This window comes from Microbacterium gorillae, assembly GCF_000826185.2.
GTDB classification, from domain to species: Bacteria; Actinomycetota; Actinomycetes; order Actinomycetales; family Microbacteriaceae; genus Microbacterium; species Microbacterium gorillae.
This window is the reverse complement of record NZ_LN648872.1, coordinates 113,025-169,278: the sequence shown is the minus strand read 5'-3', so window position 1 is coordinate 169,278 and position 56,254 is coordinate 113,025. Positions and strand designations below refer to the sequence as shown.

General features: G+C 69.2%; 54 protein-coding genes, 1 tRNA gene and 2 pseudogenes (2 of these 57 only partly in view). 16 read left to right on the top strand and 41 right to left on the bottom strand.

Annotation, left to right across the window (positions count from 1 at the left end; genetic code table 11):
- The 9 genes from BN1193_RS02730 to gabT form a co-directional block, all read right to left on the bottom strand.
- Window positions 1-925 carry the 5' portion of an MFS transporter gene (locus BN1193_RS02730; RefSeq protein ID WP_230206385.1) on the bottom strand. The gene continues 326 nt to the left of window position 1, outside the view, so the window shows 925 of its 1,251 coding nt (coding positions 1-925); the start codon lies at window positions 923-925; its stop codon lies beyond the left edge, outside the window.
- A 222-nt stretch (window positions 926-1,147) separates the two neighbouring features.
- Complete coding sequence (locus tag BN1193_RS02725; protein ID WP_040163866.1) at window positions 1,148-2,002, bottom strand: helix-turn-helix transcriptional regulator; 855 nt, start codon at window positions 2,000-2,002, stop codon at window positions 1,148-1,150.
- Window positions 2,003-2,118: 116 nt separating this feature from the next.
- Window positions 2,119-3,189, bottom strand: coding sequence for a transcription termination/antitermination protein NusG (gene nusG / locus BN1193_RS02720; protein WP_040163982.1), 1,071 nt, complete (start codon window positions 3,187-3,189; stop codon window positions 2,119-2,121).
- A 56-nt stretch (window positions 3,190-3,245) separates the two neighbouring features.
- The gene (secE, locus tag BN1193_RS02715; protein ID WP_040163864.1) at window positions 3,246-3,506 is read right to left on the bottom strand and encodes a preprotein translocase subunit SecE; all 261 of its coding nucleotides are present in this window, start codon (window positions 3,504-3,506) and stop codon (window positions 3,246-3,248) included.
- Window positions 3,507-3,544: 38 nt separating this feature from the next.
- Window positions 3,545-3,617 (bottom strand) — tRNA-Trp (locus tag BN1193_RS02710).
- A 162-nt stretch (window positions 3,618-3,779) separates the two neighbouring features.
- Complete coding sequence (locus BN1193_RS02705; RefSeq protein WP_040163862.1) at window positions 3,780-4,367, bottom strand: TetR-like C-terminal domain-containing protein; 588 nt, start codon at window positions 4,365-4,367, stop codon at window positions 3,780-3,782.
- A gap of 83 nt (window positions 4,368-4,450) precedes the next feature.
- Window positions 4,451-5,821 carry an NAD-dependent succinate-semialdehyde dehydrogenase gene (locus BN1193_RS02700; RefSeq protein ID WP_040163860.1) on the bottom strand — a complete coding sequence of 457 codons (1,371 nt, stop codon included), beginning with the start codon at window positions 5,819-5,821 and terminating at the stop codon, window positions 4,451-4,453.
- Between the two features lie 14 nt (window positions 5,822-5,835).
- Window positions 5,836-7,299, bottom strand: coding sequence for an NAD-dependent succinate-semialdehyde dehydrogenase (locus tag BN1193_RS02695; protein WP_040163859.1), 1,464 nt, complete (start codon window positions 7,297-7,299; stop codon window positions 5,836-5,838).
- 85 nt (window positions 7,300-7,384) lie between these two features.
- Entirely contained in the window at window positions 7,385-8,737 is a 1,353-nt protein-coding gene (gabT, locus tag BN1193_RS02690) for a 4-aminobutyrate--2-oxoglutarate transaminase (RefSeq protein ID WP_052460373.1), read from the bottom strand.
- 87 nt (window positions 8,738-8,824) lie between these two features.
- Between gabT and BN1193_RS02685 the strand changes: the two genes are divergently transcribed.
- Together BN1193_RS02685 and BN1193_RS02680 are read left to right on the top strand one after the other, a co-directional pair.
- Window positions 8,825-10,336 carry a PucR family transcriptional regulator gene (locus BN1193_RS02685; RefSeq protein ID WP_040163858.1) on the top strand — a complete coding sequence of 504 codons (1,512 nt, stop codon included), beginning with the start codon at window positions 8,825-8,827 and terminating at the stop codon, window positions 10,334-10,336.
- 72 nt (window positions 10,337-10,408) lie between these two features.
- Window positions 10,409-11,152 carry a TIGR00645 family protein gene (locus BN1193_RS02680; protein ID WP_094770230.1) on the top strand — a complete coding sequence of 248 codons (744 nt, stop codon included), beginning with the start codon at window positions 10,409-10,411 and terminating at the stop codon, window positions 11,150-11,152.
- 63 nt (window positions 11,153-11,215) lie between these two features.
- On the opposite strand, the gene BN1193_RS02675 is transcribed toward BN1193_RS02680, so the two are convergent.
- The 6 genes from BN1193_RS02675 to BN1193_RS02650 are packed head-to-tail and all read right to left on the bottom strand — an operon-like array spanning window position 11,216 to window position 16,204.
- On the bottom strand, window positions 11,216-12,076 hold the full coding sequence (locus tag BN1193_RS02675; RefSeq protein ID WP_040163856.1) for a MurR/RpiR family transcriptional regulator: 861 nt from the start codon (window positions 12,074-12,076) through the stop codon (window positions 11,216-11,218).
- The gene (gene phnE / locus BN1193_RS02670) at window positions 12,063-12,890 is read right to left on the bottom strand and encodes a phosphonate ABC transporter, permease protein PhnE (RefSeq protein WP_040163854.1); all 828 of its coding nucleotides are present in this window, start codon (window positions 12,888-12,890) and stop codon (window positions 12,063-12,065) included. Before phnE (BN1193_RS02670) ends, BN1193_RS02675 begins: the two co-directional genes overlap by 14 nt.
- Window positions 12,887-13,705 carry a phosphonate ABC transporter, permease protein PhnE gene (gene phnE, locus BN1193_RS02665; RefSeq protein ID WP_052460362.1) on the bottom strand — a complete coding sequence of 273 codons (819 nt, stop codon included), beginning with the start codon at window positions 13,703-13,705 and terminating at the stop codon, window positions 12,887-12,889. Before phnE (BN1193_RS02665) ends, phnE (BN1193_RS02670) begins: the two co-directional genes overlap by 4 nt.
- Window positions 13,702-14,523, bottom strand: a complete 822-nt coding sequence (gene phnC / locus BN1193_RS02660) for a phosphonate ABC transporter ATP-binding protein (RefSeq protein ID WP_040163971.1) — start codon at window positions 14,521-14,523, stop codon at window positions 13,702-13,704. Before phnC ends, phnE (BN1193_RS02665) begins: the two co-directional genes overlap by 4 nt.
- Window positions 14,523-15,506, bottom strand: a complete 984-nt coding sequence (gene phnD / locus BN1193_RS02655) for a phosphate/phosphite/phosphonate ABC transporter substrate-binding protein (RefSeq protein ID WP_040163851.1) — start codon at window positions 15,504-15,506, stop codon at window positions 14,523-14,525. Before phnD ends, phnC begins: the two co-directional genes overlap by 1 nt.
- A 17-nt stretch (window positions 15,507-15,523) precedes the next feature.
- Entirely contained in the window at window positions 15,524-16,204 is a 681-nt protein-coding gene (locus BN1193_RS02650) for an HAD family hydrolase (protein WP_052460361.1), read from the bottom strand.
- Between the two features lie 115 nt (window positions 16,205-16,319).
- On the opposite strand from BN1193_RS02650, the gene BN1193_RS02645 reads away from it, so the two are divergent.
- On the top strand, window positions 16,320-16,955 hold the full coding sequence (locus BN1193_RS02645; RefSeq protein ID WP_052460360.1) for a hypothetical protein: 636 nt from the start codon (window positions 16,320-16,322) through the stop codon (window positions 16,953-16,955).
- A gap of 15 nt (window positions 16,956-16,970) precedes the next feature.
- Here the strand turns inward: BN1193_RS02645 and BN1193_RS02640 are convergent, their stop codons facing one another.
- The 4 genes from BN1193_RS02640 to BN1193_RS02625 all read right to left on the bottom strand — a co-directional run bounded on the left by BN1193_RS02640 (window position 16,971) and on the right by BN1193_RS02625 (window position 23,051).
- Complete coding sequence (locus BN1193_RS02640) at window positions 16,971-17,999, bottom strand: ATP-dependent 6-phosphofructokinase (RefSeq protein ID WP_040163850.1); 1,029 nt, start codon at window positions 17,997-17,999, stop codon at window positions 16,971-16,973.
- Window positions 18,000-18,256: 257 nt separating this feature from the next.
- On the bottom strand, window positions 18,257-20,401 hold the full coding sequence (locus BN1193_RS02635; RefSeq protein WP_040163848.1) for a DEAD/DEAH box helicase: 2,145 nt from the start codon (window positions 20,399-20,401) through the stop codon (window positions 18,257-18,259).
- Between the two features lie 215 nt (window positions 20,402-20,616).
- Window positions 20,617-22,836 carry a heavy metal translocating P-type ATPase gene (locus BN1193_RS02630; protein ID WP_052460359.1) on the bottom strand — a complete coding sequence of 740 codons (2,220 nt, stop codon included), beginning with the start codon at window positions 22,834-22,836 and terminating at the stop codon, window positions 20,617-20,619.
- A 2-nt stretch (window positions 22,837-22,838) separates the two neighbouring features.
- Window positions 22,839-23,051 carry a heavy-metal-associated domain-containing protein gene (locus BN1193_RS02625; protein WP_040163846.1) on the bottom strand — a complete coding sequence of 71 codons (213 nt, stop codon included), beginning with the start codon at window positions 23,049-23,051 and terminating at the stop codon, window positions 22,839-22,841.
- A 93-nt stretch (window positions 23,052-23,144) separates the two neighbouring features.
- Between BN1193_RS02625 and BN1193_RS02620 the strand changes: the two genes are divergently transcribed.
- The 6 genes from BN1193_RS02620 to BN1193_RS02595 all read left to right on the top strand — a co-directional run bounded on the left by BN1193_RS02620 (window position 23,145) and on the right by BN1193_RS02595 (window position 30,196).
- Window positions 23,145-23,603: a carboxymuconolactone decarboxylase family protein gene (locus BN1193_RS02620; RefSeq protein WP_040163844.1), complete on the top strand. Its 459-nt coding sequence runs from the start codon at window positions 23,145-23,147 to the stop codon at window positions 23,601-23,603.
- A gap of 13 nt (window positions 23,604-23,616) precedes the next feature.
- Window positions 23,617-24,510 (top strand): sigma-70 family RNA polymerase sigma factor, encoded by an 894-nt coding sequence (locus BN1193_RS02615; RefSeq protein WP_040163966.1) that lies wholly within the window; start codon window positions 23,617-23,619, stop codon window positions 24,508-24,510.
- Window positions 24,511-25,343: 833 nt separating this feature from the next.
- The gene (locus tag BN1193_RS02610; protein WP_040163843.1) at window positions 25,344-27,356 is read left to right on the top strand and encodes a KAP family P-loop NTPase fold protein; all 2,013 of its coding nucleotides are present in this window, start codon (window positions 25,344-25,346) and stop codon (window positions 27,354-27,356) included.
- A gap of 338 nt (window positions 27,357-27,694) precedes the next feature.
- Window positions 27,695-28,138, top strand: a complete 444-nt coding sequence (locus BN1193_RS17795) for a hypothetical protein (protein WP_040163842.1) — start codon at window positions 27,695-27,697, stop codon at window positions 28,136-28,138.
- 1 nt (window position 28,139) lies between these two features.
- The gene (locus tag BN1193_RS02600) at window positions 28,140-29,426 is read left to right on the top strand and encodes a hypothetical protein (RefSeq protein WP_052460358.1); all 1,287 of its coding nucleotides are present in this window, start codon (window positions 28,140-28,142) and stop codon (window positions 29,424-29,426) included.
- Complete coding sequence (locus BN1193_RS02595; protein WP_040163841.1) at window positions 29,423-30,196, top strand: TatD family hydrolase; 774 nt, start codon at window positions 29,423-29,425, stop codon at window positions 30,194-30,196. The genes BN1193_RS02600 and BN1193_RS02595 overlap by 4 nt, the downstream gene beginning before the upstream one ends.
- 88 nt (window positions 30,197-30,284) lie before the next feature.
- Here the strand turns inward: BN1193_RS02595 and BN1193_RS02590 are convergent, their stop codons facing one another.
- Window positions 30,285-31,628, bottom strand: coding sequence for an FtsX-like permease family protein (locus tag BN1193_RS02590; protein WP_040163840.1), 1,344 nt, complete (start codon window positions 31,626-31,628; stop codon window positions 30,285-30,287).
- On the bottom strand, window positions 31,625-32,365 hold the full coding sequence (locus BN1193_RS02585; protein WP_230206383.1) for an ABC transporter ATP-binding protein: 741 nt from the start codon (window positions 32,363-32,365) through the stop codon (window positions 31,625-31,627). Before BN1193_RS02585 ends, BN1193_RS02590 begins: the two co-directional genes overlap by 4 nt.
- 125 nt (window positions 32,366-32,490) lie before the next feature.
- Between BN1193_RS02585 and BN1193_RS02580 the strand changes: the two genes are divergently transcribed.
- On the top strand, window positions 32,491-33,774 hold the full coding sequence (locus BN1193_RS02580; RefSeq protein ID WP_052460357.1) for a sensor histidine kinase: 1,284 nt from the start codon (window positions 32,491-32,493) through the stop codon (window positions 33,772-33,774).
- Window positions 33,755-34,417 (top strand): response regulator transcription factor, encoded by a 663-nt coding sequence (locus tag BN1193_RS02575; protein WP_040163838.1) that lies wholly within the window; start codon window positions 33,755-33,757, stop codon window positions 34,415-34,417. Before BN1193_RS02580 ends, BN1193_RS02575 begins: the two co-directional genes overlap by 20 nt.
- Here the strand turns inward: BN1193_RS02575 and BN1193_RS18535 are convergent.
- Window positions 34,406-34,585, bottom strand: coding sequence for a zinc-ribbon domain-containing protein (locus BN1193_RS18535; protein ID WP_094770229.1), 180 nt, complete (start codon window positions 34,583-34,585; stop codon window positions 34,406-34,408). The two genes, BN1193_RS02575 and BN1193_RS18535, sit on opposite strands and share 12 nt — an antisense overlap.
- A gap of 68 nt (window positions 34,586-34,653) precedes the next feature.
- A pseudogene (locus tag BN1193_RS18530) lies at window positions 34,654-34,944 on the bottom strand (zinc-ribbon domain-containing protein); the annotation flags it as partial.
- Window positions 34,945-35,094: 150 nt separating this feature from the next.
- Here BN1193_RS18530 and BN1193_RS02560 point away from each other — a divergent pair.
- Together BN1193_RS02560 and BN1193_RS02555 are read left to right on the top strand one after the other, a co-directional pair.
- A complete protein-coding gene (locus BN1193_RS02560; RefSeq protein ID WP_040163836.1) occupies window positions 35,095-35,454 on the top strand; it encodes an ArsR/SmtB family transcription factor in 360 nt (119 codons plus the stop codon).
- The gene (locus BN1193_RS02555) at window positions 35,444-35,905 is read left to right on the top strand and encodes an SRPBCC domain-containing protein (RefSeq protein WP_040163834.1); all 462 of its coding nucleotides are present in this window, start codon (window positions 35,444-35,446) and stop codon (window positions 35,903-35,905) included. Before BN1193_RS02560 ends, BN1193_RS02555 begins: the two co-directional genes overlap by 11 nt.
- 67 nt (window positions 35,906-35,972) lie before the next feature.
- Here BN1193_RS02555 and BN1193_RS02550 read toward each other — a convergent pair whose 3' ends face one another.
- From BN1193_RS02550 to BN1193_RS02510, 9 genes are all read right to left on the bottom strand, one after another.
- Window positions 35,973-36,836: an aldehyde dehydrogenase family protein gene (locus BN1193_RS02550; protein ID WP_040163831.1), complete on the bottom strand. Its 864-nt coding sequence runs from the start codon at window positions 36,834-36,836 to the stop codon at window positions 35,973-35,975.
- A complete protein-coding gene (locus BN1193_RS02545) occupies window positions 36,833-38,275 on the bottom strand; it encodes an aldehyde dehydrogenase family protein (RefSeq protein ID WP_040163829.1) in 1,443 nt (480 codons plus the stop codon). Before BN1193_RS02545 ends, BN1193_RS02550 begins: the two co-directional genes overlap by 4 nt.
- A 7-nt stretch (window positions 38,276-38,282) precedes the next feature.
- A complete protein-coding gene (gene deoC, locus BN1193_RS02540) occupies window positions 38,283-39,293 on the bottom strand; it encodes a deoxyribose-phosphate aldolase (RefSeq protein ID WP_040163827.1) in 1,011 nt (336 codons plus the stop codon).
- Entirely contained in the window at window positions 39,290-40,222 is a 933-nt protein-coding gene (locus BN1193_RS02535; RefSeq protein ID WP_040163962.1) for a sugar-binding transcriptional regulator, read from the bottom strand. The genes deoC and BN1193_RS02535 overlap by 4 nt, the downstream gene beginning before the upstream one ends.
- Window positions 40,223-40,437: 215 nt before the next feature.
- On the bottom strand, window positions 40,438-41,373 hold the full coding sequence (locus BN1193_RS02530; RefSeq protein WP_040163825.1) for a bifunctional riboflavin kinase/FAD synthetase: 936 nt from the start codon (window positions 41,371-41,373) through the stop codon (window positions 40,438-40,440).
- Window positions 41,370-41,816 carry a hypothetical protein gene (locus BN1193_RS02525; protein ID WP_230206382.1) on the bottom strand — a complete coding sequence of 149 codons (447 nt, stop codon included), beginning with the start codon at window positions 41,814-41,816 and terminating at the stop codon, window positions 41,370-41,372. The genes BN1193_RS02530 and BN1193_RS02525 overlap by 4 nt, the downstream gene beginning before the upstream one ends.
- 21 nt (window positions 41,817-41,837) lie before the next feature.
- A complete protein-coding gene (locus BN1193_RS02520) occupies window positions 41,838-42,206 on the bottom strand; it encodes a hypothetical protein (RefSeq protein ID WP_040163823.1) in 369 nt (122 codons plus the stop codon).
- Between the two features lie 4 nt (window positions 42,207-42,210).
- Window positions 42,211-43,116: a tRNA pseudouridine(55) synthase TruB gene (gene truB / locus BN1193_RS02515; RefSeq protein ID WP_040163821.1), complete on the bottom strand. Its 906-nt coding sequence runs from the start codon at window positions 43,114-43,116 to the stop codon at window positions 42,211-42,213.
- Window positions 43,116-43,739 carry a nucleoside/nucleotide kinase family protein gene (locus BN1193_RS02510; RefSeq protein ID WP_052460356.1) on the bottom strand — a complete coding sequence of 208 codons (624 nt, stop codon included), beginning with the start codon at window positions 43,737-43,739 and terminating at the stop codon, window positions 43,116-43,118. Before BN1193_RS02510 ends, truB begins: the two co-directional genes overlap by 1 nt.
- Window positions 43,740-43,805: 66 nt before the next feature.
- On the opposite strand from BN1193_RS02510, the gene BN1193_RS02505 reads away from it, so the two are divergent.
- Window positions 43,806-44,669 carry an HhH-GPD family protein gene (locus tag BN1193_RS02505; protein ID WP_040163959.1) on the top strand — a complete coding sequence of 288 codons (864 nt, stop codon included), beginning with the start codon at window positions 43,806-43,808 and terminating at the stop codon, window positions 44,667-44,669.
- Window positions 44,670-44,675: 6 nt separating this feature from the next.
- Here BN1193_RS02505 and BN1193_RS02500 read toward each other — a convergent pair whose 3' ends face one another.
- The 7 genes and pseudogenes from BN1193_RS02500 to BN1193_RS02470 form a co-directional block, all read right to left on the bottom strand.
- On the bottom strand, window positions 44,676-45,071 hold the full coding sequence (locus BN1193_RS02500) for a VOC family protein (RefSeq protein ID WP_230206381.1): 396 nt from the start codon (window positions 45,069-45,071) through the stop codon (window positions 44,676-44,678).
- 180 nt (window positions 45,072-45,251) lie between these two features.
- Window positions 45,252-45,929 carry a hypothetical protein gene (locus BN1193_RS02495; RefSeq protein WP_052460355.1) on the bottom strand — a complete coding sequence of 226 codons (678 nt, stop codon included), beginning with the start codon at window positions 45,927-45,929 and terminating at the stop codon, window positions 45,252-45,254.
- A 153-nt stretch (window positions 45,930-46,082) separates the two neighbouring features.
- A complete protein-coding gene (gene rbfA, locus BN1193_RS02490) occupies window positions 46,083-46,532 on the bottom strand; it encodes a 30S ribosome-binding factor RbfA (RefSeq protein ID WP_040163819.1) in 450 nt (149 codons plus the stop codon).
- Between the two features lie 183 nt (window positions 46,533-46,715).
- A pseudogene (gene infB / locus BN1193_RS02485) lies at window positions 46,716-49,551 on the bottom strand (translation initiation factor IF-2).
- A 54-nt stretch (window positions 49,552-49,605) separates the two neighbouring features.
- Window positions 49,606-49,878: a YlxR family protein gene (locus BN1193_RS02480; protein ID WP_040163817.1), complete on the bottom strand. Its 273-nt coding sequence runs from the start codon at window positions 49,876-49,878 to the stop codon at window positions 49,606-49,608.
- A 48-nt stretch (window positions 49,879-49,926) separates the two neighbouring features.
- Window positions 49,927-50,916, bottom strand: coding sequence for a transcription termination factor NusA (nusA, locus tag BN1193_RS02475; protein WP_040163816.1), 990 nt, complete (start codon window positions 50,914-50,916; stop codon window positions 49,927-49,929).
- 91 nt (window positions 50,917-51,007) lie between these two features.
- Complete coding sequence (locus tag BN1193_RS02470) at window positions 51,008-52,114, bottom strand: LOG family protein (protein ID WP_094770228.1); 1,107 nt, start codon at window positions 52,112-52,114, stop codon at window positions 51,008-51,010.
- Window positions 52,115-52,248: 134 nt separating this feature from the next.
- Here BN1193_RS02470 and BN1193_RS02465 point away from each other — a divergent pair, with 134 nt between their 5' ends.
- A complete protein-coding gene (locus tag BN1193_RS02465) occupies window positions 52,249-53,061 on the top strand; it encodes a DUF1206 domain-containing protein (RefSeq protein WP_040163814.1) in 813 nt (270 codons plus the stop codon).
- Between the two features lie 148 nt (window positions 53,062-53,209).
- Here the strand turns inward: BN1193_RS02465 and BN1193_RS02460 are convergent, their stop codons facing one another.
- Window positions 53,210-54,964: a proline--tRNA ligase gene (locus tag BN1193_RS02460; protein ID WP_040163812.1), complete on the bottom strand. Its 1,755-nt coding sequence runs from the start codon at window positions 54,962-54,964 to the stop codon at window positions 53,210-53,212.
- 55 nt (window positions 54,965-55,019) lie between these two features.
- Between BN1193_RS02460 and pcp the strand changes: the two genes are divergently transcribed.
- Window positions 55,020-55,649, top strand: a complete 630-nt coding sequence (pcp, locus tag BN1193_RS02455) for a pyroglutamyl-peptidase I (protein ID WP_040163811.1) — start codon at window positions 55,020-55,022, stop codon at window positions 55,647-55,649.
- A 109-nt stretch (window positions 55,650-55,758) separates the two neighbouring features.
- On the opposite strand, the gene BN1193_RS02450 is transcribed toward pcp, so the two are convergent.
- Window positions 55,759-56,254, bottom strand: partial view of a GrpB family protein gene (locus tag BN1193_RS02450; protein WP_052460354.1) — the 3' portion only. It continues 104 nt past the right edge of the window; only the last 496 of its 600 coding nucleotides appear in the window; its start codon lies off the right edge, out of view — the gene reads right to left on this strand; it ends in the stop codon at window positions 55,759-55,761.

The following is a 56,254-nucleotide window of genomic DNA, read 5'->3' as shown; positions in this document are numbered from 1 at the left end:
ACAGGGCCAGCGCCCACGGAACGGCGATGATCACCGAGACGAGGATCACGCGGCGGCGGCCGAAGCGGTCCGACAGCGCGCCGGCGAGGATCGTACCGACGGAGAAGCACAGCGCGGCGATGATGCCCATCGTGAGCACGGCCGGCCGGCTGAGTCCGAGGGTTGCGGTGCCGTAGCTGGTCAGGAACGCGGTTCCGATGTAGAAGAAGGCGAACAGCAGGACCGCGGCGCCTCCACCGAGGAGCACCTCGCGCGGCTGGTGGCGCAGAGCCTCGAGAACCGGAAGGCGGCGCGGCGCGGTGGCCGGAGCGGCGGCGGCACGCTCCTGCTCCTCGCGGAACACCGGGGTCTCCTCGACCTTCAGGCGGATGTAGAGGCCGATCAGCACCATGAGGGCGCTGACCACGAACGGAATGCGCCAGGCCCAGGAGATGAAGGCATCGGACTGGTCACCCAGGGTGAGGTTCGTGATGAGGAACGTGGCGCTGGCCAGTGCGAAGCCCAGCGAGGCACCGAGCTGCGGGAACGACGCCCACAGGCCGCGGCGGTGCGCGGGGGCGTGTTCGGTCGCCATCAGCGCGGCACCGGCCCACTCACCACCGACCGCGATGCCCTGCAGGAAGCGCAGCGCGATCAGGAGGATCGGTGCGGCGACGCCGATCGCGGAGGCGTCCGGCAGCACACCGACGAGGGCGGTCGCGCCGCCCATGATCAGCAGCGTGACCACGAGGGTCTTCTTGCGGCCGAGCTTGTCACCGAAGTGTCCGAAGATCAGCGCGCCGAGCGGACGAGCCACGAACGCGACGGCGAAGGTCGCGAAAGAGGCGATGGTGCCGGCCGCGGGGCCGAGTGCCGGGAAGAACACGGCCGGGAAGACGAGCGCGGCCGCGGTCCCGTAGATGATGAAGTCGTAGAACTCGATCACGCTGCCGACGGTGCTCGCGACGGCGACGCGCGCCGGGCCGGGGTTCGGGTGGCCGCCAGGTTGTCGACGGTCGAATCCGTCGTGGTGGAGGTGGTGGTCATCGCGTCTCCTTTGACGTGGCTCGCGCTGCGATGCGCGAGATGTCGATGGAAACACGACCCCGTTTTCGGGGCCCACCCCCCGATGGAGGGTCGCCCCCGGAGGCGGCGGGACGGATCAGGATCAGGGCAGCAGGCGGAGGCGGCGCGCGGTGGCGACGGCCTCATGACGGGAGTGCACTCCGAGCTTGCGGGTCACCGTCTGCATGTAGCCCTTGACGGTATCCGGCTTCAGCCCCAGGCGCCGCCCCGCCTCGGCGTACGAGCACCCCAGAGCCACTTGGGCCAGCACGTCGGACTCGCGGCGTGTCAGATCCGGCATCTCCACGCGTCCGAACTCGTTTCCCCCGCCGGTCAACCGGCCGGTGATGCCCAGGATCGTCCGCGCCAGTTCCGGATCCGGAGTGGAGCTGGCCAGCGCGACGAGCTCGGCGTGCGCGGTCTGCACCGCCGAGAGGACATCCCGGTCGACGTTCGGCAGGGCGAGCTCGGTCCCCCGGATGACGCTGAGTCGCCGGTCGACCTCGTCCCGGATCTGAAGCTCACTGGCGATCGCGCGAGTGGAGCGCAGCAGGTCGTCGGCCACGACGTCCCCGATGGAGACGCGCTCGCGCGTGGCCGCGTACACGACCGCTCGGGGACTGCCGTCCACCATGACCGGAACCGCGATCATCGACCTCAGCCCCTCCTGACGGACGGCGGCGTCGTGCTGATGCGAGATGTGGTCGCTGCTGACGTAGTCCGCGACGACGGTCGGGCGCAACCGCGCCATCGCGCCGCCACCGACACCCTCCCCCGGGCGCACCCAGAGCCGGCGGAGGCTGTCCGTGCTCGTGCCGAGGAGCTCGGTGATCGTGAGCGAGTCGTCGTCGACGAGCCCGGCGAACAGCACCCCCACGCCGGAGTCGATCGCCAGGTGCCGCAGCATGGAGCGCAGCAGGTGACGGTCATCGGGGCGCGACGGTTCCGGTTCGACCATGGCGCGCTCTCCCCTCCGTCGCTCGTTCCCCGGCAAACATCATACGTACCGAGACCCGGTCCGGGAATGGCGAAGGCCCCGCCGGAGCGGGGCCTTCGCACGAACGCGTGGGAGCGTCAGACCATCTTGGTGACCTGGTCGAACGACAGCTCGACCGGCGTCTCGCGCTCGAACAGCGAGACGAGCACGGTGAGCTTGCCGCTCTCCGGCTTGATCTCGGAGATCGTGCCCGGCAGACCCGCGAACGAGCCCTCCTTGATGGTGATGGTCTCACCGATCTCGAAGTCGACCTCGGCCTGAACCGAACGGACGGCGCCGCCGGTCTTGGCACCGCTCTTGGTCGGAGCGGACTCCTTGACCTCCACGAGCGACTTCAGCATGTTGAACGCCTCATCGAAACGCAGCGGCGTCGGGTTGTGCGCGTTGCCGACGAAGCCGGTGACACCCGGCGTGTGGCGGACGACCGACCAGGTGTCCTCGTTGAGCTCCATGCGAACGAGCACGTAACCGGGGATCCGGACGCGCGTGACCATCTTGCGCTGGCCGTTCTTGATCTCGACGACGTCCTCCATCGGGACCTCGATCTGGTAGATGTCGTCCTCGACCTCGAGCGTCGCCTTGCGCTGCTCGATGTTGGACTTCACCTTGCGCTCGAAACCGGCGTAGGAGTGGATGACGTACCACTTGCCCGGGAGCAGACGCAGTTCGAGCTTGAACTCCTCGTAGGGGTCCACCTCGGCCTCGGGAGCATCCTCCAGCTCGGCCTCGGCGGCCACGTCGGAGTCCTCGGCGACGGCATCGACCTCGGCCGATGCGGCCGCGACCGTCTCCGTGAATTCGGGGTCGAGCACGGGCTCGTCCGGCTCGCCGTTGATGTCGGGACCGTCGTACGGGGTCACGTTGTCGTCCTCCTCCACAGCAGGATGGGCATCGAGGATCGCGTCAGCCTCGGCCTCCAGCGCCTGCTCGTTGTCGTTCTCGTAGTCGCCGTTCTCCACGGCGACCTCATCGTCTTCGACGTCGTCGTGGTCACTGTCCTCGTCGACGACGTGGATCGCGGCCGTCTCGGCGGCATCGCTGGCGCGGTCCTCCACGCGGTCGATGTCGCCGGTCTGGTTCTCGTCGACCTCGCTGGACTGCTCGGCGGACGGACCCCAGTCGGCGTCGTCGTTGAATCGTTCAGCCACGGACATCTCTTTCGTTCGCTGCGGCTTCTGCCCCGGACGGGCGGAACCGATATCTCCTACGGAGCTCCGAAGACCACCGCTGTCACCCAGGTGAACAGCGTGTCCAGGCCGTACACCAGCGCCATCATCACGATGACGAATCCGAGCACGACTGCGGTGTACTTCAGCAGCTCCTGCCGGGTGGGCGTGACGACCTTGCGAAGCTCAGCGAAGACCTGGCGGATGAACAGCGCGATGCGAGCGAAGATGTTGGGCTTCTTCTCACGGGTCGCGCCGCTCGTCGCCGCGACTTCACCGCGCGAAGCGTCCTGATCCATCCTGCATGTACCTTTCGTGGTCAGCGTGCGCTGACGCGCAGGGCGGACAGGAATCGAACCTGCAACCTGCGGTTTTGGAGACCGCTGCTCTGCCAATTGAGCTACCGCCCTAGAGGCCCGGACGGGCCTCCAGAGGATATCCGCTCCGCCGCCGGCTCGAAGAGCATGGCGAAAGAATGCAGATATCAACTGCTTCGACAAGCATACGGCATCGGCACGGGGCGGGCGAACCGAGGCCGACGCCGGGGCGTGTCGAGGCTCATCCGGACGGGGTCAGCACGCACCGGCGCGCAGCATCGCGTGCAGCGCGTCCGCACTGGAGCGCGCGAACGCGTCGTCGAGCTCTCCGGTGGCCGGGAGCAGCGCTCGGAAGAACATCGGCCCCGCCGTCATCGCCAGGGCCGCGTCCGGGTCGGCGACCGGCGGAATCTCACCGCGCGCGACCGCACGGTCGAGCACGGCGAGGAAGGCCACCCGACGCGGCGCCAGGAACTTCTCGTCGAACGCTCGCGCTGCGGTCGGGTCCGAGGCGACCGCATGCATGAGCACAGCGAGAAAGCGCTTCGAGACGGGATCGGAGAACATCGCGATCTGCTCGAGCTGGATCCGGTGCAGGTCTTCGCCGAGGTCCCCCGTGTCGGGCGCGAAGCCGACCTCGTAGCGGGCGACCGCGATCGTGATGAGGAAGTGGCCGAGGCCCGTGAACCGGCGGTAGAAGGCGTCGCGCGTTACCCCCGCGCGCGACGCCAACCGCCGGACCGTGACCTCGGCCGTGTCTCCCTCGTGGATGATGTCCGTGATCGCGCCTGCAAGGGCGTGATCGATCGCCTCGTCCTTCGGCCGGCCGGGCGAACGCATCATAACGCGACCAGTGTAAGGTAACTCATCCGCGTCCGCCACTCCCTTTCACTCAGCATCCGAGCGTGCGCCCCGGTGGGCTCCTCTCAGCCGGCGATGCGGATGAGCTTCTTGTTGACGAACTCATCGGCCGCGAGCGCGCCGAGCTCACGGCCGGTGCCGGAGCGCTTGACGCCACCGAAGGGGAGCTCGGGCGAGTCCGCCAGCACGATGTTGACGTAGACCATCCCGGCGTCCAGGGCGTTCGCGATGCGCTCGGCCTGATCCGCGTCCGTGGTGAACACGTAGGACCCGAGGCCGAACGAGGTGTCGTTCGCGAGCGCGACGGCCTCCTCCTCCCCCGCCACCCGGTAGACGACGGCGGCGGGGCCGAACAGCTCCTCGCGGTACACGTCCATCTCCGGCGTGACATCGGTCAGCACGGTGGCCGGGAAGAAGGCGCCCTCGCGCGTCCCCCCGAGGGCCAGCGTCGCCCCCTGCGCCACGGCGCCGTCGACCTGATCCTGCAGGCGCTCCGCGGCGGCGAGGCTCGACAGCGGGCCGAGCACGGTGTCCTCCGCACGCGGATCCCCGACCGTGGCCGCACCCATCGCCGCGACGAACTTCGCCAGGAACTCGTCGTACAGCCCGTCCGCCACGATGAAGCGCTTCGCGCCGTTGCAGGCCTGTCCGGTGTTGTCCAGGCGCGCGTCGACACCGGCGGTGACGGCGGCGTCGAGGTCGTCCGTGGACAGCAGGATGAACGGGTCGGATCCGCCCAGCTCGAGCGCGACCTTCTTCAGGTTCCGGCCGGCCACCTCGGCGACGGCCGCACCGGCGCGCTCGGAGCCGGTCAGCGAGACGCCCTGCACGCGCGGGTCCGCGATGATGTCGGCGGCCTGCTCGTTCGTGGCGCGCACGTTGACGTACGCCCCCTCCGGGAAGCCGGCGTCGCGGAAGATCTTCTCGATCGCGTCCGCGGACTCCGGACACTGCGGCGCGTGCTTGAGCAGGATCGTGTTGCCGTTGACGAGGTTCGGCGCCGCGAACCGCGCCACCTGGTAGTAGGGGAAGTTCCACGGCATGATGCCCAGCAGCACGCCCAGCGGTGCGCGGCGGATGATCGCCGTCCCGGTGCCACCGAGGAGCTCGATGGGACGATCCGCGGTCAGCGTCTCGGCGTTCTCGGCGTAGTAGTCGATGATGTCGGCGGCGAAGTCCACCTCCCCGAGCGCACCCTCGCGGATCTTGCCCATCTCGCGCACGATGATGTCGGCGAGCTCCTCGCGACGTTCGCGGTGCAGCTCGGCCGCACGATGCAGCAGGCTCGCACGGTCCGCGACCGTCGACGAGCGGGACCAGCCGGCGAACGCCTCATGAGCGATCGCGACGGCCTGTTCGACCTCGGCCGCCGTGGCGGTGGGATACTCCGCCACGCGCTGGCCGGTCGACGGGTCGGTGACGACGTAGTCGGTCATCCTCTTCCTTCCGTTCAGCTCACCGGAATGAGCGTGTACTTCGTGGACAGGTACTCGTGGATTCCTTCGAGGCCGCCCTCGCGCCCGACACCCGACTGCTTCACGCCGCCGAACGGGGCCGCGGCGTTGGAGACGACGCCCACGTTGAGACCCATCATGCCCGTCTCGAGGCGATCGATCATCCGTTGTCCGCGCGCCAGGTCCTGAGTGAAGACGTAGGACACGAGTCCGTACTCGGTGTCGTTGGCCAGGCGGACGGCGTCCTCCTCCTCCTCGAACGTCGCGATGGCGAGCACCGGGCCGAAGATCTCCTCACGCAGGATCTGCGAACCGTCCGCCACCCCGGTGAGCACCGTCGGCTGGTAGAACGAGCCCGCGCCCGCGATCGCCTCACCACCGGTGGTGACGGTGGCGCCGCGCGAAACGGCGTCCTGCACCAGCTCGTCCGCCTTGGCCACGGCGTCCTGGTCGATCAGCGGACCGATCTGCACACCGTCCTCGGTGCCACGTCCGATCCGCATCGCGTCGACGCGCTCGGTCACGCGACGGGCGAATTCCTCCGCCACCGAGGACTGCACGATGAAGCGGTTCGCGGCCGTGCACGCCTGACCGATATTGCGGAACTTCGCGGCGAGGGCGCCCTCCACCGCCTTGTCCAGGTCGGCGTCCTCGAACACGACGAACGGCGCGTTGCCGCCGAGCTCCATCGACACCCGCAGCACGCCCTCGGCGGCCTGTGCGATGAGCTTGCGCCCGACCTCGGTGGACCCCGTGAAGGACAGCTTGCGCAGCCGCGGGTCGGCGATGATCGGTCCGGACAGCTTGGACGAGCTCGCGGTCGGCACGACGTTGACCACGCCCGCCGGGAGCCCGGCCTCGGCGAGGATCGCCGCGAAGTACATCGTCGACAGCGGCGTCAGTGCCGGGGGCTTGATCACGACCGTGCAACCGGCCGCGAGCGCGGGGGCGATCTTGCGCGTCGCCATCGCGAACGGGAAGTTCCACGGGGTGACGAAGAAGCACGGCCCGACCGGACGCTGCGAGACCACCATGGTGCCGGTGCCCTCCGGGTTCAGCCCGTAGCGTCCGGCGATCCGGACCGCCTCTTCACTGAACCAGCGGTTGAACTCGTTGCCGTAGGCCACCTCGCCGCGGGCCTCGGCCAGCGGCTTGCCCATCTCCAGCGTCATCAGCAGGGCGAGATCCTCGGCCCGCTCCGCGACGAGGTCGAACGCCCGGCGCATGATGTCGCTGCGTGTGCGCGGCGCGGTGGCGGCCCAGGCATCCTGCGCGGCGACCGCCGCGTCCAGCGCCCGGATGCCGTCGGCCGCAGAGGCGGACGCGATCGTGTGGATGACCTCGTTCGTGGCGGGATCGCGCACGTCGAAGGTGGCGCCACCCTCACCGTCCACCCATTCCCCACCGATGAACAGTCCGGTCGGCACGTCGGCCAGAAGGGCCGATTCACGCTCAGTCATGTGTGCTTTCTCTTTCTCGGGTTCGCCGGTCAGCGGTGTCCGCGCCGGGCGGCGGGGACATCGATCGCGAGCGTTCGAACGGTGATCAGGCGGCGGCGAGGGCGGCCAGGACGATGTCCAGGCCCTCGCCCAGCAGCTCGTCGCCGATGGACAGCGGGGGCAGGAACCGGATGACGTTGCCGTACGTGCCGCACGTGAGGACGATGACGCCCTCGGCGATCGCGGCCTTCGCGACGGCACCGGCGAGCTCCGGCGCGGGTGCACCGGTCGCCGGATCGATGAACTCCGCGGCGATCATCGCCCCACGGCCCCGGACCTCGCCGATGCGCGGGTCGTCCACGGCGCTCAGACGTGCGGTGAGGATCTCACCGATCTCCCGGGCACGGGCGGCGAGGTCCTCCTCGGCGTAGGCCTCGATCGTGGCGAGGGCGGCGGCACAGGCGACGGGGTTGCCGCCGTACGTGCCACCGAGACCGCCGGCGTGGCTGGCGTCCATGATCTCGGCACGGCCGGTGACACCGGCCAGCGGCAGACCACCGGCGATGCCCTTGGCCGTGGTGACGAGATCCGGGACGATGCCGAACTGCTCGCTCGCGAACCAGGAGCCGGTGCGGGCGAAACCGCTCTGCACCTCGTCGGCGATGAAGACGACGCCGTTCGCCTTGCACCAGTCCACGATCGCCGGGAGGAATCCGTCGGCGGGGACGATGAAGCCGCCCTCACCCTGGATCGGCTCGATCAGTACGGCGGCGAGGTTGTCCGCGCCGATCTGCTTCTCGATCAGCGAGATGGCCTTGGCGGCCGCCTCCGGTCCGGTCAGGTGGTCACGGAAGGGGTACGACGCCGGCATCCGGTACACCTCGGGAGCGAAGGGGCCGAAGCCGCTCTTGTACGGCATGGACTTCGCCGTCAGCGCCATGGTGAGGTTGGTGCGGCCGTGATAGCCGTGGTCGAAGGCGACGACGGCCGGGCGACCGGTGAACTTGCGCGCGATCTTCACGGCGTTCTCCACGGCCTCGGCACCGGAGTTGAACAGCGCGGTGCGCTTGTCGTGGTCACCGGGGGTGAGCTCGTTGAGCTTCTCCGCGACGGCGACGTAGGACTCGTACGGCGAGATCATGAAGCAGGTGTGGCTGAACTGCGCGATCTGCTCCTGCACGGCCGCGACGACCCTGGGGTGGGCGTTGCCCACCGTCGTGACCGCGATGCCGGAGCCGAGGTCGATCAACGAGTTGCCGTCCGCGTCCACGACGACGCCACCACCGGCCGCGACGGCGGAGATCGGAACCGTATGGCCGACGCCGGCGGGCACGGCCGCGGCCTTGCGATCGAGCAGTTCCTGCGATCGCGGACCCGGGATCGAGGTCACGAGGCGTCGCTCCTGCGCAAGGGAGGGTCCGCCGGTGGGAGTGGTGAGGGTGGCATCGGTGGTGCTCATGACGCCGAGCGTACGGCCGCGCATCACCACCGCGCACTATACGATCGGTACGATTTGAACGCCCTGACCATACAGAGTGGACACCCCATGATCGCCACGGCCGACGCCGAACCGACCCTCCGCACGCTGCTCAAGCGCGCTGACCTGGGGCTGACGCTGCTCGGTGCGGAGGACGCGCGGCGGGCGGAGGCGCTCGATCGCCCGGTGCGCTGGGTCCACAGCACCGACCTCAGCGACCCGACCCCCTTCCTCGCGGATGACCTGGTGCTGCTGACCACCGGGACGCAGTTCGATCCGGACGCGGAGGACAGCGTGATCGACGAGTACGTCAGCCGGCTCGCTCGACGCGGCGTTCTCGGACTGGGATTCGGCACCGCGGTGGTCCGTCCCGCGATGCCCGCCCGCCTCCCGGACGCGTGCGCGGCGGTGGGCCTTCCGTTGTTCGAGGTCCCCTACCGGACGCCGTTCATCGCCGTGGCCCGCGCCAATGCGGAAGCCGTCGCGGCGCAGTCGTACGCGCGGCGATCGTGGGCGCTGGCCGCGCAGCGCGCATTGGCGCTGGCGGCCCTCCGCCCGGACGGACTCGCCCGCACGGTCGCCGAGCTCGGACGCCAACTGGACACCTGGGTCGGGCTCTACGACGCCGGCGGCGTGCTCCGTTTGGAGAACACCGACCGCGAGCTCACGCCGGAGAGCGCCGACGCGGTCCGCCAGGAGGTGGAGGCGGTGCTCCGGCGCGGTTCGCGCGCGGCGTCCGCCATCGGCATCGAGGGGACGGATTTCACACTCCAGACTCTCGGTCGCGGCGGTCGTCTGCGCGGGGTGCTCGCGATCGCGTCCGGCGAGCTCGATCAGGAGGGGCGCGGTGTCATCACCTCGGTCGTGGCCCTGGCCGGACTCGCGCTGGAGCAGCAGCAGGGCCTGCAGCGGGCGCGCGGCCGGCTCCGCGCCGGGCTCGTGGAGCTCGCCCTCGCCGGCTCTCTCCCGCTGGTGCGCGCGGTGGGGCGCGACGTCGGCATCGCGCTGCCGGCCGCGCCCGTGCGCGTCGCACGCGTCGCCGAGTCCGGGACATCGCTGGTGATCTCCGAGGCGCTCGAGATCGCTTCGGCGGTGTTCTTCGGTCGATCCGGAGACGATCTGCTCCTCATCTGCGGAGCGGATTCGACGGTGCCGGACGAGATCGCCGTCCGCTTCGCCGTCCGCGTGGGCCTGTCCGATCCGGTCACGCACGCCGACCTGGCAGCCGGTGCCGCGCAGGCTGCCGCGGTACTGCGCGGTGGAGCACCGGGTGTGGTGCGCTTCTCCGGCAAGCGGGCACAGGGGGTGCTCGCCAATGCGTCCGAGGACGCCCGCACGGTGGCGGCGGCGATCCTCGCGCCGTTGCGCGCGCACGACGCGGCCGAGCGCAGCGCCCTGGCGTCGACCCTGCGCGCGTTCCTCGAGCACGACGGCTCCCACGAGGCGACCGCCCGCGCCCTGGGCGTGCACCGGCACACGATCCGCGCGCGCGTCCGGGCCGCGGAGCAGGTCCTCGGCACGGACCTCGGCGGCTTCCCAGCCCGCGCCGAGCTCTGGGCCGCTTTCCTCGCCACCGACTGACCCCCAACCGAAGGCGGATTCCGGCCGCTGCCCGACTAGTCTTGATGCGTTCGCCACCGAGAAGGGGACCCCGTGGCCCATCATTCCGCGCCCGCCAGCTACAACGAGCGGCCCAGCGCGAAGGCGCTGGGCGCCTTCATCTTCGCCAGCCGCTGGTTGCAGGCTCCGATCTACGTCGGCCTGATCGTCGCGCAGCTCGTCTACGTCGTCGTGTTCATCATCGACCTCATCGGTCTGGTCGGCGATGACGTCGTCGGACAGCTGATGCACGGACACCACCCCGACGAGTCCACCATCATGTTGGGCGTGCTCGGCCTGATCGATGTGGCGATGATCGCGAACCTGCTGATCATGGTGATCGTCGGCGGCTACGAGACGTTCGTGTCGAAGATCAACCTCGAGCAGCACCCGGACCAGCCGGAGTGGCTGAGCCACGTGAACGCCAACGTGCTGAAGGTCAAGCTCGCGATGGCCATCGTCGGCATCTCCTCGATCCACCTGCTGAAGAGCTTCATCGAGGTCGCCAACATGAAGGACGGCTTCGCCCCCGGATCGGACGCCGGCGGCCACGGCACCGGCATCAGCTGGGAGGGCGCGATGTGGCAGGTCATCATCCACATCGCCTTCATCCTCTCCGCGCTCGCCCTCGCGCTGATCGACCGCATGCAGATCACCGCGGACGCGAAGATGCGCCTGGCCGAGGCCGAAGCCACGAAGATCCAGACCGAGGCCGACGTGATCGAGAACACTCTCCCCGCCGAGCACCGCGACGCGCGCCCGGTCGGCCCGGTGATCTCCGGAGACCTCACCGTCTGACCCACCGCACAGACCGAACGCCCGGCACCGCGGTGCCGGGCGTTTCGTCTTCGTGCCGAACCGTCAGTCCGCGGCGTCGGCGAGGTTGTCGGAGAGGATCTCCAGCACGCGCGCCCGGGTCGCCCGGGATGCGTCACCGACGGAGCGTGCCACGGCGGCGACGAGGGCCTCGACGAACACGGCGTGCGCGACGCGGGACGTGTGCTCCAGTTCGTCGCGGAACGTCACTCCCGCCGAGGCGATCACAAGCGAGAGGTCTGCGATGACCGTCAGGGGTGAGGCCGCGAACGACGTCAGTGCGATCACCGTGGCAGCCCCCGCCGCCGCGTCCGCGGCCTTGAGGCTGCTTTCATTCGCGCCGGATCCGGAAACCACGATGCAGGCGTCCTCGCCGGTCAGACCGCTCGCCGCGATCTGCTGCGCGATCGCATCGGGGGTGAACTCCGCGGGGCGACCGATGGCCGTGAGACGCATCGCGAGCTCACTCGCGATGGGTCCGGACAGGCCGTTGGCGACCACCATGAGTCGCCGTGCGGAGACGATCCGCCGCACGGCGGCCTCGACGGTGTCCTCATCCAGCAGGCTGATGGCCGCCGGCAGCGCCTGGGCGATCCGGTGGAACTCCGCGCGCATCAGACCGACGGTGGTGTCATCGCCCTCCTCTGCGGGGGCGTCCGGCTGCCGACCGAGCTCGGCCGCCAGGGCGACCCGCAGCTGCGGGAACCCGCGGTACCCGAAGCTCTGGCACGCCCGGATCACCGACGATCGCCCCACACCGGCCCGGTCGGCCAGTTCCTGGGCGGTCCACTCCACCACCTGCGCGGGGTCGCCGAGGATGATGTCCGCGACGCGACGCTCGGTGGGCTGCAGACCGTTCAGCGCCGTCGCGATGCGCGCGCTCGGAGGAACACTAGGACCGGACACGGGTTCCCTCCATGATCCGTCGGCGCAGTGCGCCGGATGCGGCGTCGATGGCCATCGTGACGACGACCACGACGATGAGCAGCACACCCACCGTCGACCACTCCCGGTACTGGGTGTATGAGGTCAGCATGTCACCGATCCCGCCCACGCCGATCAGACCGAGCACGGCCGAGGACCGCACGTTGATCTCGAACCGGTACAACCAGAAGGACAGGAACGCGGGCGTGACCTGCGGCCACACACCCCATCGGATCACCTGGGCGGTGCTCCCGCCGGCGGCGCGAGCGGCTTCGATCGGCCCGGACGGCACGGCTTCGACCGCCTCATAGCCCCACTTGCCGAGCGTGCCGACGCCGTTGATCGCGAGCGCCAGGGCACCCGTGAGCGGAGTCAGGCCGGTGACCGACAGGATGATGATGGCGAAGATGATCTCCGGGACGGCCCGGATCAGGGAGAACAGTCCGCGCAGCAGCCACCGCAGCCAGGCGGGACCGAAGCCCCGGGCCGCCACGAGGCTGAGCGGGGTCGCGATCAGGATCCCGAGCACCGTTCCGATCCAGGCCATCTCCACGGAGCGCCACGTCTGCAGCAGCGCATCCGGCAGCTTCGCCCAGTTCGGTGCGGAGAACATCAGGCCGAGATAGCGGATCAGCTCGGACGGCAGGTCCGCCAGGCGGCCCCAGTTGATGTCCACGGTCCAGAAGGCGAGGATCACCACGACGGTGACGACGGCTGCGATCGCGGTGCGCCACGGATGACGCGGACGGGTCGGCAACGCGGAGACCGCGCGGGCGGGGGCGTCGAGAAGGGTCACACCAACCTCCGGCGGATCGCGTCGCTGACCACGTCGATGACGATCACCACGAGAAGGATCTCAAGGATGATCAGCGACAGCTGGTCGTAGCGGTAGAACGTGCGCACGGCGTCGATGAGAAGTCCCATGCCGCCGGCGCCGACGAGGCCGAGCACGCTGGAGGCGCGAACGTTGAGTTCGAAGACGTAGAGCACCTGGTTGGCGAACGCCGGCCAGGTGTCCGGCAGCACGAGGGTGCGGTTGATCTGCGTCTGCGTGCCACCGGCCGCGCGACCGGCCTCGATCGGACCGCTGTCGGTCGTGTCGATCGCCTCCGAGACGAGCTTGACGATGATGCCGATGTCGAACAGCACGAGCGCGATGATGCCCGGCAGCGCTCCGACGCCGACCATCGCCACGAGGACGGCGGCGAAGAGCAGATCCGGGACCGAACGCAGCATGTTCAGCAGGAACCGCACGATGCCACGGAACCAGGTGTTCGGGTTGGTCGGACGCGCAGCCCAGAAGGCGATCGGCAGCGCGACGATCGCGGAGATCGCGGTCGCGATGACCGCCATCTGCAGCGTCTCGACCAGCGGGCCCACCGTGCGCGGGAAGAACGACCAGTCCGGCACGAGGAGCTTCAGCACCTTGTCGGCACCGTGCTGCCAGTTGCGCACGATGGCCTGCACGTCGAAGCCGATGCCGATCCCGGGCAGGCACATGACGACGGTGACGGCCAGGATGATCCCGAGGACGACCCACGTCTTCCAGCGGCCGGCCGGGCGCGGGGGCAGCGTCAGGGAGCGTCCGTCCCGCAGGGTGATCGAACTCATCCGTCCAACCGATCATCCGTGGTCAGCGAGCGGCCGTAGATGTGCTCGAAATCCGCGTCCGTGGCCGTCGCGGCCGGGCCGTCGTAGACCACTTCGCCGGCGCGCATGCCGATCATGCGGGAGCCGAACTCACGGGCCAGATCCAGCAGGTGGAGGTTGACCAGCACGGTCATCCCGAGGTCCGTGTTGATGCGGCGCAGATCGCTCATCACGCCATGCGCGGTAGGCGGATCAAGGCTGGCGACCGGCTCATCGGCGAGGACGATCTTCGGCCGCTGGGTCAGTGCACGGGCGATGGCCACGCGCTGCTGCTGGCCACCGGAGAGGGCCGAGGCCCGTCCGTACATCTTCTCCAGGATGCCCACCCGGTCCAGCGCCTCGTAGGCCAGTTCCCGGTCCTCCGCGCGGTAGGCACCGACCATGGTGCGCCACAGCGGCGTGTGGGCGAGGCGGCCGACCAGGACGTTCTGCAGGACGCTCGCTCGACCGGCGAGGTTGAAGTTCTGGAACACCATGCCGATGTCCCCGCGAAGGCGGCGGAGCTCTCGACCGGACGCGCCGTCCACCCGGCGCTCGCCGACCGTGAGCGAGCCCGACGTGATCGGAACGAGCCCGTTGATGGTGCGGATCAGCGTGGACTTGCCCGAGCCGGACAACCCGACCACCGCGACCATCTCGCCGGCGGGGATGTCCAGGTTCACACCCCGCAGGCCCACCGTGCCGTTCGGGTACCGGACCGTGACGTCATCGAGCCGGATGCCCCACGGCGCGGACGCCCCCTCGGTGGAGTGGGCGTCCGCGGTGCGTGCGGCGTCGATCACTGCAGGCCCAGCGCCTGCGCGGCGTTCGCGACGACATCGAGCGAGGACGGGTCCGCCGGCGCGAGCTTGGTGATCGAGTAGATGCTCTCCAGCACCTTCGAGCCCTCCGCGCTGTTGGAGTAGTCCTCGAGGGCGGTGGTGATCCGCTTCTGCAGGTCAGCGGAGAGGTCCGAGCTCAGCGCGACACCGTCGTTCGGGATCTCATCGGTCAGGGCGAACACGACGACCTTCTGACCGACATCCGGGGTGTCCTTGACGACGATGCTGCGGGCATCCCAGAACGAGAAGCCGACCTCGGCGTCACCGTTGTAGACCGCCAGCACACTGGCGTCGTTGGCCGTGACGGGGATCTTCTCGAAATCGGTGTCGATGTTCAGCCCGGCGTCCTTCAGGGCGACCATCGGGTAGATGTAACCGGCCGGAGAGCCGGGACCGAGGACGGCGACCTTGGCGCCCTTCACCTTGGTGATCTGGTCGAGCCCGGCCGGGCCCTTCATCGCGTCGGCGCCGTTGCAGAACAGCATGCCGTCGCGCTCCACCGGCTTGTCCTTGCAGTACTTGTCCGGGTTGTTCGTCATGAACTGCGCCGGGTAGGTGATGTTGCCGTTGCGCTCGGTCTGCAGCACGGTCTTCGCACCGTACATGTCCGAGGCCTGCCACAGCTGCAGCGACGGCAGGAAGCCGATCTGCGCCTGGCCCGCCCCCATCGCCTCGACGGCGGCCTGGTAGTCCTTGGAGACCACTCCGGTGACCTCGATGCCGAGCGCCTCGGAGAGGTAATCCGTGAGCGGCGCCGCGGTCTCGACGAGTCCGGACTGGTCCTGCGAGGGGACGAGCGCGAGCGTGAGAGAGGTCGGATCGGACGAACCGGACGTCGCGGAGCCGGAGCCCGAATCGCCGGAGCCGGAGCATCCGGCCAGGCCCAGGGCGAGGAGCGCGGCGGCGCCGACGGCGGCCGTGCGGACGAGGGTGGTGCGCATGGGGATTTTCCTTCGGATCAGAGTGCGGTGGATGCGGTGGAGTCGGAGGGAACGGCGTCCAACCACTCCTGCAGGGCAGGAGCGAGGTCGCCGAAGGTCGATGCCCGGTGCGTGGGCGTCGCGATCTCGTCGGGGTGGTCCCCGACGAGTGCGGTGGTGTGCCCGCGCCGGTGGGCGGGGGCGAGGTCGTTGCGCCAGATGTCGCCGATGCTGAGGACGCGCACGACTCCGGCGGCGGCGAGCTCATCCAGCTGCGCGTCGAGCCCTCCCGGCTTGGCGGCGTCGGTCACGACGCGGTCGATGCCGTCCGCGATGCCGAGGGCCGCCAGCGCCGGGGCGATGCGGATGTCCGGGGCGTTGGTGACGAGCAGCCGCAGCACACCGGCCTCCCCCGCGGCGGTCAGGAACTCAGCGAGACCGACCGGAGCGTGGATGGGCGCGTCCTCGGTCGCCAGCTCGGCACGGCTGTCGAGATACGCGGCGCTGAGATCCGCGGCGGAGACACCGGCGCTCTCGGCGGCCATCCGGACAGCGTCGTAGCCGTCCAGGGCGTCCGCGGGGACGGCATTCAGCACCGGCTCGACACCGGTCACCCCACCGCGACGCTCGACCGCACGAGCGTAGGCCCGCACGGGCCCGTCGCCGAGCGCGACCGTTCCGTCGAAGTCGAGAATGACGGCGGTGTCGGGGTGCTTCACGGGATCTCCTCATCGTGGACAATGCGTCCATGATGCCTGCTTTTGATGGACATTGCGACCACGAGCGATGAACGGACGGTGAATTCGACGTCGTCGAACCGCCTAGCATGGCGGGATGATCGACCTCGACTCCGCGGCGCTCCTGGCCGAGACCGACCCCGCCGCGGCGCTGGACTCCCTCCCCTGGCTCACCGACGCGATCGCCGCGGACACGGCAGCGGGAGCCTGGTCGGCATGGGGACCGTCGACCGTGATCGATGAGAACACCGGGGCCCCGGTGATCGGCCGCGGTCTCTTCGAGGAACTGCACCGGCGAGCCGGACTCGTTGCGGCGTGGCCGGTGGGCAACGGCGGGCTGATCCACTGCTACGGCTACCTGCTCTCGCGCGCCGAGACCCCGTACGGGCTCAAGCGCGATCGCTGGCTCACCCCGGACCTCGCCCGCGCCTACGGCCTGCCGGATGACGCGTTCGCGCCGCAGCCGGCCGCCCCCACGCTGTCGACGCGGGTGGCAGCGGCGATGTCGCGGGCCCTCGCCGACTCGGCGAGCGTCGAGGGGAGCGCGGACGGTGTGGGCACGCGCGTCGCGTTCGTCTCGCACGGCTCCTCGAGCGCCGTCGCCTACGCGGTCGCCGATCGGCTCATCACGACGTTCCCCGTGGGCGATCCCGGTGCGGTTCGCGCGGAGATCGCCGCCGGGCCACCCCGACTGCGCTGGAACGCCGTGACGCCGACGCCCGACGCGTCGTGACGCCGCACGGGATACTCAACCGAAGAGGGCGGCGGCCTCGTCGTAGCGGTACTTCGGAACGGTGTTCAGCTCGCCGAGGGCATCCGCGAACGGGACCCGGACGATGTCCGTGCCCTGCAGCGCGACCATCTGACCCCAGGCTCCCTCCACCACCGCATCGGCGGCGTGCAGGCCGAGGCGCGTCGCGAGCACGCGATCGAAGGCGCTGGGTGCTCCGCCGCGCTGGATGTGTCCGAGGATCGTGGCGCGCGTCTCGATGCCGGTGCGCCGCTCGATCTCCGGCGCCAGCATGTCGCCGATCCCGCCCAGACGGGGCCGGTTGAAGGCATCCAGGCCCTTGTCCGAGTATGCCTCCTCCATCCCCTCGAGCGTGAAGCCTTCGGACACGACGACCAGCGGCGCGCGGCCGCGATCGTGCGCCGACTCGACGAAAGCGCAGATCTCGTCCATCGTCATCGGGTGCTCCGGGATGAGGATGGCGTGGGCGCCCGCCGCGACGCCGGCGTGCAGCGCGATCCAGCCGACGTGTCGACCCATGACCTCGGCCACCATGCAGCGCTGGTGCGAATCCCCGGTGGTGCGCAGGCGATCCATCGCGTCCGTGGCGATGTTCACCGCGGTGTCGAAGCCGAACGAGTAGTCCGTGGCACGGAGGTCGTTGTCGATGGTCTTCGGAACGCCCAGGACCTTGATGCCGTCCTTGGCGAGCCGGTCCGCGGCGGCCAGCGTTCCCTCGCCGCCGATCGCGACGATGCCGTCGATCTTGTGCCCGTACAGCGTCTTGGCGATGTTCTCCGCACCGCCGCGCTCCCCCTCGTACGGGTTGGTGCGACTGGTGCCGAGGATCGTGCCGCCGACCTTGGACAGACCCTTCACCTCATGGCGCGTGAGGGGCATGAAATCGCCCTCCACGACTCCGCGCCAGCCATCGCGGATTCCGACGAACTCGAGGTCGTACGTGGTCGTGCCCTTGAGCACGATGCCGCGGATGACCGCGTTCAGTCCGGGGCAGTCGCCACCGCTGGTCAGGATTCCGATCTTCATGGTCAGGCCTTCACACGTCGAGGGGGGGTTGTGGGTCAGGCGACACTGCCTGACTCGAACATAGCTGTCGGGCGCGCGGGATGCCATTCGAGCGCCGTGAGAACGGCACTTCTTGCGATGGTTTCGGCGGATTTCTCGCGCGGACTCCGCAGACGCCGGAAAACAGGTCCAAGAATCGGGATTCTTGGCACCCGTTCCGCGCACACGCGAACGGACGCCGGACGGGAGCGAACCCGTCCGGCGTCCGCGGACGCGCGTCAGTCCGTGAGGGCCTCGCGCAGCAGGTGCATGAGCGCGGCCAGCTGGACCGAGTCCTGCGAACCGGGCTCCACGGAGACGCCGTCCAGCGCACGCAATGACAGTCCCTGCTTCTGGTCGATGAGCTCGGCGATCTTCGAATCCAACGTGTGCGCGGCGATGATGCGCCACGCGGTGACCGGCTCATCCTGACCGATGCGGTGCACGCGGTCGATCGCCTGCGTCTGCTCGGCGGCGGTCCAGCTCAACTCCGCCAGGACGACGTTGGAGGCGGCCTGCAGGTTCACGCCGACACCGGCGGCGGTCAGCGAGCACACGGCGATCGCCACCTCCGGGTCCGCGTTGAACGCGTCGATGGCCTCCTGACGCGCGGTCGAACTCTGGTCGCCGCGCAGGGACACGGTCTTCAGCCCGTTCGCCGCGAACAGCGCCTCGGCCTGATCCATGACGTCGATGTGCTTGGCGAAGAAGACGACCTTGCCCACGGAGCGCTGCAGCTGCACGGCGTAGTCCGCCGCGAGGCCGGCCTTGGCCTGACCGATCTTGCGCACCATCCTGAAGACGTTGTCGCCACCGGCGTCGGCGTTCTTCGCGTCGTCGAACTCGTGCTGCGCCACCAGGCGGACGATGTCCTCATCGATGCCGTGCGTGACGCGGCCGCGCGCGGTGACGATGCGGTGGTACTTCGCGGCCATGCGGGCACCGAGCTCACGCTCGGCGGCGCGGATGGAGCGACCGAACTCGTCATCCAGCTGCACCGGCATGTCGGCGATGAGCTTGTCCGGCAGGTCAGCGGCCACGTCCTTCTTCTTGCGCCGGACGATGCCGAGCGAGATGACTGCCTCCCGCGCCTCCGGGTAGAAGGACTTGTCCGCGGGCGTCAGTCCGGTGGCGTCCAGCTTCTCCGCCAGCTCCGGACCGGGCTTCTCGCCGTTGGTCCAGCCCAGGAAGCGCCAGATCGCGTCGAAGTCCTCGACGTCGTTGATCAGCGGCGTACCGGTCAGCGCCATCAGCAGCGGGTTCCCGCCGGGCGTCGTCTCGCGGATGCGCGACGCGAGCGCCAGGACGTTCTGCGAGCGCTGCGAGGTGAGGTTCTTGATGAAGTGCGCCTCGTCGACGACCATGCCGCGCAGCCCGACCTTGCTGAGCCAGTCCAGATGCCGGTCGAGGATCTCGTAGTTGACGATGAACACGTCCGCGAAGGCGTCGATGCTCTCACCGTCGCCCTGGATGACGGTCGCGCGGCGCTGCGGCGTCCACCGCTCCACCTCGCGGGCCCAGTTCATCTTCACGACGTTCGGCACGACCACGAGCAGCGGGTACGCGTTCGCGACGGAGGCCGCCAGCACCGACTGCGCGGTCTTGCCGAGTCCGGGCTCGTCCGCGAGCAGGAAGGTGCGCTGCCCGTGTCGGACCGCCTCGACCAGCCGCGACTGGTGCGGCATGGCCTCCAGGCCCTTGGGCGAGATGCGGTCGAACTCCGGCACCTCCGGCAGCTCCATGCTGGCCGCTCCCCCGCCGGCGCCGGACTCGAACGCCTTGTACAGCGGACCCATCAGCTCCCAGTCGGCCAGACGTCGACGCGTCGGACCACTCGTGGCGACGCTGAGATCCGGCATCAGGAACGGGTTGGACTCCATGCGCGCATCGATGCGCGGCGGCGTCACCTGGCGTTCGGCGATCGCGGCGGAGACGACGGGGGTCGAGGCGACCTTCGGCACGTCCGTGATGATCAGCTCATCGGGTGCGAGCTCGGCGCCCGACTCGAGCAGCCAGTCGCGGCGCATGCGCTTCGCGACCGGCGAGGTCGCCTGATCCACCTCCAGCAGCTGGATCAGCGACGTGTCCCGGGCCGCGGTCTTGGCGAGGATCTGCGCCACGCCGTCCAGGCGCTTGAGCAGCTCCGTGCGGGTCCCGGCGGCGAGGTCCGGATCCGCCTTGACCTTGGCACGCTCTTCGCGCACGAGGAACGCGATGACCTGGAACTTGACGCGGTTGGTCGGGCCCAGCTTGCCCTTCTGGGCCTTGGACTCCACCTCGCGCACCTTGCGCGCGAGGATGGGGATGATCGGTGCCTCGTCGTCGCGGCGCGCGGACGAGGTCTTCTTGCGCCGGTTGGACGCGGCGACTGCCGTGGTCGGCATGCTCCTCCTGAGCGAGATGTCCGGGATGCCTCCCGGTGGGCCCGGCGCAGAGCCGGGAACGGTCGAGGGTCGGCACGCGATCGTGCAGAACGTGCCAGAACTTCGCCCTCACCCGCTCGCGGACTCCGCTTCAGCGGCACACGAGAACAAGGCGAGGGAGCCCCACGGAAGGATTTTACCCCACGAGTCGCCGCGGGCGCACGTTCGTGCGTATGTCAGTGGAACGAACGGAGCCGGAGGCTGTTCAGCACGACGAACACGCTGGAGAAGGCCATGGCCGCACCCGCGATCATCGGGTTCAGCAGACCGAGAGCCGCCAGCGGGATGGCGGCGACGTTGTAGCCGAACGCCCAGAACAGGTTGCCGCGGATCGTGCCCATGATGCGGCGAGACAGCCGGATCGCCGTGGGGATCGCGGTCACGTCGTCCCGGACGAGCGTCACGTCGCTGGCGTGCATGGCCGCGTCCGTCCCGCCGCCCATCGCGATGCCGAGGTCGGCCGACGCGAGCGCCGCGGCGTCGTTCACCCCGTCGCCCACCATGGCCACGCGCGCACCGGCGGCCTGGGCGGCCCGCACGGCGGCGAGCTTGGCCTCCGGCGTGACGCCGGCGGTGACCTCGGTGATGCCCACGGCGGTCGCGACCACTCGGGCGGCGGAAGCGGTGTCACCGGTGAGCAGGCGCACGTCCAGGCCGAGGCCGTGCAGCTCGGCCACGGCGCCCGCGCTGTCGGGACGGACGGCGTCGGTCAGAATGATGACCCCGTCGACGTGCTCCGCCCCCGCACGGACGGTACCGGCGAGGACGACCGTGCCCGCGGCCGCACGAACGGCGTCACGCAGCACGTCCGGTAGGGCATCGGTGTCGGCGGCGTCCGCCCGGCGGGCGAACACGAGCGCTCCGGCGACCGTGCCCACGACCCCGCGACCGGCCTCGTTCCGGAACTCGCTGACGGCAGCCGGCCGCTCCACCAGCGCGGCGATGGCGCGCGCCACCGGGTGCTCCGAGGCGGCCTCGAGCGCGGCGACACGCGCGATGAAGGCGTCCCGGTCGACCTCGGGACCGGTGATCACCGCATGGACGGACATCCGCCCCTCGGTGAGGGTGCCGGTCTTGTCCAGCAGGATCGTGTCGACCCGAGCCGCCGCTTCGATGGCCTCCGGACCCGTGATGAGCACACCGAGCTGAGCCCCGCGTCCGGTGCCGACCAGGATCGCCACCGGGGTGGCGAGCCCGAGCGCGCACGGGCACGCGATGATGAGCACGGCCACGGCGGCCGTGAATCCCGCCGCCACGGGCTGACCGAGGAGCAGCCAGACCAGCAGGGTCAGGATCGCGATCCCGATCACGACCGGCACGAAGACCGCAGAGATGCGGTCTGCGAGACGCTGCGTTGCACCCTTCGCGGATTGCGCGTCCTCAACCAGTCGAGCCATCGTGGCCAGACGCGTCTGCTCCCCCACCGCCGTCGCGGTGACGACCAGGCGCCCGTCGACGGCGATCGTGCCACCGGTCACGGACGAGCCGGGGTCGACGGCGATCGGCACCGATTCACCGGTGAGCATGGACTCGTCCACCGCGGCGGAGCCGTACGCCACGACACCGTCGGTGGCGATCGTGCCACCGGGCCGGACGACGAACCGGTCGCCGACCCCGAGCAGCGCGATCGGAACGGTCGGGCCGTCCTGCCCCTTCACGTCGGCGAGGATCACATCCTGGGAGCCGAGGCTCAGCAGCGCGCGCAGAGCGTCTCCGGCGGTGCGCTTGGACCGATGCTCGAACCACCGCCCGAGCAGGAGGAACACCGTCACACCCGCGGCGACTTCGAAGTAGACCAGAGCCGTGGCGTCGTGGACCGGGCCGAAGAGCTGGAACTCATGGGTCATTCCGAGGCGTCCGGCGGAGCCGAACACGAGCGCCCAGAGGCTCCACAGCAGGGCGGCGGATGTGCCCATCGTGATCAGCGTGTCCATCGTCAGGGCGCCGTGGCGGAGATTCACGAACGTCGCGCGGTGGAACGGCCACCCGCCCCACAGCACGATCGGCAGCGTGAGGCCCAACGAGACCCACTGCCATCCCGGGAACTGCCAGGTGGGGACCATGCCGAGAACGATCACCGGCACGGCGAGGGCCGCACTGACGATCAGTCGCGTGCCGAGGGACGTTCCTGCGCGCGCGGGGGCCGCGTCCGCTTCCCGCGCTCCCGCACGGCGTACGCGTGCGTCGTACCCGGCGGAGCGGACTGCCGCGAGCAGCGCCTCGTCGTCGGCATCGTCCGGGACGGACACCTTCGCCGACTCGGTCGCCAGATTCACGCTGGCCTGCGCGCCCGGCACCGTGAGCAGCCGCTTCTCGACGCGGGCGACGCAGCTGGCGCAGGTCATCCCCTCGATGTCGAGTGTGACCGCACGGCGCGCGTCGGGCAGGACGGTCATGATCAGGCTCGACCGGTGAGGGTGTACCCGGCTTCTTCGACGGCGGCGGCGATCGCGTCCGGCGCGGGCTGGATGTCCGCGGTCACGGCGACGGTGTTCGCCTCGAGATCCACGACGGCCGCGGTCACGCCGGTCACGCCGGACACCTCGCTCGTCACGGCCTGCGCGCAGTGTCCACAGGTCATTCCCTCGACACGGTAGGTTTCAGTGCTCATCAGTTCATCCCTTCGCCTGCATCAGTGTATACCCCCCTGGGGTATACCGGGAGCGATCTGTCACACTTCCGGCGACGGCACCGACAATCAGATATGACACGAATCGAAATGGGTCGAACGAACAAGCTGGGTTACGCCGCGGTCATCGGGATGGAGACGTACAGCCGCACGCACGTGGACAAGCGGCTGTACGAACTGTTGAAGATCCGGGCGTCCGTGATCAACGGCTGCACGTTCTGCGTGGACATGCACATCACCGACGGGCTGAAGGCGGGCATCCCGCAGCGGGTGCTGACGGCCGCGACAGCGTGGGAGCACGCCGGCGAACTCCTCACCGATCGCGAGCGCGCCGTCCTCGCGCTCACCGACGCGGTGACGCGGTTGGGCGAGAACGCCGTGTCGGACGAGGTGTGGGAGCGTGCGGCGGCGTTCTTCGATGAGGGCGAGCTTGGCGCGCTGGTCCTCGCCATCGCCACGATCAACGTCTGGAACCGGATCGCGATCTCCACGCGGATGACACCGCCCGTGGATGCGAGCCATCCGATCGCGTGAGTATCGTGACGGCATGACGTCCGCCCCGGCTTCCGCCGCCACCGACGCGTGGTCGCTCGCGCGCGGGCGATTGCTCGGCATCGCGTACCGGATGCTCGGCGACTGGGGCGAGGCGGAGGACGTCGTGTCCGAGGTCGCGATCACCGCCCTCGCGGCGGAGCGCGAGCACACCCCGGTGCGGTCCTGGTCGGCGTGGCTGACGACGGTGTGCGTGCGCCGCAGCGTCGACCGTGTGCGGACGCTCGCCGCCGCACGCGAGGTGTACCCGGGGCCCTGGTTGCCCGAGCCGGTGGACACCGCCCGCCTGCCGGATGAGGTCGCCGCGACCCGCGAGCTGCTTTCTCTCACGCTCCTGCACGTGGCGGAGCAGCTCACCCCCGAGGCCCGCGCGGCCCTCGTCCTGCACCGCGCGTTCGCGATGACCGCGCCGGAGATCGGCGAGATCCTGCAGCGCTCCCCCGCGAGCGTGCGCCAGCTGATCTCCCGCGCCGAGCGTCGCCTGGACATCACCCCCGACCAGTCCGTCGCGGATCGCGCGAACCGCGAGGCCCTCCAGCGGCTGGCCGATGCGGTCGAGTCCGGCGACGTCGCCGCGGTCGTGGAACTGCTGGAGGACGACGCGACGCTGTTCTCGGACGGTGGCGGCATCGTCAGCGCCGCACGCAACCCGATCTTCGGTGCGGACCGGATCGCGCGCTTCCTGCTCGGCGTGATGGCCAAGGCCATCGCCGCCGGGGCCACGATAGAAATGTCCGCGGTGATGGTCAACGGCGAGCTCGGGATGGACGCCCGCCGGCTCGGCGACGGCTCCGGCCGACGCGACGTGATGGTGATCCGTCTCGACCCGTCCGGCCGCGTCCGCACCCTCCTGCAGGTCTGCAATCCGGCCAAGCTCACCCGGATCTGACTGTCGGGTGACGCTCGCGTTGACAGCTGCTGTCAGACGAAATGGCCGATTCTGGGCTCAGGAAGTGACACGAACGGTGACAGCAAGCGCGAGAGCAGGCCGACGTCTGGGGGTATCGCGGCGGGATGACACTCGGTGTCAGGTCTGGCGGGGACTCGGAGCGCGATCGGGGCGTCCTTGTCGTAACACTTTCCCGGCTGCCCTCCATGCAACTCGGTCCGCATAGAACGCTGAGGCGGGTCGGTGGGTCCAGGGAAGCTGGTGAGGATGATGATCGGAGAGTTCTTGGCGCGGCAGGCCAAGAACTCGCTGCACACACGAAGAGGGAGGTGTGGCGGGTTGGCGCTCGGACCAATGGCGTCAATCTCTGTCGGCGCCCGTAGGGCGAGGGCGCGGCAGACCACGGCCCTGAGATTTCTTGGCACAGTGAGCCAACAATTCGCTGGCACCCAGGAGGAAGGGTGGCGCGGTCACCCAGCCGGCGAGATTCTCGCCTCGGTGAGCCGAGAATTGGCTGCCCGGATCAACGACATCGCTGGTCTCGCTGACAATGTGCCACAGCCTGCGGCACATTCCTAGCGAAGCGGGTGGCGGCGCATTGTCCCACGAGCTGTGGGACATCCTCGGGTCAACGGTTTGCGTGGCAATCGGGTCCGGGTGTTCGCCCCACCCGGTCCTTCAGCGTGTCGGCGCTGAGGGCCAGGGCCGCTCATGGGACTCTTAGGCTCAGACCACAGCCGTCACACGTGGGTGTCGCGTCCGCGTATCGCCCCGGCGAACAGGGCGCGCGGGGCCGCACGGTCGTCTCCCGTTCCCTGACACGAGGAGGCACCATGACCGTCACCCAGGATCTCCGCGGGCGGCTCTGGTCCGACGAGCCCTCGAAGGTCGATTTCTTGGCAGCCCGCGCCATCGCGGAGACGGTGTCGGATGCGGTGCTTGATGATGCGCTCGACCCTCTGGCGATCGGGCTCTCCGGCCCGTGGGGCAGCGGCAAGACCACGGTCCTCGAGCTCATCAAGGACGACCTAGAGTCGCGAAGCGACGCGGAGACTGCGAAGATCCTCACCGTCCGCACCGACCCGTGGCGATATGACCCGGCCGTCGGAGCGAAGGAATCGCTCATTGGAGAAGTGCTCGACGCCATCTCGGCCGAGCTGTCCGAACGCCTGAAGGACGTTGAGGAGACCAAGGGCGCGAAGATCAAGAAGCTTCTGAAGAAGCTGTCGGACAGGATCGACTGGGCGAAAGCAGTCAAGCTGGCTGCCACGTCCTCCCTCACGCTGACGCTGCCCGGTGTCGACAAGGTGTTGGACCTCATCCGGGAGCCTGCGCCCAAGGGAACTGATCAGAAGGACGAACCGCGCGGGCTCGCTGGGTTCAAGGCCGAGTTCGCCGAACTCCTCGCAGCGGAGGAGATGTCCCACATTCGGCGTGTGGCCGTGCTGGTCGATGACCTCGACAGGTGCTTGGTGGACACGGTCGTGGAGACCTTGGAGGCGATCCGTCTGTTCCTGAGCGTCGAGGGCATGGCTTTCGTCATCGCGGCGGACGAGGACAGGGTCGCTGATGCCATCCGCACTCGTCTGCCGGAGTGGAGCATGCCGGCCGAGCGCCCCGACGACGAAGATGCGCTCCCGGCCGAGCCGCCATCCAAGCTGTATCTGCACAAGATCGTCCAGACGACCGTTCCTCTGCCTGCGCTGGGAGCGTTTGACACGGAGTCGTACGTGCTGTTGCTGCAGCTGCAGAACCGCATCGACAAGCGCCTCACCGACGAGCAGCTTGCGACGGTCATCGCCGAATGCCACCGGCTTCGCGCGGTGGGCGCGCTCGATGACCTCAAGGCACCGGACGGTCTCGATGTCCAGCGGGAGCTTTCCTTCGCGCGTCGACTGACGACGATCCTGTACGAGAAGCTTCGTGGCAATCCGCGTCGCATCAAGCGATTCCTCAACGATCTGAACATCCGTCGCTCGATCGCAGCGCGACGCGGCATCGACCTCGATTACGACGTGGTCGCCAAGCTCATGGTCCTCGAAGTACTCCTGCCCGACCAGTTCCAGTCGGTGCTGTCGTGGCTGCGGACCGGTGAGCTCCGGGACCGTCTGGAAGCGCTGGAGACGCAAGCGAACCGCCCCAAGGATGCACCGGCGACCACCGACGGCGCATCCGGGAAGTCGCCCGGAGTCGAGACGACGGTCGAACCGCTCGTGTTGCCGCCAACCGTCGTAGAGCGGGCTGAGCCGGCGACGAGCGGTGAGCACACCGAGAGCGCAGACGAGCAGCCAGAGCCCGCGCCGGCGACGGCCACTGTCGCCCCGCACTTCGGGGACGACATGATCCGGTGGGCCAAGCTCCCTCCGGATCTTCACGAACTCGATCTGAGCCCGTACCTCCACCTCGCGGCGTCCTTTCGCGGAGATCTGCTCGTCAGCGCCGAACTCCCGCAGCACCTTCGTGACCTGGCCGCGCTGTTGGCTTCGACCAGGACGGTCGACAGGCGGCAGCTCAGCGAGGAGAGTCTCCTCGCTCTCACGATCGATGACGTCAGCCAGCTCCTCCGCCACTTGGGATTGCGCGCCAGGGACCGGGTCCAAGAGCAGCGTGGGGCAGTCGCCGGAATCGCACGCCTCGCCAAGGCACATCCGGCCGTGCAACCCGCCGCGCTTGAGGCGTTCCGGCGGCTCCCAACCTCCGAGCTCCAGCCGGGCACCGCGATCACCATCGCGGGACTCGACATCCCCGGAATCAAGGACGTCATCAACGCCCTTGCTGCGCAGCTACCCGACGGCACCATCAAGAAGGCGCTCACGACACCGCCGCCCAAGGGGGCGCAGCGCTGATGGGCACGAAGGGTTCATACTCCGGGAGCGCCGCCGGAGGCGAAGTACGCGACGGACTCGACGACTGGCTCGCCAGTCTCCCCGGCTCGGACGTCGTGGCTCCGACGCCATCCAACGCCCAACCGACGCTTCTCTCACCGTTGAAGCCGTCTCCAACCTCACCCGCGGGCAGGGTCCTGCCCGCGGCCGCGCTCTTCCGATCCTCCCGGGGTGGCGGCGGAAGCGGACGGGCCCGACGCGGCACCGACACGGTCACCCGGTCGGTGTCCGGATCGGCACGGTCCGCAGGCCGAGGTGCGGCGGCGGCGTATGCCTATCGCACGGGCGACTCACAGACCTTGCGGGACCTCGGCCTGGACTATGACGCACTCCGAGCGAACCCGAACATCTTCGATGTTGCCCATCAGATCGCGCAGAAAGTCTGCGAGGACCTCCCGCCCGGGACGATCGAGACGGACGAGCAGTTGGCAGTCGTCGGAAGGCTCGCGGAGTGGCTCGTGGAGAGCGACACATCCGGCGCGGACGTGTCGCTCGGACAGATCGCCGAGGAGGCGGTCGCCCTGATCCTCGCCGAGGCGTATCTCGTGGAGACCGCGTCGAGCCTCAACACCAAGGAGATGACCGGCCCGCAGCGTGCAGCGTTCGAGGACGGTGTCCGTCAGGCCGCGGAAGAACTCGCCGCACACGCGAACCTGTCCCCGAGCGGGCCGAGCCCCGACGAGTTCACACGGGCCATCGAGGACGGCCTGGAATACCTCAGAACGATCCACGGGGCGGACTGACATGGCCCAGTTCGATCTTCGATTCCAGGTTCCCGCGACCGTCACCCGCGAGGCGGCCGAGAGCACCTTCTACTGGCCCGTTGGCGGTGCCGGCACGTTCAACACCTCCCTCGGGCCGCGGCTGGGCAGGCTCGGACCGGTGCGGCGCGAGAACATCGAATTGTTCCGCCTCGCAGTGATGGTCTACGCAGCAGACCGCTCGGTGCCGCGGCGCGCCGGGAGCGTCAACTGGACTCAGCGGCGCATCACCATGAGCGTGCCCGTGCATGATCCGGCACCCTGGGACGCCGTCGCGAGCGAGCTGCAGGAACTCCTCGGCTTTCTGTCCGGCGACCTGTGGGAGCTCACGTTCCGCGCGGCACGCATCCCACGTGAGGACATCGCACCGAACTCCTACCCGGATGCGCGTCGGGTCGTGCTCATGAGCGGCGGGGCGGATTCTGCCATCGGCGCGTTCTTGGCCCGCACCCGACCTGAGGAGCACCTCCTGGTCTCGCACGTCGGCGCAACATCCATCTCACCGATCCAGAAGGACGTCGCTGAGCGCATCAGGGCGCTTCGGCCCGATGGCGCCACGCAGCACCATGAGCAGCTCGTCTTCACCCGCCGTAAGGCACAGCCCGGGGGCCACCGTTTTCGGGACGAGAACTCGACGCGAACGCGATCGATCCTCTTCCTCGCACTCGGGCTAGCGTTCGCATCGATGAACGAGGTGGAGCTTTGGATTCCGGAGAACGGGTTCGCGTCGCTGAACCCGCCGCTCGGCCCCGACCAGCTGGGCAGTCTGTCCACACGCACGACGCACCCTTGGTTCCTCACGGAACTGTCACGCCTCGTCGCGCAGACAGGCGGCTGGGGGATGCTCGCGAATCCGTTCGCGACAAAGACCAAGGGCGAGATGTTCCGGTGGCTGGCCGACGAGGTCGGCGATGAGGCCGCCACAGAACTGCTCAGCGCCACCAACTCCTGCGCGTTCACGAACAGAAGATGGCTGGGGGTCTCCGCGACAGATCACTGCGGAACCTGTTTCGGCTGTCTCGTGAGACGCGCATCGTTTGCCGCCGCAGGTCTGGCAGACGGGAGCCGCTACGTGATCGACGCCCCAGCTAGCGACTCCGCCAGAGCCCAGCTCGAGAAGGCGTCGATCCTGCCCAGCATTCGAGGATTCGTGGCCCGAGGGATCAGGGTCAGCGACATCGCAGCAATGCGCCTGCCGCAGGGATACTCCGCCGGCGAAGCCCGCGACCTGTGTCTCCGGGGTGCCCACGAGCTGGGGATGCTGACATGACCACCTGGCCGCCGGTGGACATGCACGCCCACATCGACCCGACCATCACCCCGCGGGATCTGTTGGGCCTTCGGGCGGTGATCTTCGCCGCCAGCCGGAGCCTTGCCGAGTCGAAGCTCGGGTTGAAGCGCCAGAAACAGGATCTCCTCACCATCTGGGGCGTCGGCGTTCACCCGGGAGTCCACGCAGCGCTCGAACGCTACGACCCCAGCGAGTTCAACAGTCTGATCGATCAGACGGCATACGTCGGTGAAGTCGGACTCGACGCGAAAGTGCCGTCCCGCCGCGCCAGGCAGCACGACGTGTTCGCATCGCTGCTCACCGAGTTGCAGGCGAAGCCGCGCCTCACCTCGATCCACAGCTATGGTGCGACCGGGGAAGTCGTGGACCACCTTGAGCAAACCCCTGTGAAGGGGGTGATCCTGCACTGGTGGCTCGGCGACCGCGCGGACACGAGCCGCGCACTCGAACTCGGTGCGTACTTCTCCGTCAACGTCGCCACACTCCGGGCAAGCGCAGCGGTCGACCTCATCCCACTCGAGCGTCTCATCCCCGAGACTGATCATCCCGACGGCAATCGTCGCGGCGCTGCTCCGCACCAGCCCGGCAACGTGACGCAGGTCGAGGAGGCGCTTGCGAATGCGCGCGGACTCACTGCTGCGGAAGTGCGCCTGCAAGCCTGGCGCAACCTCGCCGCACTCGTTGCGACGACTGGAACTAAGGGCCTTCTCCCGTCACGCGTCGCTGCGATCCTCGACTCCTCCGTGTAGCCCAGACCTCGAGGCGGCCGTTCGTCAGTCGCGAACCTAGACGCTCGGCGATCCGCGCTCTCGTCCAGTCCAGCGCGCTGAGCGCCTGCTATTCGATGGTGAGAGCGCGGGGGATCTCGTGATGGAGCGCTGCGACGGTCGGTGCAATCGTCGCTAGAAGAATGAACACGAGTCCGCCGCCAGCGATCATGAGGATCGCTGCGAACGACACGACGGGCATCGGCAGCAAGAGCGCCGTCGCGATGATGAAGCCACCTATCACGGTCGCGGCGGTACCCAGGAGAGCCGCGGTGACGGTGTAGATCACGGCTTCCCAGATCGCGGTGAGGGTGATGGCGCTGTGTGTGGAGCCTGCGGCTTGAATGAGAGCGAACTCGCGTTCCCGCGCGTGACCGGCCATGAACACGGTCGCGGCCGCGGCGACCGCAGAGAGCAGGAGCGGACCGCCGAGCAGAATCACGACGCCCTCGGGAGCCAGGTCGAAGCCTTCACTCCTCCCGGTCCGAGCAGCTTGGGCAGCAGCGAGCGTTCCGGCGGTGGTGTAAAGGCCGCCGGCGAGGGCGATGGCGACCATGAGGGGGCTGATTGCGGCGTTGGAGTAGCTGAGTCGGTGGCGGGCGGAGTTGCGCGCAAGAAACCAGGAGGATGACGCGCTTACGGGAAGTAGGGATGTCCAAGCGCGGAGGACGAGCGGGAACACGAGCGGTCCCGAGGCGGCAAGGGCTGCAGCGATGAGCGGGGTGAGCAGCACGGCCTGGCCTGAGAACGCGGAGATCGTGGCGTTGCCGTCGAGGTTGCCGGCGAGCGTGATGGTGCCGCCGACGGCGAGCACGGTGAGGAGGATCCGGAACCATCCCATCTTGACCTGTGGTGGTTCCGCATCGCGCAACGCCTCGATCGGCGGCGTGCGGCTGGCCCGACGTGCCCCGCGAAGTCCGCCGAGCACCGCGACGACCGTCACCGTCATCATCACGACGAGCACGCCGATCGCACTGAGGTGCAGGCTGATGCCCTGCATGTCGGTCCACTCCCGGAACGCCCACGTGAAGAGGGCGGGAAAGATGGGGATGGCAATGAGGCTGCCGAGAAACGCGCCGATCGCGCCGACGATGCCGAGTTGGGCGAGTACGACCACGGCGACGAGAGCGGGACGGATGCCGACGAGCTGCCAGAGCGCGTAGCTTCGCTGTTGCAGGGCAACGGTCAGGTTCGCGGTGGAGCTGAGCACGATAATGGCCGAGATTGCGGTGAACATGATGACCGCGGAGCTGGTGCTGGCCAGTCCCTCCTGTACACGGCCACCGTGAACGAGGCCGGTCTCGATCAGTCCGGCCGTGATCCCGGCGACGAAGCCTGTGGCGACGGTCACGGCGAGGATGCCGAACCATACCCGGGCGTGAGCGCTCAGGTCGGAGACCACGAGCCGGATCATGCGTCGGCCTTGGCGTGTGTGATCGCCTCGAGCACCTGCTCTGGCGTGGCTTGATGAAGTTCGTTGTGGATCAGTCCGTCTCTGAGCACGAGCACGCGGTCGGCGAGGGCGGCGGCTTCGAGGTCGTGGGTGACCACGATCACGGATCTGCCGCCGCCCGCGGCCGCGCGCAGGAGCCGCAGCACGTCAGCGCCGGTGGCGGTGTCGAGCGAGCCTGTGGGCTCGTCCGCGAACACGATGTCGGGTCGCATGGCGAGCACTCGGGCGATTGCGACGCGCTGCTGTTGACCGCCCGACAGTTGTCCCGGCCGGTGCCGGCCGCGATCCGCCAATCCGACATCGGTCAAAGCTCGGTCGATATCGGCTGCGTGGACGGGACGTCGGGCAAGGCGAGCAGACAGAGCGATGTTCTCCCGCGCGCTCAAGGAGGGGACGAGGTTGAAGGACTGGAATACGAACCCGACGTGCTTGCGACGCAGCGCGGCCAGAGAACCCCGGCTGAGGGTGCGGAGTTCGCGTCCGGCGAGCTGAACCGAGCCGGAATCGTAGGGTTCGAGCCCGGAGAGGCAGTAGAGCAATGTGGACTTGCCCGAACCTGACGGCCCGACGATGCTCACCATCTCGCCAGCGCGGATGTCGAGCGAGATGCCGCGGAGAACCGGCACGCGAGGCTCCTTCGGTCCCGCTCCGGGGAAGGTTTTGCAGAGGTTCGCAGCGCGGATGACGAGATCGGTCACAACATCCATTCGATGCGGTGGATGCCGCGGGCACGAGGGAGCGAGGTGGAGAGTCGAGGTAGAGCTGGCTCTACTCTTTGGCGAATGCCCACCCGTTGCAATCGGCGCTTCCTTAGGGTGGGAGCATGGAACCGGCGACCGTGTGGCACGCACTGATGCGCGCGCCCTGGCGGTTTCTGCTCAGTCGATGGCCCTGGCTCGCGCTGGTCTACCTACTCGTGAGCGCCGTGCTCGGGTTCGCGCTGCTGCCTGTCACGATCGTCACGCTGTTGCTCCTGCCGCTGTGGGGAATCCTCGTCGGCGCGCTCGAGCGTCGCCGCACCCGCATCCTCGGCTTCCCCCGGCAGGGGTCCGGGCATGTACCCCTCTCGCGCGACCAGCGACACATCTGGCTGGCCGTCCGGGTGAACGAGGCGGCGACCTGGCGAGAGACCGCCGCGCTTGTGCTCGACCTCGTGCTTGGCTGGCTCGCGCTGACGGTCCTCTTCGTGCAGGGCCTCTGCCTGGTCGTGTTCGTCTTCGTGGGCGTGTCGGGATCGCGAGGCCCCACGCGGATCAATCTCTTCGCCGACGCATGGATCATCGTCGGCCCAGACACCTGGTGGCCGGCCATCCCGATCGCCCTGCTCGCGGTGTGCCTGTTCGCCTACGTCAACGCGGTGCTCGCCGCGGGACAGGCTTCACTGCTGCGGATCCTCTGCGGACCCAGGCAGCGAGAGATCTCTCGGAACGTCGAACGGCTCGTCCAATCGCGGGCAGCTCTCGTCGAGGCCTTCGAGGCGGAGCGGCGGCGCATCGAGCGCGATCTCCACGACGGGGTGCAGCAGGAACTCGTGACCCTTGCTGCGCGGCTCGGCATGGTCAGCCTCGAACTCGACGACCTCGCCGCGCGAGGCGCCGACACTCGCCTCGCCCGCGGTTCTCTCGACGCCGCGCAAGGTCAGGCGGAGCATGCGATGGCAACGCTGCGCGACACCGTGCGCGGCATCTACCCCGCGGTGCTCACCGACCACGGTCTGCGTGCCGCGCTCGGCGAACTCGCCAACCGCACGCCGATTCCGCTCAGCTTTAACGTGGCCGACTTCGACCGGCTGCCGGCATCCGTCGAGACCGCCGCGTACTACTTCGTCACGGAGGGAATCAGTAACGCCGCCAAGCACACCGCCGCGACCACGCTGACCGTCCACGCGGCCGTCAACGAAGACGCGCTCACCGTGACAGTGACCGACAACGGACACGGCGGCGCCGACGAGTGCGCCGGTACCGGACTGCGTGGGCTGAGGGAGCGCGCTGACACCCTCGGTGGGCAGTTCACTCTCGTCAGCCCGGACGGCGGACCGACGACCCTGCAGATGACACTCCCGATCATCACAAAGAGAATCGACCAGGATGCGACTGCTGTTCGCTGAGGATTCCGCACTGCTACGCGAGGCGCTGACGGCGCTCCTGGAGCGGCTTGGCCACACCGTCGCCGCAACCGCCGGCACTGCTCCAGAGCTTCTCGAGGAGTTCTCGCGCCTCGACGACGCTGGCGAGCCGCCGGATCTCGTGCTCACCGACGTGCGGATGCCGCCCAGCAACCGTGACGACGGGCTCCGCGCCGTCCTCGACATCAGGGCCAGGCACCCGCACCAACCGGTCCTGGTGCTCTCGCAGTACATCGCCGACACCTACGCCCGCGAACTGCTCACGCTCCCGGAGGGCGCGATCGGTTACCTGCTGAAGGATCGAGTGAACCGGGTCCGCGACTTCGCCGCAGCCCTCGACACGGTCGCCATGGGCGGCACCGTGATCGACCCCGACGTCGTGCAGCACTTGCTCAGCGGCGCTAGGCCGGGACCGCTTGACGGTCTCACTCCGCGAGAGCGAGAGGTGCTCGCACTCATGGCCGACGGCAGATCAAACGCGAACATCGCGGCAGCGCTTACGCTTACCGACGCCGCCGTGAGCAAGCACATCGGCAACATTTTCGCCAAGCTCGGCCTCGGGCCCATCGAAGACAACCGCCGCGTGCGGGCCGTGCTGACCTATCTCCAGGCCTCACGGGCCTGATTCCGCGGCGATGGTGCGCATCCTCCGGCATTGGCGGCAGCCTCGGCCGTTCGAGCGGTTGCCGATGGGTGCTTTCCAGATGTGCCCGTTGCGCTTGCATCGCCAGACGACCTTCCTTGTTGAGTAGGCGTGACCTGGTCTGGGGTGATGTCGTTGCTGATGTCCCATTCGGCGGCGAGATCAGGTCGTACGGTTGCGAGGTCGGTTTCGCCGGGGATGGCGCGCCTACCGGAGCAGTATGGGCAGCCGTGTCCCTTCGAGCGGTTGGCGACGCTCGCTGTCCACCTGTGCTTCTGAGCGCATTCCCAGGAGACGGCGCGGCGTGAGTGGCGGAAGGATCCTCGAAATCGGAGTCTTCCGGTTCCCCGCCTGCGGGCTTTGACCGATGCTTTCCGGGTGCAGATCCTCGCGCTTCTCAACTGCAGGTTCCGAACGGAGACCCTCAGCCCTGTCGCGACCCCGGTGGGATGAGCTTGTCTGCAGCGAGAGTACCAACGGGTCGTGACACCTCGTCGCGCTGCTGCCACCGGCGTGTCACAGCTGCCAAACCGATGTCACCTGCTGCCACGAAATGTGTCCCGCTGCCAGATCCCGGGTCACCCAACACTGACCCCGGGGCTTGCGCGGGCGGTCGACGTGCGTAATACTCAACAAAACGGTTGAGTATAGGAGGGCCGATGACGGCGACGATGGTCTTCGCGGCACTGGGCGATCCGGTGCGCGCTGACATCGTTCAGCACCTCGACTCCGGACCGGCGACGGTGAGCGAGCTCGCCGCCCTGTTCCCGATCTCTCTGCAGGCGGTGTCGCGCCATGTGGGCGTGCTCGCCGATGCCGGCATCGTCACCCGGACGAGGGACGGCCGCAGCCGCACCGTCGAGCTGCGCGCCGACACGCTCGATGAGGCCGCGCAATGGCTGGAGCGCCGCCGCCGACGGCTGGAGGAGCGCTACCGGCGCCTCGACGACGTCCTCGCCGACCTGACCGCACCACCACTGGTTGAGACCGAACCGACAGGAGAAACCCATGAACGCTGAGACGACCCACGAACGCGTCGGCGAGCAGTCCGTCCGCCACCGCCGGGAGTTCGACGCACCCGCCGCCGCCGTGCAGCGCGCGCACACCGATCCGGAACTGTTCGCCCGGTGGATGGGCCCGCGCGGCACGACCGTCCGCTTCGAGCGCTTCGACGCGGCCACCGGCGGGGCGTTCCGCTACGCGGTCGTGGCAGGGTCGGCGGAGTTCCCGTTCTTCGGCAGCTACCACCGCGTCAGCGAGGGCCGGATCATCCACACGTGGGAGTACGACGGCGAGACCGAGTTCACGCTCGAGGACCTCGTCTTCTCCGACCTGCCCGACGGCCGCAGCGTGCTCGAGGTCACCTCGACCTACGTCTCGAAGGCGGCGTGCGACGCGATGCTCGCCAGCGACCTGGACGAGGGCATGACGGAGAACTTCAGCCGCCTGGACGAGCTCCTCGCCGCCTGAGAACACGAACGCCCGCCCCGGCCGCGACTCGCTGCGGCACGTCCGGGACGGGCGGGTTCGTGGGGGCTCAGATCATGGACTTGGTGTGCCAGACGGTCTTGAGCTCGGTGAACGCGGTGATGCGCTGCAGCGACGGAGCGGCGGCGTCCGCCCCCTCCTCCGGTGTCAGCACGCGCTTGAGCGTGTCCGCGGCGGCCTGCTGCAGGTCGATCCACTCCAGCGCGCCGGCGCCGACGAGGTCGAGCGCGTTGACGTCCTGGTGCGAGGCGAGCCACGGGGCCATCTCGGCCGGGGAACCGGTCAGCACGTTCACGACGCCGCCGGGGACGTCGCTCGTGGCCAGCACCTCGGCGAACGAGATCGCCGACAGCGGATACCGCTCGCTGGCGATCACGACGACCGCGTTGCCGGACACCAGAGCCGGCGCGACGGCGGAGACCAGGCCCAGAAGAGCCGAGTCCTGCGGCGCGATGATCGCGACCACCCCGGTCTGCTCGGGCACCGAGATGTTGAAGTACGGGCCTGCGACCGGGTTCGCGTTCCCGGTCACCTGCGCGTACTTGTCGCACCACCCGGCGTACCAGACCCAGCGGTCGATGGCCTCGTCCACCTGCGCGCCGGCGACGGCCGCGGTGACGCCCTGCTGCGCCGAGATCTCCTCGACGAACTGGGCGCGACGGCCCTCGAGCACCTCGGCGATGCGGTAGAGCACCTGGCCGCGGTTGTACGCGGTGGCACCGGCCCAGCCCTTCACGGCCGCGCGCGCTGCCTTGACGGCGTCGCGGGCGTCCTTGCGGGAGGCCTGCGCCGCGTTGGCGAGGAACTCTCCGGACGGCGAGGACACCGCGTACGTGCGTCCGGACTCGCTGCGCGGGAAGGCTCCGCCGATGGCGAGCTTGTAGGTCTTCGGCACGGTCAGTCGCTTGCTCACGCCGCACTTCCCTTCAGGTATGCCAGGAGGCCGGCCCGGCCACCCTCGCGTCCGTAGCCGGACTCCTTGTAGCCGCCGAACGGGCTCGACGGGTCGAACTTGTTGTAGGTGTTGGCCCACACCACGCCCGCACGCAGGCGGTCGGCGACGGCGAGGATGCGCGAGCCCTTGTCGCTCCACACGCCCGCGGACAGGCCGTACGGGGTGTTGTTCGCCTTCGCGATGGCCTCGTCCGGCGTGCGGAACGTCAGGATCGACAGCACCGGGCCGAACACCTCCTCGCGAGCGATGCGGTGTCCGGTCTGCACGCCGGTGAAGATCGTCGGCGCGAACCAGAAGCCCGAGCTCGGCAACTCGCACTCCGGGCTCCACCGCTCGGCGCCTTCGGCCTCACCGACCTGGCTGAGCTCGCGGATGCGGCCGAGCTGGGCTGCGGAGTTGATCGCCCCGATGTCGGTGTTCTTATCCAGCGGGTTGCCGACGCGCAGCGTCTGCATGCGGGACTTCAGCCGATCGGTGAACTCCTCGGCGATGGACTCCTGCAGCAACAGGCGGCTGCCGGCGCAGCAGACGTGACCCTGGTTGAAGAAGATGCCGTTGATGACACCCTCGATCGCCTGGTCCACGGGCGCATCGTCGAAGACGATGTTGGCGGCCTTGCCGCCGAGCTCCAGGGTCAGGCTCTTGCCCGTTCCGGCGACCGAGCGGGCGATCGAGCGGCCGACGGCGGTCGACCCGGTGAAGGCCACCTTGTTCACGTCCGGGTGGTTCACGACGGCGGAACCGGTCGCACCGGCACCGGTGACGATGTTCACGACGCCCGCGGGCAGGTCCGCCTGCTGCAGGATCTCCGCGAACAGCAGTGCGGTCAGCGGGGTGGTCTCGGCCGGCTTCAGGACGACCGTGTTGCCGGCGGCGAGCGCCGGCGCGATCTTCCAGGCCAGCATCATCAGCGGGAAGTTCCACGGGATGACCTGGCCGGCGACCCCCAGCGAACGCGGGTTCGCTCCGAGACCGGCGTGATCGAGCTTGTCCGCCCAGCCGGCGTAGTAGAAGAACCAGGCCGCCACCAGCGGCACGTCCACGTCGCGGCTCTCCTTGATCGGCTTGCCGTTATCCAGCGATTCGGCCACCGCGAGCTCGCGAGCGCGCTCCTGGACCAGGCGGGCGATGCGGAAGAGATACTTGCCGCGGTCGCGGCCGCTCATCTTCGACCAGACCTTCTCGTGCGCCCGGCGGGCCGCGGCCACGGCGCGATCCACGTCGGCGTCGGAGGCGGACGCGATCGTCGCGATGCGCGTCTCATCCGCGGGGTTGATCGTCACGAAGGACTCGCCGGTTCCGTCGACGAACTCGCCGTCGATGAACAGGCCGTACTCGTCACGGAGGTTCAGGACCGAGCGCGACTCGGGCGCGTCGGCGTATTCCAGGAAGCTCATCGGTGCCTCAATCGATCGTCACGTAGTCGGGGCCGGAGTAGTGTCCGGTGGTCATCTTCTGGCGCTGCAGGATCATGTCGTTCAGCAGGCTGGACGCGCCGAAGCGGAACAGGTGCGGCACCAACCAGTCCTCCCCCACCGTCTCGGCGACGGTGACGACGTACTTGATCGCGTCCTTCGAGGTGCGGATGCCACCGGCCGGCTTCACACCGATCTTCTCGCCGGTGAGGCGGTACCAGTCGCGAACCACCTCGAGCATGAGCATCGTCACCGGCAGCGTCGCCGCCGGAGAGATCTTGCCGGTGGAGGTCTTGATGAAATCTCCCCCGGCCAGGATCGCCAGCCACGACGCGCGCTTGACGTTGTCGTACGTGTTCAGCTCACCGGTCTCCAGGATCACCTTCAGGGACGCGGACGTCCCGTCCGGACGCGCGCAGGCGTCCTTCACGGCGACGATCTGCTCGAACACGGTGGCGTACCGGCCGGCCAGGAACGCGCCGCGGTCGATCACCATGTCGATCTCGTCCGCACCGTTCGCGACGGCCTCGCGGGTGTCAGCGAGCTTGATCGCGAGGCTCGCGCGTCCGGACGGGAAAGCCGTGGCGACGGCCGCGACGGAGACGAGGCCGTCGTCCGGATCGCCGTGCATCGCGCCCAGTGCCTCGACCGCGTACGGCACCATGTCGCCGTAGACGCAGACCGCGGCCACACGCGGACACGTGGCGTCCGACGCGTCCGGCTGCAGGGCCTTGGCCACCAGGGACCGGACCTTGCCGGGGGTGTCGGCACCCTCGAGGGTGGTCAGATCGATCAGCGTAATGATCTTGTCGATCGCCCAGCGCTTCGAGTCGGTCTTCACCGACCGCGTGCCGAGCGCCGATGCGCGCTGCTCCAGTCCCACGGCGTCCACGCCCGGCAGGCCGTGCAGGTATCGCGCCAGGGTGGCATCGTCCGGCTCACCGCCGATCAGCTGACGCGTGCGCTCGGCGCGCGTCGCGGCGTCTGCGAGTGCGGTCATTCGTCCTCCAGGAGGTCTCGGGCAGTGCCCTCGTCGGTGATCAGGATCGAGCACAGGCCGTTGGTGACCACGGCTCGGGCGATGTCGTGCTTGTCGTCACCTGCGACGACGAACACAGCGGTGTCGGCGGCGCGCAGGGTGTCGAGTTCGACCCCCACGGTCCGGGCGTTCAGGGCGGGATCGACGATGTTCCCGTTGGCGTCGATGTACCGGCCGAGAACGTCACCGATGGCACCCTTGCGAGCGAGCTCGGCCACATCCTCGGCGCGCAGGTAACCGGACTCCACCAGGGCGGAGTGCTCATCGCCGACGCCGGCGCTGAACAGGTAGACGTCCGCCGATCCGGCCAGCGCGAGGACACCGGCGATCGTGCGGTCCGAGACGACGGCCTCCTTGGTCTCGCGGCGCTCCAGGATCGCCGGGCTCGGCAGCAGCATGACCTCACCACGACCACGATCGGCGATCGTGGCGGCCAGCGTCGCCGCGGTCGAGGCACGGCGGTTCAGACTCACGCCCCCGTTGATCTGGACCACGGTGACTCCCGTCGCCCAGCCGTCCGGCAGCTTCTCGGCGACGTCGTTCAGCGTGCGCCCCCAGCTCACCCCGAGCGTCTTCGGGACCGGCCGCAGGGCGGCGAGGAAGTCGGCCGCGGCCTGCGTGACCACGCCTCGGGAATCGGAGTCATCCGGAACCGGAACGACGACGGCGGCGGTCAGGCCGAATCGCTGGGTGAGCTCGCGCTCCAGACCCAGCCGGCGGGCCCGCGGGTGCACGATCTCGATGCGCACGATGCCGCGCTCACGCGCCTGCGTGAGCAGCCGTCCCGCCTTCCAGCGGGAGATGCCCAGCAGCGCACCGATCTCGTCCTGCGTCTTGTTCTCTTCGTAGTAGAGCTCGGCGACGCGGACCGCGAGAAGCTCATCATCCACGACAGCCACGGTACGACTCCGATCGAGCCGCCGCAACATATGCGTATGACATTGCTCATATGCGCATTCGGTCACGCTCGCGCGCGCATCGCGAGTTCGACGAGACACGCTGGCCGGCAGACGGCGCGGGGGGCTCTCGGCGGAGATGTGCCGCGTTCAGGCCTGCCCGGACGTTCCTGACGCGATGCTGCGCACCGCCTCGGGCGTCCCACGGGTCAGGACAGGATCTCGCGCACCCTCACGACGTCATCCGTCATCTGCTCGATGAGCGCCGGGATGCCGCGGAACGCGACCATGCCGCGGATGCGCTCGACGAATTCGACGACGACGTGCTGGCCGTACAGGTCCAGGCCGCTCTCGTCGAGGATGAAGGCCTCGACCTGGCGCACCTCGACGTCATCGAACGTGGGGTTCACTCCGACCGAGACGGCAGCGCGGTGGTGCACACCGTCGGGCGTGACGAGCCAGCCGGCGTACACGCCGTCCGCCGGAACGTCGCCCTCGGCCTGCGGTGAGAGGTTCGCGGTCGGGAAGCCGAGCTCGCGGCCGCGCTTGAGCCCGTGCACCACCTCGCCGGACACGGCGTGCGGACGACCGAGCAGCTTCGCCGCCGCGGCGACGTCGCCGTCGGCCAGGAGCTGTCGGATCCAGGACGAGGACACGCGCCGCTCGTCGTCCGAGGCCACGTCGCCGACGACGTCGACGTCGAAGCCGAGGTCGGCACCCATCCGCCGCAGCAGCTCGGCGTCGCCGGCCCCGCGGTGACCGAAGCGGAAGTCGTGTCCGAGCAGGATCGTCTTCGCGTGCAGGTCCCCGATCAGGATCCGCTCGACGAACTCCTCGGCGGGGACCGCCGCCATCGCGGCGTCGAACGTCAGCACCAGCATCGCGTCCACACCCGTGCCGGCGATGAGGTCGACCTTCTGCCCGAGGCTGATCAGCTCGGTGGGGCAGAGCTCCGGCCGGAGGGTGGCCAGCGGGTTCCGGTCGAACGTGACGGCGACGGCCTTCGCGCCGATCTCCCGCGCATCGTCCACGGCACGAGCGAGCACCTGGCGATGGCCGGTGTGCACGCCGTCGAACTTGCCGATGGCGACGACGGTGGGACCGAAGTCCGCGGGGATCTGAGTGGAATCGGAGAAGACGATCACGCGACGACCTGCTTGTCGGGCTTGTGGGTGGTGAGGTACCAGAGGCCGATGAACGGCAGGACCAGGGGGATGAAGACGTAACCGGAGCCGAACTGCGACCAGACGGTCTGATGCGCGAACAGGTCCGGCAGCACCAGGCTGAGGGCACCGATCAGCAGCACCCCGACGAGTTCGAAGCAGATCGCGATCCACGCGACGGTGTACCAGCCGGGACGACGCGAGAAGATCAGGGCGAGCGTCGCGATGATGTAGACCACGGCCGCGGCAGCGGACAGGGTGTAGGACAGGGGTGCCTCGTCGAAGCGCTCCACGATCTGCACGAAGGAGCGACCGGTCGCGCCCATCGCCATGATCGCGTACACGATGACGAGCACGCGGCCGATACCGGTCATGCGACGTGGAGGTGCCGCGGTGGGCGCGCTCTCGGGCATCGTGTCGGACATCACTGATCCATTCTACGAACGCTACGCGCCCTGCACGGACCAGATCATCTGCATCCGCCACACCATGATCGCGATGGCGAGGGCCACGACGCCCAGGACGACGGTGCTCCACTTGGACCGATCGAGGAAGACCCACACCACACCACCGATGGGCAGAAGAATGGCCGAGACCAGGTACGTCCAGAATTCCAGCACACTGCCGGAGGCGGGGTTGCCCGCTCCCGGGGCGATCAGCGCGATGACCACCTGGGCCAGCAGGAGCAGCTCGATGAGCGCGATCGCACCCACGGTGAGATCGCCGGGCACCTTTCCAGCGAGGCCGAGCGCGATGCACAGGACTCCGGCGACGACCGCCACGGCGATGACGACGATGGTGAACCACAGGATCATTCGGTTATGCCTCCTCAGGCATGTTCATGGCGCTCTTGAGGTCGCCCCCGCGCTTCTCGAGGACACCGATCAGCGCGCCGTCCGGAGCGACCGCGGCGATCGGCAGACGGGATGCGCGTGCCGCGGCATCGACCAGACGCTTGCCGTGGCGAAGGTCCCGCGCCTCGTCGTCACTGACGGAGAGTTCGCCGAGCACGGCGACGGCCGCGGCCGCGGGTGTGAGCGTGGGCGCCTCGGCCAGAGCGTCGTCCAGGATCGCCGCTGCGGTGACCTCGTACGGTCCGACGTGCGTGCGACGCAGCACGGTCAGGTGACCGCCGACGCCGAGACCCGCACCGAGGTCGCGGGCCAGAGCGCGGATGTAGGTGCCGCTCGTGCAGTCCACCACGACGTCGAGGTCCACGACGCCGTCCGCGCGGCGGATGTCCAGGACGTCGAAGCGCGACACCGTGACGGCGCGGGCCTTCAGCTGCACCTCCTCGCCGGAGCGGGCGAGGTCGTACGCGCGGCGTCCGTCCACCTTGATGGCGGAGACAGTGCTGGGCACCTGCGAGATGTCGCCGGTGAGAGCAGCGATGCCGGACGCGATCGCGTCGTCCGTGACCGCCGACGCGTCCGTGGTGCCGACGATCTCGCCGTCCGCGTCATCCGTGCTGGTCGACGCTCCGAGCCGGATCGTCGCGGTGTAGGTCTTGTCGAGGCCGACCATGTAGGTGAGCAGTCGGGTGGCGCCCTCGATGCCGATCAGCAGCAGACCCGTGGCCATCGGGTCGAGCGTGCCGGCGTGGCCGACCTTGCGCGTGCCAAAGGCGCGGCGCACACGCGAGACGACGTCGTGACTCGTGATCCCCTGCGGCTTGTCCACGAGCAGGAGCGCGGCCGCCGGACGGGGGCGGTCCTCGCGCGCCATCAGCAGAAGTCCCGGTAGACCTGCACGGGGGCGGTCGGGTCACCGTTGTCGATGATCGCGGCGGCCGCGCGCAGCGGCTGCGTGCGGAGGTAGGCGAACTCCCCCGCCGTGTACGGTTGCTCGGTGCTGCGTCCCGGACGCTCGGCGAGGCGCGCCTCGGAGACCTCCAGCCAGATCGAGAAGTTCCACGCGCCGCGCAGTTCCGGGCTGTTCAGGAACGGCCCGTCGATCACGAGGACGGCGTCGGCGGGTGCGGTGACCCACCGCGCTGGCACGGGAGCGGACCGCGCCGGGTCCCAAACCGCCAGCTGCACGCCGGTGGAATCGGAGGTGTGCACGCCGCTGCGCCACGGATCGATCAGCACCCGGTGCAGCGTCTCGACGTCGGTGTCTTCGGCCGTCAGCCCCGCAGATCCCGGGACGCGGAAGCCGTCAACGGACGCGCGCAGCACGGCCGTGCCGTCTTCGCCGAGAACCTGCGCGAACGTGTCCGCGAACGCTGCGGTTCCGGACGTCGTGAAACCGTCGACGGCGATGATCAGCCGCCCGCCGGGGTGGTGCTGGCGCACCTCCTGCCGCAACTCACGCATCAGCGTGGTGACCGGGGTGATCGGAAGGCGCATGCCTCCAGATTACCGGGGCCGACGGCCGGTTTCCGGACGGTCTTCGCTCGCTTAGGCTGGGTGATCGTGTCCGCCCTCTCCGACCGCCTGCTGCCCTGGTATCGCGCGAACCGCCGGGCTCTCCCGTGGCGGCGGCCCGACTTCGGCGCGTGGGGAATCCTGGTCAGCGAGTTCATGCTGCAGCAGACGCCGGTCACCCGCGTCATCCCGCGGCTCGCGCAATGGCTGGAGCGCTGGCCGCACCCGGCGGACCTCGCCACGGCGCCGCCGGCCGAAGCGGTCCGGGAATGGGCGAACCTCGGCTACCCGCGGCGCGCACTGTGGCTGCATCGCGCGGCCGTCGAGATCGTCGAGCGGCACGACGGCACGGTCCCGCCCGATGTCGACGCACTGCTGCAGCTGACCGGAATCGGCGACTACACCGCGCGAGCGGTCGCGGTGTTCGCCTACGGCCGTCGCGCTCCGGTCGTCGATACGAACACCCGCCGCGTCATCGCCCGCGCAGTGCACGGCCGCTCGCAGCCGGGCCCGGCGGCCAAGCGCGATCTGGACGAGATGTCCGCCCTGATGCCGATCGACGACGACGATGCGGCCGTCTTCAACGCGGCGGCGATGGAGCTGGGCGCCCTCGTCTGCATCGCGCGCACGCCGCGGTGCGAGCAGTGTCCGCTCGCCGAGGTGTGCGCGTGGCGGGCCGCCGGTTACCCGGACACCGGCGATGCCCGTCCGAAGCAGGCCCGCTATGAAGGCAGCGACCGGCAGGCCCGGGGAGCGGTGCTGCGCATCCTGCGGGACGCCGACACCGACGTTCCGCTGACGCTGATCATCCCGGATTGGGGCGATGGCGCCCAGCGCGACCGCGCGCTTCTGACGCTCGCCGCCGACGGTCTCATCGAGATCGACGGCGACGGCGCCCGCCTGCCGCGGTGAACCGGCTCACACCTTCGAGTTGAACCCCACCACGTTGCCCTCGGTGTCGATCACGAGAGAGCAGAAACCGAACTCCCCCATCGCGAATTTGTCGATCCGCTTCTGTCCGCCCGCCTTCTTCGCCCGCTCCTGCTGCACCTCGCAGTCGTCGGTGGCGAAGTAGATCAGCGTGCCCCCGATTCCCGGTGACATCCCGTTCATCTTCACCAGCACTCCACCGGTGCCGGTGCGCGTCACCTCGGCCGGGAACGCGAGCATCTGCATCTCGGTCGCCGTCGCCGCACCGGGCGGCGTGGTGACGGGCCTGAGGGTGATCCCCAGCACCGTCTCGTAGAAGGCTCGCGCCCGCTCCAGATCGTCCACGTACAGCTCGAACGACACCACGGGATTCGTATCCATCATCTGACTCCCCACCATGATCGTGATGCCCCCGCACGGTCCCCGGCATCTTTGCTGGGCGACGCTACGCCTCACAGCGGCGGACGGATAGACCCCTGGCCGGCCCGAAGCCGCACCATCAGCCGTCGACGCGGGAATGCTGCGACCCCGGCCGGTGCCGGTTGCCTCAGCGGCGGGAGCGGGTCACCCGCAGAACTCCATCGGGGCCCGGGACTGCAGCGTCAGGTCGATGCCGGTGACCTCGGGCACCTGCTGACCACCGAGATACAGCGTCCCCGCACCCCAGGGCACCGCGTAGCCGGTGAAGCCCTGGCCGTAGGTGGCGTCGGTCGCGCCCGGCAGAGCGGCGGGTACATCCGCCAACGCCGTGCCGATGCCGATGTCGTCCGCGGTGCGCGGGGTGGACTCCGCGTCGCCGCCGATCGAGATGGTGCCGACCCCGGTACCGTGGTCACCCGTGCTCTCGTCGTACTGCGCAGCGACGATCAGATCGGCACCCGGGGTGTGCGAGAAGAGCACCTTCGCATCCGGACCGGCAGGCCCATCGCCGCACCCGCGCGTCCACCCCAGCGCGGTCAGGGCGTAGGCGGTCGCCTCGAAATCCCCGCCCAGCACGACCGGGCCCACGCCCGTCTCGGTGATGACCCACGTGGACGGGTCGGCCGGGTCCGCCTCCGCCGTGGCGGACGGCGTCGGCGTCGGCGTCGGCGTCGGCGATGGCGCAGGTGCTGAGGTCGTCGGCGGAGCGGTGGGTGTCTGAGACGCGGACGGTGCCGCCGCACCCGCGCAGCCGGTCAGGACACCCGCGGTGAGCGCCACGAGCGCGAAGGCCAAGCCGCCACGCAGCTGCCGAGCGTTCATGTGGTTCCCCCTCGTCGACGGCCGGTCCGGCCCATCACCGTCATGATGGCATGGCCGCCCGCGCGGGCGAAGATCGCTCAGGACACGATCGTGCAACGCCGACGGGCGGGTCCGGACTCCTCGTCCGTCCCGCCCGTCGTGTCGCGGGGCGCCTCAGGCGCGTTCGTCCGCCTCGTCCTCGTCCAGCTCGCGCGGCTTGACGTAGGGGTCCTCATCCCCGGCATAGGCTGCACCGGCTGCGAGGCCGGCGACCGCCGCGTCGCGCTCGTGCGCCTCGCGCAGGAGGCTCGAGATGTGATCGGCGTTCTCCGGGAGGGCGTCCGGGATGAACTCCAGCGTCGGCACGAGGCGGACGCCGAGGCGCTTGCCGACCTCGGAACGCAGCATGCCGGTCGCCGCCTTCAGGGCGGCCGCGCTGTCGGCGCGCTCCTGGTCCGAGCCGTACACGGTGTAGAACACCGATGCGTGCTGCAGGTCACCGGTCATCCGGACGTCGGTGATCGTGACGAAGCCGAGCCGCGGGTCCCGCAGCCCCTTGTCGAGGCGCTCGGCGATGATGACGCGGACGCGATCGGACAGTCGTCCCTGTCGTTCTCCGGCCATGATGTCTCCTTTGCTCTGCGGACTCGCGCTCGTGCGCCAATCCAGCGTAGTCGTGCTCGCGAGACACCCAGGCACGTCCGAAACACCGCGCATCGCGGGGCGTCTCGGACGTGCTTGGGTGTTTCGCGGGGAAATGAGCGACCGCCCGCGGACCGGAGTCCGGGGCGGCCGCTCACATCGGGATCAGGAACGAGGCTTCTCGACCATTTCGGTGGTCTCGATCTCGTCGCCGATCTGGATGTCGTTGTACTTGCCCAGGCCGATACCGGCCTCGTAGTCCGTACGGACCTCGGTGACATCGTCCTTGAAGCGGCGCAGCGACTCGATGGCCAGGCCATCGGCGATGACGACGCCCTCGCGGATGACGCGGGCCTTGGAGTTGCGCGTGATCGTTCCCGACCGCACGATGACACCGGCGATGTTGCCGAACTTCGAGGACCGGAACACCTCGCGGATCTCCGCGACGCCCGACTGGACCTCTTCGTACTCCGGCTTGAGCATGCCCGTGAGCGCGTTCTCGATGTCCTCGATCGCCGAGTAGATGACCGAGTAGAACCGGATGTCCACGCCCTCGCGCTGAGCGCGCTCGCGTGCCTTCTGGTCCGGACGGACGTTGAAGCCCACGATGATCGCGTTGTCGATCGTCGCCAGGTCCACATCCGAGGACGTGATGGCACCCACACCGCGGTGGAGAATGCGCAGCTGCACCGAGTTGTCGACCTCGATCTTGAGCAGCGACTCCTCGAGCGCCTCGACGGCACCGGAGACGTCACCCTTGATGATGAGGTTGAGCGACTCGACCTTGCCCTCTTCGAGAGCACGGGTGAAGTCCTCGAGCGAGATGCGCTTGCGCGCCTTCGCCAGCTGGGCGTTGCGCTCGGCGGCCTCACGCTTCTCGGCGATCTGACGAGCCGTACGGTCGTCGTCGGTCACCAGGAACGTGTCACCGGCGCGCGGAACGCTGGACAGACCCTGCACCTGCACCGGACGTGCCGGGTAGGCCTCTTCGACGGCGTCGCCGTTCTCGTCGGCCATCGCACGGACGCGGCCGTAGGCCGTTCCGGCGACGATCGAGTCACCGACGCGCAGCGTTCCGGACTGGATGAGCACGGTGGCGACCGATCCGCGGCCCTTGTCGAGCTTGGCTTCGATCGCGATACCGCGAGCGTCCTTGTTCGGGTTGGCGCGGAGGTCCAGACCGGCGTCAGCGGTCAGCAGCACGGCGTTCAGGAGGTCCTGGATGCCGACGCCCTGGCGTGCCGAGACGTCCACGAACATGACGTCTCCGCCGTACTCCTCGGCGACGAGGCCATACTCGGTGAGCTGCTGGCGGACCTTCTGCGGGTTCGCGCCTTCCTTGTCGATCTTGTTGACCGCGACCACGATCGGCACGTTGGCCGACTGCGCGTGGTTCAGGGCCTCGACCGTCTGCGGCATGATGCCGTCGTCGGCCGCGACCACCAGGATCGCGATGTCGGTCACCTGCGCACCACGGGCACGCATGGCGGTGAACGCCTCGTGACCCGGGGTGTCGATGAACGTGACGGCCCGCTCGTGACCCTCGTGCTCGGTCCAGATCTGGTAGGCACCGATGTGCTGGGTGATGCCACCGGCCTCACCCGCGACGACGTTGGTCTGACGGATCGCGTCGAGCAGGCGCGTCTTACCGTGGTCGACGTGACCCATGACGGTCACCACCGGCGGACGGATCTCCAGGTCGGAGTCGTCCTCATCGGCCAGCTCCTGCTCGAGGTCCAGACCGAAGCCCTCCAGGAGCTCCTTGTCCTCGTCCTCGGGCGAGACCATCTGGATCTTGTAGCCGAGCTCGGCACCGAGAACCTCGAAGGTGGACTCGTCCAGCGACTCGGTGGCCGTGGCCATCTCACCCAGGTTGAACAGGATGGTCACCAGCGTGCCGGGCTGCACGGTGTAACCCGTGATCGCCTCGATCTTGTCGGCGAAGTCCGCGATGGATGAACCGCGACGCAGGCGGATCGTCTCGCCGTTACCGCGCGAGACGTTGACGCCGCCCACCATCGGGGCATCGCGCATCTCGAATTCTTGCCGCTTCGCCCGACGCGACTTGCGCTGCTTGGACTTGCCGCCGCCCTTACCGAACGCACCGGCTGTGCCACCACGACCGCGGCCACCGGGGCCGGGACGACCGGCGAAACCTCCGGCCGGACGCTGGAAGCCCGTACCCGCACCGCCACCGGCACCGCCGGGACGACCCGGACCGCCCGGGCGCTGCTGGAACGGGGCGCCACCGGGACGACCGCCACCGCCACCGGGACGACCCGGACGGGGTGAACCCGGACGAGGCGAACCCGGACGGGGAGCCTGCGGACGCGGGATGTTGCCGGGGGTCGGGCGCTGACCCATGCCCTGGCTGGACGCGAACGGGTTGTTGCCCGGACGGGGACCGGAGGGGCGCTGGCCCATGCCCTGGCTGGACGCGAACGGGTTGTTACCCGGACGGGGACCGCCGGCCGGGGGGGCGCTGGCCCATGCCCTGGCTGGACGCGAACGGGTTGTTACCCGGACGGGGACCGCCGGGCCGGGGACCGGGGGTCGGTGCCCCGGGGCGCGGAGCGGAGCTCGCGCCGCCGTCACCCTTGCCGGCCGGGGCTGGTGCGGCGTCGGACTTCGGCGCCGGCTGAGCACCCGGCTTCGGCGCGGACGCCGCCGGCTTCTCCGCCGCGGGCTTCTCGGCCGCGGGGGCGGGCGCCGGCTTGGGGCCGGGCTTCGGACCCGGCTTCGGACCGGGCTTGGCAGCACCGGCGCCGGGCTGAGCCGCACCGGGCTTGGCCGCGGTCGGCTTCGCACCTGCGGCTGCAGGCGCGTCGTTCTTGGCGCCGTCCGCCTCGAGGGCAGCACGGAGCTTGCGAGCCACGGGGGGCTCGATGGTCGAGGACGGGGACTTGACGAACTCCCCGAGTTCCTTCAGTTTCGCAAGGGCGACCTTGCTGTCGACGCCGAGTTCGGAAGCGATCTCGTGCACGCGTGGTTTGGCAGCCACATTTCTCCTGTCTGGGTCCACCCAGGCAGGGCAGACCGTTCTAGCGGACGGGTCTCATTTCGAGCCGTTCACTTTGTTTCCATAGCCGTTCAGCCGTTTCTCGATGGTCTGCGTGTCCAGTACTCCGGACACACGGAGTGCTCGCACGAACGCCCGGCGTTGCAGTGCCTTCTCCAGGCACTCGGCCTCGTCGTGCACCCACGCTCCCCTGCCGGGCAGAGATCCGCGCTCATCGAAGACGAGTGAGGAATCTTTGACCACGACCCGCAGAAGAGCGGAACGGGAAGCACGTGTGCGGCAACCGACGCACGTCCGTACGGGTTCCATTCTACACCTCCCCGAGCGGCCGAACCGCCCGGTGTGTCGCGCCGTGCGTCAGTTCTCGTCGAGGATCGAATCGGGCTGGATGTCGATCTTCGCGCCGGTCAGCTTGGCGGCGAGGCGGGCGTTCTGCCCCTCCTTGCCGATCGCGAGGGACAGCTGGTAATCCGGCACCAGGGCGCGGACCGCCTTGGTCGCGGCGTCCAGCACGAAGGCCGAGGTCACCTTCGCCGGCGACAGCGCGCTGGCGACGAAGGACGGCAGGTCCGGGCTGTAGTCGACGATGTCGATCTTCTCGCCGGAGAGCTCCTCGGTGACCGCGCGCACGCGGCGGCCGAGCTCTCCGATGCACGCGCCCTTGGCGTTGATCGCGGGGTCGCTGGCCAGGACCGCGATCTTGGTGCGGTGGCCGGCCTCGCGGGCGAGCGACTCGATCGTCACGACACCGCTGGCGATCTCCGGCACCTCGAGGGCGAACAGCTTGCGAACGAGGCCCGGGTGCGTCCGGGACACCGTGATCTGCGGGCCCTTGGTGCCCTTGGCGACGCTCGTGACGTAGACGCGGATGCGCTGACCGTGCGAGTAGTCCTCACCCGGCACCTGCTCCTCGGGAGGAAGGATCGCCTCGACCGAGCCGAGGTCGACGTGGATCATCTTCGGGTTCGGACCCTGCTGGATCACGCCCGCGACGATGTCGCCCTCCTTGCCGCGGAACTCGCCGAGCACGGCGTCGTCGGCGATGTCGCGCAGGCGCTGGCTGATGACCTGCTTGGCCGCGTATGCCGCGATCCGGCCGAAGTCATCGGGCATGTGCTCTTCTTCGCCGATGATGGCGCCTTCGTCGTCCGTGACGGGAACGTAGACGGCGACGTGACCGGTCCTGCGGTCCAGGGAGGCGCGGGCGCCCTCGATCGGCTCACCGGTCGGAGAGGTGTGCTTCGCGTACGCGGTCAGCACGGCCTGCTCGATGATCCGCGCCAGTTCGTCGAACGGGATCTCCTTCTCACGCTCGATGGTGCGCAGCAGTCCGAGATCGATCTCCACGAGGGCCTCCCTATTCAGCTCTTCGCCCGCGACGGGGCATCCGTACAGTCTACCCGAGCGCTCGGCACCTCGAACCGGGTGTCCACGGCCGTCAGGCGTGCGGGTCCGGATTGTTCGTTCCGGCGGTCACACGCGCCGGCGCGGAGGGCAGGTCGTTGATCGCGCGGATGACGTGGAACAGGTGTCCGACCTTGTACGGGTTGAAATGCATGACCAGCCGCGGCAGATCGGGCACGTCACCGTCGGCCACTTCGGGGGCCAGCGGACCGCGCGCCTCGATCCGACCGGAGCTGAGCAGGTTTCCGAAGCGCGCGTTCAGCTCGTCCACCTCCGCCGGGGTCGGTGGGGCGTTCAGGCGGAGCACGAGCAGATCCCCCACCCACCGCAGCGAATCGTAGTTCCGCCAGAAGCCGGTGATCTCGGCCTCAGCCGCTTCAACCGAATCCGTGATCAGTACACGGTCGAGGTCGTCGGCGGAGACCACGCCGGACGGGATCATCTGCTCCGTGACGAAGCGCTTCAGGCCCTGCCAGAACGTTCCGCCCTTCTCATCCAGCAGCACGATCGGCACCGGCTCGGCCTTGCCGGTCTGCTGCAGGGTGAGCAGCTCGAACATCTCGTCCATCGTGCCGAAGCCGCCCGGGACGCAGACGAAGCCGCTGGATTCCTTCATCAGCATGAGCTTGCGGGTGAAGAAGTACTTCATCGCCACGTGGTGGGCGCCGTTCGCCATCGCGTCATTCGGCTTCTCCTCGAACGGCAGCCGGATGGACACGCCGATCGCGCTGTCCGGTCCCGCGCCCTCGGCCGCGGCCTGCATGATGCCGGGCCCGGCACCCGTGATGACCATCCAGCCGGCTCGCGCGAGCTGGGCGGCGATGTCATGTGCGGCGCGGTACAGCGGGTCGTCCGATTTCGTGCGGGCGGACCCGAACACGGTGACCTTCGGCACGCCCGTGAACGGCTGGTACAGGCGGAAGGCGTCGCGCATCTCGGCGAGTGCGGACGCCGTGATCTTGAGGTTCAATCGCTCGGTGCCGTCGCGGCCGAGCTCCAGCCCGGTCTCCAGGATGCGGCGGATCAGGGACGCGTTCGCGCTCACCCCCGCCTCCGTGATGAGGTGGCGCAGGTCCGCGACGACCGCCGGCGGGAGCCCGTCATCCTCGATGTCGGCGTCGATCTCGGTGTGTTCGGTCATGGCCCCTCCGGTTCTCGCTGCATCCAGACTGTCATGCTCCGGGGCGGTCGGCGCGCTCCCGAGCGGGATCACTGACCCACCTCCCGCCGCCGTCGCGCGCGCCGTACTGTGAAGGGGCACGAGGACGGGGACGCATGGGCGAGGTCAAGCAGAAGGCTGCCGAAGCGCAGCGCAGTTCCACGGTCCGCGCGCTCGCTCGCGGCGGCTTCGTGGCCACGGGTGCGGTGCACGTGATCATCGGGATCATCGCGCTGGTGATCGCGTTCGGCGGACGGGCCGACGGCGACCAGAACGGCGCCCTGGCCGCGATCGCCGGTGCGCCCTTCGGCTTCGTCCTGCTGTGGGTCATCGCCATCGCGCTGTGGGGACTCGCCGTCTACTACCTGCTGGACGGGCTGCTCGTCTTCGGCGGGGGCGGCGCCAAGGGCGAAGCCAAGAAGTGGGGCCGGCGCGTGACCGCGTGGGCGAAGGCGATCGCGTACGCCGCCGTCGGATTCACGTCGGCGAAGATCGCGATGGGCGCCCGCAGCAACGGCGACAAGTCCGCGCAGACCGCCAGCCAGGACGTGCTGCACCTGCCCGGCGGACCGATCGTGCTCGGTCTCGTCGGTGTGGCGATCGCCGCGGTCGGCATCGGTTTCGGCGTGATCGGCATCCGACGCGGCTTCGAGAAGACGATGAGCATCCCGGACGGCACGGGCCGCTCCACCGTGCTCGCACTCGGCTTGATCGGCTACCTGGCCAAGGGAATCGCCCTGCTCATCATGGGCATCCTGATCCTCACCGCGGCGATCACCTCAGACCCGGATAAAGCCGGCGGCATGGACGGCGCGCTGCACACTCTGATGGGCACGCCCCTGGGTCCCGTCAGCGTCGCGGTCGTCGGCATCGGCCTGATCGCGTACGGCCTGTTCTGCATGCTGCGGGCGCGTTACGAGGACCTCTGATCCCGCGCCCGTCGCTCCCACTTCCGTCACTTCGATCGCGCGACAACTGTCGCGGATGAGAGCGACCCGGGGTTGCTCTCATCCGCGACAGTTCTGCGGCGCTGGAAGTGCCGAAGATGAGAGCGTCCGGGATGTCGGTACGTGTGTGTCAGGCGGTGAGGCGGGCGATCGCGTCGGCGATCGGTAGGGTCTCGCGCTCGCCGGAGCGGCGGTCCCACAGCTCACCCTCGCCGTCCGCCGCGCCGCGGCCGATGACGAGCACGCGCGGGACGCCGATCAGCTCGGCATCACCGAACTTCACGCCCGGCGACGTCTTCGGACGGTCGTCGTAGAGGACGTCCTTGCCGGCCGCCTCGAGGTCGGCGGCGGCCTTCTCGGCCAGCTCGAACGCGAGCTGGTCGCGACCGGCGGCGACGACGTGCACGTCGAACGGAGCGATCGCCTCGGGCCAGACGAGACCCTTGTAGTCGTTGTTCAGCTCCGCGAGCGCCGCGAGGATGCGGGTCACGCCGATGCCGTACGAGCCCATCGTGACGGTGACGAGCTTGCCGTTCTCGTCCAGGACCTTCAGTCCCAGCGTCTCGGCGAAGAAGCGACCGAGCTGGAAGACGTGTCCGATCTCCATGCCGCGGGCGAGCTCGACGGCTCCGGAGCCGTCCGGTGCCGGGTCTCCGGCGCGGACGTTCGCGACGTCGATCGTGCCGTCGGCGGTGAAGTCCCGTCCGGCCACGAGCGAGTGCACGTGCTTCTGGTCGATGTTGGCTCCGGTGATCCAGCTCGTGCCGTCGGCGACGCGCGGGTCCAGCAGGTAGCGGATCCCGGTCGCGGACTCCTCGCCGAGGATCGCACCCTGCTCGGACCACGGACCGATGTAGCCCTTGACCAGCAGCGGGTTGCGCTCGAAGTCCTCCGCCGTCGCCGGCTCCGCCTCGGCGGGCGCGAAGGCGACTTCGAGCCGCTTGTCGTCGATCTCGCGGTCACCGGGCACGCCGACCACGACGAGCTCGCGCGTGCCGTCCGGGTGCGTCAGGGCCAGGACCACGTTCTTCAGCGTGTCCGCGGCGGTGTACTCGCCGTCCAGGACCTCGTTCGTGTGCGCCACGAGCGTCTCGATCGTGGGCGTGTTCGGCGAGTCGTAGATGACCGGCTCGGGGAGTCCGTCGAAGGAGCGGGCCTCGGGCGCGGTGGTGACGTACGCCTCGACGTTGGCCGCGTAGCCACCGGCGGAGCGGACGAAGGTGTCCTCACCGACGGCCGTCGGGTGCAGGAACTCCTCGCTGCGAGCGCCCCCCATCAGGCCGTTGTCGGCGTTGACGATGACGTACTCCATGCCCAGGCGCTGGAAGATGCGCTCGTAGGCGTCCCGCTGGGCCTGGTAGGAGCGCTCGAGACCGGCGTCGCTGGCGTCGAACGAGTACGCGTCCTTCATCGTGAACTCACGACCGCGCAGGAGGCCCGCGCGCGGGCGCGCCTCATCGCGGTACTTGTCCTGGATCTGGTAGATCGTCAGCGGCAGGTCCTTGTACGAGGAGTACAGGTCCTTCACCAGCAGGGTGAACATCTCCTCGTGCGTCGGCGCGAGGAGGTAGTCGGCACCCTTGCGATCCTGCAGGCGGAAGATGCCGTCGCCGTAGGTGGTCCAGCGTCCGGACGCCTCGTACGGGTCGCGCGGCAGCAGCGCCGGGAAGTGCACTTCGAAGGCACCGGCGTTGCCCATCTCCTCGCGGATGATGGCCTCGATGCGGCCCTTGACCTTCAGGCCCAGTGGCAACCAGGTGAAGATGCCCGGGGCGGCGCGACGGATGTACCCGGCGCGCACGAGCAACTTGTGGCTCGTGACTTCGGCGTCGGCGGGGTCGTCGCGGAGGGTGCGGAGGAAGTAATTCGACAGACGTGTGACCACCCGTCCATCCTATTCCGCCGTCGGAGCGCTCCCCTGCGGCCGCTAGCGTGGGGACATGGCGATCGTGCTGCTGACCGGCTTCGACCCCTTCGCGGGAGATGCGACCAACCCGAGCGGAGACGCCGTGCGTGCGGTCGCCGCGCAGTGGAGCGGGCCGGACGAGCTCGTCGCGGAGATCCTTCCCGTCGCGTTCACGTCCTCCGCGGTCCGGCTGCGTGAGCTCATCAGCCGGCACTCCCCCGACGTGGTGATCTCGGTCGGACTCGCCGGCGGACGATCCGCGGTGTCGGTGGAGCGGGTCGCGGTGAACCTGCAGGACGCTCGCATTCCGGATAACGACGGTGCTCAGCCGATCGATGTGCCATCCGTGCCCGGGGCGGCCGCGGCAGGGTTCGCGACCCTGCCGGTGAAGGCCGTCGCCGCCGCGATCTCGGCGGCCGACATCCCCGCCGCAGTGTCCCTGACGGCGGGCACCTTCGTCTGCAACCACGTCTTCGCCACCGGACTGGACGCGGCCCCGCACGCGCGCGTCGGCTTCATCCACGTCCCGTGGGACACCGAACACGCCCCGGAAGACACGCCCTCCCTGCCGGCGGCCGACCTCGTCCGCGCCGTCCGCATCGCCGTCGACACCGCCCTCGCCGGAGGTCCGGACCTGTCCACCTCGGCCGGCACCCTGCACTGACCCGCCGCCGCCGACACACGAGCGGGGATCATCCCCGACACGCCGTGCGTGTGGCCGTATGCTGCGGCATGTCGGGCGCGGGACCCGCCGCTGTGTTCGGGGAGGGATGTCAGTCGGCTGCAGGCCAGCCCATCTCGCGCTGCGCCTCGTCCAGGAAGGCGGACTTCCCTCGGGTGTAATCGTCGTAGTCCGCGTCGTCGGCGTGCCGCGCGACGAGCGCTGATTTCACCGCGAGATAGCGCGCGGCGTGAGCGGGATCCGCCCGCAGCCAGTCCCGGAAGGCGAGGACGAACGCCGCGAACGGTGAATCGGTGCGGCGAACGTGCAGGATCGTCGTCGGCTCACCGTCCGGTCCGCGCCGGCCCAGCATGCGCTTGACGTGCGTGCGGGGATCGGGGTCGGTGTCCGGGCGCGGAATGTCGGAGGTCACGCCGGGCGAATCCGCTCGGGAGCCGACCGCGACGGGTTCGTAGCCGAGGGGCGCCAGAGCGTCGCCGAGCGCGGCGAGGGTCGGCAGCACGGGCACGCGCGCCTGCAGATCGAGGATCGGCTTGGCTGCCAGCCCCGGGACCGAGGTCGATCCGATGTGCTCGACGTCCGTCCCC

Coding starts and splice junctions, on each gene's coding strand:
- BN1193_RS02695 (WP_040163859.1), bottom strand. CDS start 7,299: ATGACTGAGCGTGAATCGGCCCTTCTGGCCGACGTGCCGACCGGACTG.
- BN1193_RS02630 (WP_052460359.1), bottom strand. CDS start 22,836: ATGACCGTCCTGCCCGACGCGCGCCGTGCGGTCACACTCGACATCGAG.
- BN1193_RS02705 (WP_040163862.1), bottom strand. CDS start 4,367: ATGATGCGTTCGCCCGGCCGGCCGAAGGACGAGGCGATCGATCACGCC.
- BN1193_RS02595 (WP_040163841.1), top strand. CDS start 29,423: ATGACCACCTGGCCGCCGGTGGACATGCACGCCCACATCGACCCGACC.
- BN1193_RS02635 (WP_040163848.1), bottom strand. CDS start 20,401: ATGCCGACCACGGCAGTCGCCGCGTCCAACCGGCGCAAGAAGACCTCG.
- BN1193_RS02470 (WP_094770228.1), bottom strand. CDS start 52,114: ATGACCGAACACACCGAGATCGACGCCGACATCGAGGATGACGGGCTC.
- BN1193_RS02590 (WP_040163840.1), bottom strand. CDS start 31,628: ATGATCCGGCTCGTGGTCTCCGACCTGAGCGCTCACGCCCGGGTATGG.
- BN1193_RS02495 (WP_052460355.1), bottom strand. CDS start 45,929: ATGAACGCTCGGCAGCTGCGTGGCGGCTTGGCCTTCGCGCTCGTGGCG.
- BN1193_RS02600 (WP_052460358.1), top strand. CDS start 28,140: ATGGCCCAGTTCGATCTTCGATTCCAGGTTCCCGCGACCGTCACCCGC.
- BN1193_RS02615 (WP_040163966.1), top strand. CDS start 23,617: ATGACGTCCGCCCCGGCTTCCGCCGCCACCGACGCGTGGTCGCTCGCG.
- pcp (WP_040163811.1), top strand. CDS start 55,020: ATGGCGATCGTGCTGCTGACCGGCTTCGACCCCTTCGCGGGAGATGCG.
- BN1193_RS02620 (WP_040163844.1), top strand. CDS start 23,145: ATGACACGAATCGAAATGGGTCGAACGAACAAGCTGGGTTACGCCGCG.
- BN1193_RS02560 (WP_040163836.1), top strand. CDS start 35,095: ATGACGGCGACGATGGTCTTCGCGGCACTGGGCGATCCGGTGCGCGCT.
- phnE (WP_052460362.1), bottom strand. CDS start 13,705: ATGAGTTCGATCACCCTGCGGGACGGACGCTCCCTGACGCTGCCCCCG.
- BN1193_RS02580 (WP_052460357.1), top strand. CDS start 32,491: ATGGAACCGGCGACCGTGTGGCACGCACTGATGCGCGCGCCCTGGCGG.
- BN1193_RS02510 (WP_052460356.1), bottom strand. CDS start 43,739: ATGCGCCTTCCGATCACCCCGGTCACCACGCTGATGCGTGAGTTGCGG.
- rbfA (WP_040163819.1), bottom strand. CDS start 46,532: ATGGCCGGAGAACGACAGGGACGACTGTCCGATCGCGTCCGCGTCATC.
- BN1193_RS02555 (WP_040163834.1), top strand. CDS start 35,444: ATGAACGCTGAGACGACCCACGAACGCGTCGGCGAGCAGTCCGTCCGC.
- BN1193_RS02610 (WP_040163843.1), top strand. CDS start 25,344: ATGACCGTCACCCAGGATCTCCGCGGGCGGCTCTGGTCCGACGAGCCC.
- BN1193_RS02700 (WP_040163860.1), bottom strand. CDS start 5,821: ATGACCGACTACGTCGTCACCGACCCGTCGACCGGCCAGCGCGTGGCG.
- BN1193_RS18535 (WP_094770229.1), bottom strand. CDS start 34,585: ATGGGACATCAGCAACGACATCACCCCAGACCAGGTCACGCCTACTCA.
- BN1193_RS02685 (WP_040163858.1), top strand. CDS start 8,825: ATGATCGCCACGGCCGACGCCGAACCGACCCTCCGCACGCTGCTCAAG.
- BN1193_RS02640 (WP_040163850.1), bottom strand. CDS start 17,999: ATGAAGATCGGAATCCTGACCAGCGGTGGCGACTGCCCCGGACTGAAC.
- gabT (WP_052460373.1), bottom strand. CDS start 8,737: ATGAGCACCACCGATGCCACCCTCACCACTCCCACCGGCGGACCCTCC.
- BN1193_RS02525 (WP_230206382.1), bottom strand. CDS start 41,816: ATGTCCGACACGATGCCCGAGAGCGCGCCCACCGCGGCACCTCCACGT.
- BN1193_RS02480 (WP_040163817.1), bottom strand. CDS start 49,878: ATGGAACCCGTACGGACGTGCGTCGGTTGCCGCACACGTGCTTCCCGT.
- BN1193_RS02625 (WP_040163846.1), bottom strand. CDS start 23,051: ATGAGCACTGAAACCTACCGTGTCGAGGGAATGACCTGTGGACACTGC.
- BN1193_RS02545 (WP_040163829.1), bottom strand. CDS start 38,275: ATGAGCTTCCTGGAATACGCCGACGCGCCCGAGTCGCGCTCGGTCCTG.
- truB (WP_040163821.1), bottom strand. CDS start 43,116: ATGGCGCGCGAGGACCGCCCCCGTCCGGCGGCCGCGCTCCTGCTCGTG.
- BN1193_RS02520 (WP_040163823.1), bottom strand. CDS start 42,206: ATGATCCTGTGGTTCACCATCGTCGTCATCGCCGTGGCGGTCGTCGCC.
- BN1193_RS02465 (WP_040163814.1), top strand. CDS start 52,249: ATGGGCGAGGTCAAGCAGAAGGCTGCCGAAGCGCAGCGCAGTTCCACG.
- BN1193_RS02725 (WP_040163866.1), bottom strand. CDS start 2,002: ATGGTCGAACCGGAACCGTCGCGCCCCGATGACCGTCACCTGCTGCGC.
- secE (WP_040163864.1), bottom strand. CDS start 3,506: ATGGATCAGGACGCTTCGCGCGGTGAAGTCGCGGCGACGAGCGGCGCG.
- BN1193_RS02500 (WP_230206381.1), bottom strand. CDS start 45,071: ATGATGGATACGAATCCCGTGGTGTCGTTCGAGCTGTACGTGGACGAT.
- deoC (WP_040163827.1), bottom strand. CDS start 39,293: ATGACCGCACTCGCAGACGCCGCGACGCGCGCCGAGCGCACGCGTCAG.
- phnD (WP_040163851.1), bottom strand. CDS start 15,506: ATGCGCACCACCCTCGTCCGCACGGCCGCCGTCGGCGCCGCCGCGCTC.
- BN1193_RS02575 (WP_040163838.1), top strand. CDS start 33,755: ATGCGACTGCTGTTCGCTGAGGATTCCGCACTGCTACGCGAGGCGCTG.
- BN1193_RS02645 (WP_052460360.1), top strand. CDS start 16,320: ATGATCGACCTCGACTCCGCGGCGCTCCTGGCCGAGACCGACCCCGCC.